At 60.7% G+C, this 56,505-nt stretch carries 49 protein-coding genes and 1 tRNA gene (1 of these 50 only partly in view); 28 read left to right on the forward strand and 22 right to left on the reverse strand.

What is annotated here, in order from left to right; genetic code table 11:
- From asd to ACIY1O_RS01270, 4 genes are all read left to right on the forward strand, one after another.
- Positions 1 to 1,122: aspartate-semialdehyde dehydrogenase (asd, locus tag ACIY1O_RS01255; protein ID WP_397473255.1), on the forward strand; the 1,122-nt coding region annotated here is incomplete at its 5' end.
- Positions 1,123 to 1,124: 2 nt separating this feature from the next.
- Entirely contained in the window at positions 1,125 to 2,900 is a 1,776-nt protein-coding gene (locus ACIY1O_RS01260) for a type IV pilus assembly protein FimV (RefSeq protein WP_397473256.1), read from the forward strand.
- A gap of 6 nt (positions 2,901 to 2,906) precedes the next feature.
- Positions 2,907 to 3,731 carry a tRNA pseudouridine(38-40) synthase TruA gene (gene truA, locus ACIY1O_RS01265; protein WP_397473257.1) on the forward strand — a complete coding sequence of 275 codons (825 nt, stop codon included), beginning with the start codon at positions 2,907 to 2,909 and terminating at the stop codon, positions 3,729 to 3,731.
- 78 nt (positions 3,732 to 3,809) lie between these two features.
- Positions 3,810 to 4,463, forward strand: a complete 654-nt coding sequence (locus ACIY1O_RS01270) for a phosphoribosylanthranilate isomerase (protein WP_397473258.1) — start codon at positions 3,810 to 3,812, stop codon at positions 4,461 to 4,463.
- A 32-nt stretch (positions 4,464 to 4,495) separates the two neighbouring features.
- Here ACIY1O_RS01270 and ACIY1O_RS01275 read toward each other — a convergent pair whose 3' ends face one another.
- The gene (locus tag ACIY1O_RS01275) at positions 4,496 to 6,316 is read right to left on the reverse strand and encodes a bifunctional metallophosphatase/5'-nucleotidase (protein ID WP_397473259.1); all 1,821 of its coding nucleotides are present in this window, start codon (positions 6,314 to 6,316) and stop codon (positions 4,496 to 4,498) included.
- 392 nt (positions 6,317 to 6,708) lie between these two features.
- Between ACIY1O_RS01275 and ACIY1O_RS01280 the strand changes: the two genes are divergently transcribed.
- Positions 6,709 to 6,785 (forward strand) — tRNA-Val (locus tag ACIY1O_RS01280).
- A gap of 180 nt (positions 6,786 to 6,965) precedes the next feature.
- Here the strand turns inward: ACIY1O_RS01280 and prpF are convergent.
- The 4 genes from prpF to prpB form a co-directional block, all read right to left on the reverse strand.
- Positions 6,966 to 8,183 carry a 2-methylaconitate cis-trans isomerase PrpF gene (prpF, locus tag ACIY1O_RS01285; RefSeq protein WP_397473260.1) on the reverse strand — a complete coding sequence of 406 codons (1,218 nt, stop codon included), beginning with the start codon at positions 8,181 to 8,183 and terminating at the stop codon, positions 6,966 to 6,968.
- Between the two features lie 12 nt (positions 8,184 to 8,195).
- Positions 8,196 to 10,790, reverse strand: a complete 2,595-nt coding sequence (gene acnD, locus ACIY1O_RS01290; RefSeq protein ID WP_397473261.1) for a Fe/S-dependent 2-methylisocitrate dehydratase AcnD — start codon at positions 10,788 to 10,790, stop codon at positions 8,196 to 8,198.
- Between the two features lie 67 nt (positions 10,791 to 10,857).
- Positions 10,858 to 12,042: a bifunctional 2-methylcitrate synthase/citrate synthase gene (prpC, locus tag ACIY1O_RS01295; protein ID WP_397473262.1), complete on the reverse strand. Its 1,185-nt coding sequence runs from the start codon at positions 12,040 to 12,042 to the stop codon at positions 10,858 to 10,860.
- A gap of 29 nt (positions 12,043 to 12,071) precedes the next feature.
- Complete coding sequence (gene prpB, locus ACIY1O_RS01300) at positions 12,072 to 12,986, reverse strand: methylisocitrate lyase (protein WP_397473263.1); 915 nt, start codon at positions 12,984 to 12,986, stop codon at positions 12,072 to 12,074.
- A gap of 263 nt (positions 12,987 to 13,249) precedes the next feature.
- On the opposite strand from prpB, the gene prpR reads away from it, so the two are divergent.
- Entirely contained in the window at positions 13,250 to 15,184 is a 1,935-nt protein-coding gene (gene prpR, locus ACIY1O_RS01305; RefSeq protein WP_397473264.1) for a propionate catabolism operon regulatory protein PrpR, read from the forward strand.
- On the opposite strand, the gene ACIY1O_RS01310 is transcribed toward prpR, so the two are convergent.
- A complete protein-coding gene (locus tag ACIY1O_RS01310) occupies positions 15,147 to 16,223 on the reverse strand; it encodes an aromatic ring-hydroxylating dioxygenase subunit alpha (RefSeq protein WP_397473265.1) in 1,077 nt (358 codons plus the stop codon). The genes prpR and ACIY1O_RS01310 overlap by 38 nt on opposite strands.
- Before the next feature lie 66 nt (positions 16,224 to 16,289).
- The gene (locus ACIY1O_RS01315) at positions 16,290 to 16,913 is read right to left on the reverse strand and encodes a VOC family protein (protein ID WP_397473266.1); all 624 of its coding nucleotides are present in this window, start codon (positions 16,911 to 16,913) and stop codon (positions 16,290 to 16,292) included.
- Between the two features lie 261 nt (positions 16,914 to 17,174).
- Here ACIY1O_RS01315 and ACIY1O_RS01320 point away from each other — a divergent pair, with 261 nt between their 5' ends.
- On the forward strand, positions 17,175 to 18,815 hold the full coding sequence (locus tag ACIY1O_RS01320; protein WP_397473267.1) for an FAD-dependent monooxygenase: 1,641 nt from the start codon (positions 17,175 to 17,177) through the stop codon (positions 18,813 to 18,815).
- Between the two features lie 185 nt (positions 18,816 to 19,000).
- Here the strand turns inward: ACIY1O_RS01320 and ACIY1O_RS01325 are convergent, their stop codons facing one another.
- A complete protein-coding gene (locus ACIY1O_RS01325; protein WP_397473268.1) occupies positions 19,001 to 19,336 on the reverse strand; it encodes a hypothetical protein in 336 nt (111 codons plus the stop codon).
- Between the two features lie 184 nt (positions 19,337 to 19,520).
- Here ACIY1O_RS01325 and ACIY1O_RS01330 point away from each other — a divergent pair, with 184 nt between their 5' ends.
- On the forward strand, positions 19,521 to 20,699 hold the full coding sequence (locus tag ACIY1O_RS01330) for an ABC transporter substrate-binding protein (RefSeq protein WP_397473269.1): 1,179 nt from the start codon (positions 19,521 to 19,523) through the stop codon (positions 20,697 to 20,699).
- Positions 20,700 to 20,761: 62 nt separating this feature from the next.
- On the opposite strand, the gene ACIY1O_RS01335 is transcribed toward ACIY1O_RS01330, so the two are convergent.
- Positions 20,762 to 21,226 carry an Lrp/AsnC family transcriptional regulator gene (locus tag ACIY1O_RS01335; protein WP_397473270.1) on the reverse strand — a complete coding sequence of 155 codons (465 nt, stop codon included), beginning with the start codon at positions 21,224 to 21,226 and terminating at the stop codon, positions 20,762 to 20,764.
- A 152-nt stretch (positions 21,227 to 21,378) separates the two neighbouring features.
- Here ACIY1O_RS01335 and mdeB point away from each other — a divergent pair, with 152 nt between their 5' ends.
- The gene (mdeB, locus tag ACIY1O_RS01340; protein ID WP_397473271.1) at positions 21,379 to 24,051 is read left to right on the forward strand and encodes an alpha-ketoglutarate dehydrogenase; all 2,673 of its coding nucleotides are present in this window, start codon (positions 21,379 to 21,381) and stop codon (positions 24,049 to 24,051) included.
- Between the two features lie 104 nt (positions 24,052 to 24,155).
- On the opposite strand, the gene ACIY1O_RS01345 is transcribed toward mdeB, so the two are convergent.
- Genes ACIY1O_RS01345 through ACIY1O_RS01360 form a run of 4 tightly spaced genes read right to left on the reverse strand, consistent with a single transcriptional unit; the run spans position 24,156 to position 28,860 of the window.
- Entirely contained in the window at positions 24,156 to 25,118 is a 963-nt protein-coding gene (locus ACIY1O_RS01345; RefSeq protein WP_397473272.1) for a glutathione S-transferase family protein, read from the reverse strand.
- Positions 25,119 to 25,149: 31 nt separating this feature from the next.
- Positions 25,150 to 26,304 (reverse strand): iron-containing alcohol dehydrogenase, encoded by a 1,155-nt coding sequence (locus ACIY1O_RS01350; RefSeq protein WP_397473273.1) that lies wholly within the window; start codon positions 26,302 to 26,304, stop codon positions 25,150 to 25,152.
- A complete protein-coding gene (locus tag ACIY1O_RS01355; protein WP_397473274.1) occupies positions 26,301 to 27,776 on the reverse strand; it encodes an aldehyde dehydrogenase family protein in 1,476 nt (491 codons plus the stop codon). The genes ACIY1O_RS01350 and ACIY1O_RS01355 overlap by 4 nt, the downstream gene beginning before the upstream one ends.
- Positions 27,777 to 27,813: 37 nt before the next feature.
- On the reverse strand, positions 27,814 to 28,860 hold the full coding sequence (locus ACIY1O_RS01360; RefSeq protein ID WP_397473275.1) for an amidohydrolase family protein: 1,047 nt from the start codon (positions 28,858 to 28,860) through the stop codon (positions 27,814 to 27,816).
- A gap of 361 nt (positions 28,861 to 29,221) precedes the next feature.
- Between ACIY1O_RS01360 and ACIY1O_RS01365 the strand changes: the two genes are divergently transcribed.
- Complete coding sequence (locus ACIY1O_RS01365; protein ID WP_397473276.1) at positions 29,222 to 30,058, forward strand: fumarylacetoacetate hydrolase family protein; 837 nt, start codon at positions 29,222 to 29,224, stop codon at positions 30,056 to 30,058.
- A 130-nt stretch (positions 30,059 to 30,188) separates the two neighbouring features.
- Here the strand turns inward: ACIY1O_RS01365 and ACIY1O_RS01370 are convergent, their stop codons facing one another.
- The 5 genes from ACIY1O_RS01370 to ACIY1O_RS01390 are packed head-to-tail and all read right to left on the reverse strand — an operon-like array spanning position 30,189 to position 35,455.
- On the reverse strand, positions 30,189 to 31,115 hold the full coding sequence (locus ACIY1O_RS01370; protein ID WP_397473277.1) for a LysR substrate-binding domain-containing protein: 927 nt from the start codon (positions 31,113 to 31,115) through the stop codon (positions 30,189 to 30,191).
- 12 nt (positions 31,116 to 31,127) lie between these two features.
- Positions 31,128 to 32,021, reverse strand: coding sequence for an ABC transporter permease (locus ACIY1O_RS01375; protein WP_397473278.1), 894 nt, complete (start codon positions 32,019 to 32,021; stop codon positions 31,128 to 31,130).
- 25 nt (positions 32,022 to 32,046) lie between these two features.
- On the reverse strand, positions 32,047 to 33,288 hold the full coding sequence (locus ACIY1O_RS01380; protein WP_397473279.1) for an ABC transporter permease: 1,242 nt from the start codon (positions 33,286 to 33,288) through the stop codon (positions 32,047 to 32,049).
- Positions 33,273 to 34,337 (reverse strand): ABC transporter substrate-binding protein, encoded by a 1,065-nt coding sequence (locus ACIY1O_RS01385; RefSeq protein ID WP_397473280.1) that lies wholly within the window; start codon positions 34,335 to 34,337, stop codon positions 33,273 to 33,275. Before ACIY1O_RS01385 ends, ACIY1O_RS01380 begins: the two co-directional genes overlap by 16 nt.
- On the reverse strand, positions 34,334 to 35,455 hold the full coding sequence (locus ACIY1O_RS01390; RefSeq protein ID WP_397473281.1) for an ABC transporter ATP-binding protein: 1,122 nt from the start codon (positions 35,453 to 35,455) through the stop codon (positions 34,334 to 34,336). The genes ACIY1O_RS01385 and ACIY1O_RS01390 overlap by 4 nt, the downstream gene beginning before the upstream one ends.
- Positions 35,456 to 35,836: 381 nt before the next feature.
- Between ACIY1O_RS01390 and thrS the strand changes: the two genes are divergently transcribed.
- From thrS to ptsP, 6 genes are all read left to right on the forward strand, one after another.
- A complete protein-coding gene (thrS, locus tag ACIY1O_RS01395; protein ID WP_397473282.1) occupies positions 35,837 to 37,774 on the forward strand; it encodes a threonine--tRNA ligase in 1,938 nt (645 codons plus the stop codon).
- A 35-nt stretch (positions 37,775 to 37,809) separates the two neighbouring features.
- A complete protein-coding gene (gene infC / locus ACIY1O_RS01400; protein WP_397473444.1) occupies positions 37,810 to 38,358 on the forward strand; it encodes a translation initiation factor IF-3 in 549 nt (182 codons plus the stop codon).
- A gap of 62 nt (positions 38,359 to 38,420) precedes the next feature.
- Positions 38,421 to 39,377, forward strand: coding sequence for a glutathione synthase (gene gshB, locus ACIY1O_RS01405; RefSeq protein WP_397473283.1), 957 nt, complete (start codon positions 38,421 to 38,423; stop codon positions 39,375 to 39,377).
- A gap of 1 nt (position 39,378) precedes the next feature.
- Complete coding sequence (locus ACIY1O_RS01410; protein ID WP_397473445.1) at positions 39,379 to 39,780, forward strand: PTS sugar transporter subunit IIA; 402 nt, start codon at positions 39,379 to 39,381, stop codon at positions 39,778 to 39,780.
- Positions 39,781 to 39,839: 59 nt separating this feature from the next.
- A complete protein-coding gene (locus ACIY1O_RS01415) occupies positions 39,840 to 40,112 on the forward strand; it encodes an HPr family phosphocarrier protein (protein ID WP_397473284.1) in 273 nt (90 codons plus the stop codon).
- Positions 40,113 to 40,133: 21 nt separating this feature from the next.
- The gene (gene ptsP, locus ACIY1O_RS01420; protein WP_397473285.1) at positions 40,134 to 41,891 is read left to right on the forward strand and encodes a phosphoenolpyruvate--protein phosphotransferase; all 1,758 of its coding nucleotides are present in this window, start codon (positions 40,134 to 40,136) and stop codon (positions 41,889 to 41,891) included.
- Positions 41,892 to 41,926: 35 nt separating this feature from the next.
- Here the strand turns inward: ptsP and ACIY1O_RS01425 are convergent, their stop codons facing one another.
- Both ACIY1O_RS01425 and ACIY1O_RS01430 read right to left on the reverse strand, forming a co-directional pair.
- Entirely contained in the window at positions 41,927 to 43,153 is a 1,227-nt protein-coding gene (locus ACIY1O_RS01425) for an ammonium transporter (protein ID WP_397473286.1), read from the reverse strand.
- Between the two features lie 15 nt (positions 43,154 to 43,168).
- Complete coding sequence (locus ACIY1O_RS01430; RefSeq protein WP_397473287.1) at positions 43,169 to 43,507, reverse strand: P-II family nitrogen regulator; 339 nt, start codon at positions 43,505 to 43,507, stop codon at positions 43,169 to 43,171.
- Positions 43,508 to 44,078: 571 nt separating this feature from the next.
- Here ACIY1O_RS01430 and ACIY1O_RS01435 point away from each other — a divergent pair.
- The 10 genes from ACIY1O_RS01435 (at position 44,079) to ACIY1O_RS01480 (ending at position 52,769) form a co-directional block, all read left to right on the forward strand.
- Positions 44,079 to 44,486, forward strand: a complete 408-nt coding sequence (locus tag ACIY1O_RS01435) for a hypothetical protein (RefSeq protein ID WP_397473288.1) — start codon at positions 44,079 to 44,081, stop codon at positions 44,484 to 44,486.
- A 204-nt stretch (positions 44,487 to 44,690) separates the two neighbouring features.
- Positions 44,691 to 44,951 carry an accessory factor UbiK family protein gene (locus ACIY1O_RS01440; RefSeq protein WP_397473289.1) on the forward strand — a complete coding sequence of 87 codons (261 nt, stop codon included), beginning with the start codon at positions 44,691 to 44,693 and terminating at the stop codon, positions 44,949 to 44,951.
- 188 nt (positions 44,952 to 45,139) lie between these two features.
- The gene (locus ACIY1O_RS01445) at positions 45,140 to 46,681 is read left to right on the forward strand and encodes a YifB family Mg chelatase-like AAA ATPase (protein WP_397473290.1); all 1,542 of its coding nucleotides are present in this window, start codon (positions 45,140 to 45,142) and stop codon (positions 46,679 to 46,681) included.
- Positions 46,682 to 47,000: 319 nt separating this feature from the next.
- Positions 47,001 to 47,198 carry a 50S ribosomal protein L35 gene (gene rpmI, locus ACIY1O_RS01450; RefSeq protein ID WP_301115696.1) on the forward strand — a complete coding sequence of 66 codons (198 nt, stop codon included), beginning with the start codon at positions 47,001 to 47,003 and terminating at the stop codon, positions 47,196 to 47,198.
- Between the two features lie 19 nt (positions 47,199 to 47,217).
- Positions 47,218 to 47,577, forward strand: coding sequence for a 50S ribosomal protein L20 (gene rplT / locus ACIY1O_RS01455; protein ID WP_397473291.1), 360 nt, complete (start codon positions 47,218 to 47,220; stop codon positions 47,575 to 47,577).
- A gap of 110 nt (positions 47,578 to 47,687) precedes the next feature.
- Positions 47,688 to 48,710 (forward strand): phenylalanine--tRNA ligase subunit alpha, encoded by a 1,023-nt coding sequence (gene pheS, locus ACIY1O_RS01460; protein ID WP_397473292.1) that lies wholly within the window; start codon positions 47,688 to 47,690, stop codon positions 48,708 to 48,710.
- A 46-nt stretch (positions 48,711 to 48,756) separates the two neighbouring features.
- Entirely contained in the window at positions 48,757 to 51,162 is a 2,406-nt protein-coding gene (pheT, locus tag ACIY1O_RS01465) for a phenylalanine--tRNA ligase subunit beta (protein WP_397473293.1), read from the forward strand.
- Positions 51,163 to 51,175: 13 nt separating this feature from the next.
- Positions 51,176 to 51,505 (forward strand): integration host factor subunit alpha, encoded by a 330-nt coding sequence (locus ACIY1O_RS01470; RefSeq protein ID WP_397473294.1) that lies wholly within the window; start codon positions 51,176 to 51,178, stop codon positions 51,503 to 51,505.
- An 80-nt stretch (positions 51,506 to 51,585) separates the two neighbouring features.
- Positions 51,586 to 51,981: a MerR family transcriptional regulator gene (locus ACIY1O_RS01475; protein ID WP_397473295.1), complete on the forward strand. Its 396-nt coding sequence runs from the start codon at positions 51,586 to 51,588 to the stop codon at positions 51,979 to 51,981.
- The gene (locus ACIY1O_RS01480) at positions 51,981 to 52,769 is read left to right on the forward strand and encodes a ferritin-like domain-containing protein (protein ID WP_397473296.1); all 789 of its coding nucleotides are present in this window, start codon (positions 51,981 to 51,983) and stop codon (positions 52,767 to 52,769) included. Before ACIY1O_RS01475 ends, ACIY1O_RS01480 begins: the two co-directional genes overlap by 1 nt.
- Here ACIY1O_RS01480 and ACIY1O_RS01485 read toward each other — a convergent pair.
- Positions 52,756 to 53,886, reverse strand: coding sequence for an anti-sigma factor domain-containing protein (locus tag ACIY1O_RS01485; protein WP_397473297.1), 1,131 nt, complete (start codon positions 53,884 to 53,886; stop codon positions 52,756 to 52,758). The genes ACIY1O_RS01480 and ACIY1O_RS01485 overlap by 14 nt on opposite strands.
- Complete coding sequence (locus ACIY1O_RS01490; protein ID WP_397473298.1) at positions 53,883 to 54,398, reverse strand: sigma-70 family RNA polymerase sigma factor; 516 nt, start codon at positions 54,396 to 54,398, stop codon at positions 53,883 to 53,885. Before ACIY1O_RS01490 ends, ACIY1O_RS01485 begins: the two co-directional genes overlap by 4 nt.
- An 86-nt stretch (positions 54,399 to 54,484) precedes the next feature.
- Here ACIY1O_RS01490 and ACIY1O_RS01495 point away from each other — a divergent pair, with 86 nt between their 5' ends.
- On the forward strand, positions 54,485 to 56,263 hold the full coding sequence (locus tag ACIY1O_RS01495) for an ABCB family ABC transporter ATP-binding protein/permease (RefSeq protein ID WP_397473299.1): 1,779 nt from the start codon (positions 54,485 to 54,487) through the stop codon (positions 56,261 to 56,263).
- An 84-nt stretch (positions 56,264 to 56,347) separates the two neighbouring features.
- A protein-coding gene (locus ACIY1O_RS01500) for an SUF system Fe-S cluster assembly regulator (RefSeq protein ID WP_397473300.1) crosses the window boundary here: on the forward strand, positions 56,348 to 56,505 show its beginning. It continues 310 nt past the right edge of the window; only the first 158 of its 468 coding nucleotides appear in the window; it begins with the start codon at positions 56,348 to 56,350; the stop codon falls past the right edge of the window.

Genomic DNA, 56,505 nt, shown 5'->3' on the forward strand with positions numbered 1-56,505 from the left:
GCAGTAGGTTTGGTCGGTTGGCGCGGCATGGTGGGTTCGGTCCTCATGCAGCGCATGCGCGACGAAAACGATTTCTCTCTTTTTGAACCCGTGTTCTTTTCCACCAGCAACGCCGGTGGCAAGGCCCCCGCTTGGGCCGAGGGCGCGGGCAATCTTCAAGATGCTTTCGATATAGAGGCCTTGAAGAAGCTGCCTGTCATCGTCACGGCTCAGGGCGGCGACTACACCACGGCCGTATATTCCAAGCTGCGGTCAGCAGGTTGGGACGGCATCTGGATCGATGCGGCAAGCACTTTGCGCATGTCCGACGACTCCATCATCGTGCTCGACCCGGTCAACCGGCCGGTCATCGATGCGGCCTTGCAACGCGGCGTCAAGAATTTCGTGGGCGGAAACTGCACGGTCAGCTGCATGCTGATGGGCTTGGCGGGGCTGTTCAACAACGACCTCATCGAGTGGATGAGCAGCATGACCTACCAGGCAGCCTCCGGCGGCGGCGCTCAGCATATGCGCGAGCTGCTCACGCAGTTCGGCCTTATCAACGAAGCGGTTCGCCCTTTGCTCGACGATCCGGCCTCGGCCATTTTAGAAATTGATCGCGGCGTACTGGCCAAGCAACACGATGCCGATCTGCCCCGGGATCACTTTGGCGTGCCCCTAGCCGGCAGTCTTATCCCCTGGATCGACAAAGATCTTGAAAACGGCGTGTCGCGCGAAGAATGGAAGGCCGAAGCCGAAACCAACAAGATTCTTGGTCGTGGCGAAGCCTTCGGTACGGCGCCCACGCCCATCGACGGTTTGTGTGTCCGTATCGGCGCAATGCGCTGCCACAGCCAGGCATTGACAATCAAGCTCAAGCGCGATGTTCCCCTGGACGAAATCTCGGATCTGCTGCGCGAAGGCTCGAAGTGGGCCAAGGTCGTGCCAAATGAGCGTGAGGCCACCATGCAGCAATTGACGCCGGTGGCGGTAACGGGTACTTTGGACATCCCCGTCGGACGCCTGCGCAAGATGTCCATGGGGTCCGAATATCTTAGCGCGTTTACGGTTGGCGACCAGTTGCTGTGGGGAGCCGCAGAGCCTCTGCGACGTATGCTGCGCATCACTTTGGGCGAACTATAAATATGGAGAAGTCTTGTTGTGCGGCCCCCGGCCTGCCGATAGTCCGGATTACGCCGGTAGCGCTCGCGCTGGCGGCAATGCTGGCGATGGGTTCGCCGGCCGACGCAGCAAGCATAGGCCATTCGCGCCTGGTGTCCGCACCAGGCCAGCCACTGCATATAAATGTGCCCATCCGGCAGCTTAGCGATGCCGAACAGCAGTCGTTGCGCGTGTCAGCCGCTCCGCTTGCCGCTTGGCAGCAAGCGGGCCTGACGCCGCCGGTCGAGCTCTCCAGCCTGCAAGTCAGCGTGGAAAAAGGCTTCAGCCCTGATTCCAGACTTGTCCAGGTGCGCTCCAACCAGTCTTTCAATGGGGTTGTCGCCGATCTGCTGCTTCAGATCACTACAGCGGCGGGCAGCCAGCAGCATCAAGTCAGTCTTCTCACCAGCGCGTCGAGCCCCGTGCCGGCAGTGGCCGGGCAAGCTGATGCCGGCGGCGCAAGCTTGTCCACTGGCGTTCCTGGGGCGCCCGCTCCGTCCGGTTCCATTCCGGTACGCCGGGGCGATACTCTTTTTGCGCTGGCACTGGCCAACGCCGTCGACGGCGTCTCGGTCTACCAGATGATGGTGGCCTTGCAAAAGGCCAACCCGCAAGCTTTCATCGACGGAAACATCAATCTGGTCAAGGCCGGCGCCACACTGTCCATACCCGATGCCGCTGCATTGAGGGCGGTATCCGATCGTGAGGCCAGACGCATATTCCAGCAGCACGCGCAAGCGTTTGCCGCATATCGTCAGGGCGTAGCCGGGCAGCGGGGTGAAGCTGTCACAGGCGGCTCCACCCAGAGCGGTACGGTGTCCAGCGCTCCCGCCACGGTCTCCGCCACGCCGGCGGCGGCACGCGGAGACCAAGTCGTCTTGTCCAGTGGTGGCGCTGACGACGCCCGGGACGACCAGCGCGATGCCACGCAACGCAATATCGCCGAATCTGAAACTCGTGTGTCGCAACTCGAGCGTAATGTGCAAAGCCTCAACCAGGCGCTGCAGATGCAGGGCGAAGCCGCAAAAGATGCCGTGCTTGAAGGCGCGGCCGCGGTCAGCCAGACGCTGTCCGAAGCCGCCACCAGCATTGGCATGGGTTCAGAAGAGCCCGCCGCTGCCGAGGGGGCGTCCGAGTCCGGGCAGGCGGGGGCCGAATCCTCCGGAGCATCAAGTGCAAACCGGCCCGGCGATTCCACGACAGTGACAGAATCAAGTCAGCGCGATGCCGGCCTTTCCGGGGCGCCGGATCCAAGCGCGCCCGGCGCTGAGCCGGGTCAGTCCGGCGGCGCGTTATCCAGCGGCACGGGCGCGTCAACAGACGGCGCCGGCGTCGCGTCGCCTGGTCAGAGCGGCCAGGCTGCTTCAGCCCAACAAGGTTCCAGCCCCGCCGGTTCAGACGGCGGCACGCAAGCCGGAAGCGCTGGCGCCGGCGGCCCTACGGGTATCGCGCAATCGGCGGGACCAAGCGGCACGGCGCAACCCGGGGCTTCCCCAGCGGCGGAAGAATCCACCCTTTCCAGTTCCAGCAAGGCAGAGCAACCGGTGTCCTGGCTACAGCAAAATCTATTGGGCGTCATTACGGCAATTTTGGCGCTGGTCGTACTTATCATCGCCTGGGTGTTGCGTCGCGCCAGCGCTTCGCGCGGCGGCGAAGGGCAGGGCGTGGTTACCGAGGCCATGGTGCAAGAACGCCTGGAAAAGATCGACCTCGACTTGTCCAGCTCGCCCAATGACGGGCGGCCACCGCATTCCGGCTAGGCAATCATGCCACGGGTGGCATTGGGGCTGGCCTACGACGGCCAGCCTTGGCAAGGATGGCAGACCCAGCCCAGCCGTTTAACCGTACAAGACACGCTCGAGTCGGCGCTTGCCGGGTTCTTGAACCAGCCCGCGTCCACCATATGTGCAGGCCGAACCGACACCGGGGTGCACGCGCTCGGGCAGGTGGTGCACCTCGATACCGATGTGCAGAGGCAAGCCGAGTCTTGGGTCAGGGGCTTGAACGCCATGCTGCCAAGCAGCGTGGCGGTGCAATGGGCCTGCCAGGTTGATGACGATTTCCATGCGCGGTTCTCTGCCGTGTCTCGTACTTATATATATCTTGTCCGCCAGGCCCGTGTGCGTTCGCCCTTGACGCATGGGCGAACCGGGTGGGTATACAGGCCGCTGTATCTTGAACCCATGCGTCGGGCCGCCGCCCGACTGGTTGGCGAACATGATTTCAGTGCGTTCAGGTCGTCGCAGTGTCAGGCGGCAAGCCCGGTGCGTACTTTGCATAGCCTTGAAGTCAGTCAGCAGGCCGATTGTTTCGTCTTCGCCTTCAAGGCCAATGCGTTCTTGCACCACATGGTACGTAACCTGATGGGCGCCTTGCTTTATATAGGGCAAGGCAGGCACGAGCCGGACTGGATAGATAGCTTGCTTGCCCAGCGCGACCGCCGACTTTCGGCGCCCACATTTTCGCCGGCGGGATTGTATCTGGCAGGGGTGGAGTACCCATTGCAATTCGGATTACCCTCGGCTGATTTGAACGAGCTTATGGCTACGCACTTTTTGCCGGTACCACCATCCGGCATTGGCCCACCGTAGTGCGGTTGTGCAGGCGGCGGGCTCAGAAGGCTAAAATGCCTGCTCGACCTCATTTTTTATCGTAAAGGTTTTTGTTGCATGCTACGAACCCGTGTCAAAATCTGCGGCATTACGCGTATTTCAGATGTCCACGCGGCCTGCGAGGCCGGTGCTGACGCGATCGGATTCGTGTTCTATTCCAAGAGTTCCAGATTGGTTACCATCGAGCAGGCTCGCACCCTGCGCCAGGCGACGCCGGCGTTTGTCAGTGTGGCCGTCTTGTTCGTCAATGCGCCCGAAGCCCTGGTGCATCAGGTGCTGGATGAGGTTCGGCCCGACATCCTGCAGTTTCATGGCGATGAAACAGCGCAGTATTGCACTGCATTTGGCCATCCCTACATGAAGGCCTTTCGGGTGGGCGGCCCCGGACTTGAAGATTCCAACTCTGTGCTTCAAGCCTGCCGCCGGCATCCGCAAGCGGCGGCATGGCTGTTCGACAGCTACAGCCCCGGCTATGGCGGAAGCGGGCTGACATTCGACATTGGTTTGCTTGATGAGGTGCGTGGCGCGAAAGACAGCCGACCGCTGGTGCTTGCCGGAGGGCTAAGGCCCGACAATGTCGCAGATGCAATTCAAACCGTACGTCCTTTTGCGCTTGACGTTTCCAGCGGCGTGGAAGAATCCGGCGGCGTTAAATCGGCCGACAAAATCGCTGCCTTCATGAGGACCGTTTACCGCACCTCGTTTTCCTGAGCGGGTAAGTGCGTCTTTGCCCAGCTGGTTCATCAGGGCCCGTCAATGATTTTCTGCGTGCTGTAGCGGCTCGCAGGCAAGGGTTGCAGAAAACCGCCAGGGCCCGCAATGGCGCGAACATAATCCAGGAAGAGCGCGGTGGCGTCCAGTCCGACGTCGACACGCTGATCTTCGTCCAGCTGTGCGAACGGCGTGTAGTGATCTTTACCGTCGGCGATGAAGTCGATGGTCGCCACCGAATAAACTCGGTCCGGATCGAATTGCACATGCCCATTGCCGGCGTCTAGAGTTTCCAGCCGTGTCAGGCGGTTATTCTGCGGGCTTGCGGCATCCAATTGCCAGCGCATGCCCGCCGCATAGGGAAACGCACCGGTACTGCGACCTGGGCCCAGGGCAGCCTCTATGGCGCTTTCCAGCGCCGCTTTCAACACGGACCCGGGCACTTTCAATTGCACAAGAGTGTTCTTGAACGGCAGTAGCGTGTGGATGTCCTTAACAGTAAGCGGGCCGGGCCGAAGGTCGATTCGCACGCCACCGGCATTGATCAAAGCCACATCGGCATCGAAATACTGCCGCGCCTGTTCAAGAAAGGCCTGGGCGACCAGTTGCTGTACATCGCCGCCATGCCGAGCGAGCCGGTCGTTGCCGCTACAGTCTGTGCCCTGACTCGAGGCGCTATTTCTGCCGGCCGCACCCGGAACACGCCGCGCGCACAAGGTATGGGCAACCTGGGCAACCACGGTTGAACCGAACTCGGATTTTTGTGCCTGATACGGAGCAAGAGCAGCTGTGGCATCTGCGTCGGGTGGTGTGATGCGTAATGCGTTCGAGCGTGCCACGTCGGCCATCACCGTGTGGATTTCAGCCGGGCTCAGAGGGGCGACCCCATTTTTAGCCCTGCGAAAATCGTCACCTATCAAAAGATGGGGCCGTCCTTCACACGACAGCAGGCGGCCCTTGTCGTCAAGGCGCAGCCTCAGCTCGCCCACGACATAGGCGTAATGGCCTGCCTGGGCCACGCAGACCGGGTTGCCGTCTAGGTCGGTGGCATGCGTTGGATAAGGGCCTATTGGAGCCAACCCATAATCCTGCAAGCTGGCGGGGCCCAGCAAGGTATGGGAGTCTCCGCCAATGATGGCGTCTACCCCTCGCAGGCGGCCGGCCAGCGCCAGGTCGTTCCGGTAACCGTAATGCGTTTGCAACACAATGATGTCAACGCCCTGGTTGGCCAAGGCATCGATCTGTGCCTGAGCGCTGGCGGCTTCATCCAGAAAATTCGTTCCCGGATCGGGACGCGAGGCGTTTTTAGTCTTGTCGGCCACCGTGATGCCCACCAAGCCGATGCGGCGACCGTCACGTTCAATTATTGCTGAAGGCTGTACGTAGCCGGGCGCCTTGCTCGGGTGCAGGGCGGAATCGGCGCCAAAACGGACATTGGCGCTAAGGACATGAGTTCGGCATTCGCCGCCGTGCAGTCGATCGATGAAATCCTTTAGCGCCGCATCGCCATGATCAAACTCGTGGTTGCCCAGCGTAAAGGTGTCAAAGCAGACCGTATTCATCAGATCGGCATCGGCCTGCCCCTTGGTCAAGGAATAATAAAGGTCGCCCGTGATGGCGTCGCCCGCATGCACCTTGATGACCGATCCCGTAGCCCGCGCCTCGAGCGTCTTCATGGCCGAAACAACTCGGGGAAAACCACCGGCGGCGACGAGCACCCGTTCCCGTTTCGCGCCGCCGGCATCCAGCATAAGAGGCACAGTCGTTTCATCCAGATGGGAATGATGGTCGTTGATGTGCAGCAATGTCAGCTCGTACTCGTCTTTGGCAACTTCATGCACGCTCTGCCGCATGTGAAGCTGTGGAGTCGAGCAGGCAGCCAGAGCGAAAAGCGTTGCGAAGCCCGCTGCACCGGAAAGACGAACGAAGAGTTGTTTAAAACCCGGATATTGGTGACAAGTGGAAGACATGGCGAGCGAGTGATTGTCGAGGCGTGACGACATCCTGACGTATCAGGCCATCTCCGTCAAATAGTCAGACGCCAAGGGTATTTGATACCCTCGCTGCCTGGGCAAAATCGATGCTGTAATGCAATATTCTTCGGCGGCAGGCGAAGCGCAGGCCGTAATGTCAAGGCTAAATAGAAATGTCCGCACCCCCATACCGGACATTCCCATGTTGCACCCACAAAGCGCAGGCCGTAATTGCAAAGCACCAGAAAATACGCTATAGTTTCGTTCTTTACAGGCGGTTAGCTCAGTTGGTTAGAGCGCTACGTTGACATCGTAGAGGTCGCTGGTTCGAATCCAGTACTGCCTACCAGTTTCAGTATCCGGCAATGCCCAACGTTGCCCAGATTGGCCGCCTTCCATAGGAAGCGCGGCCTTTTTGTTTACTGCCGTTGCCCAGGTTTAACCAGCGTCACCCAGAGAAAATGGGGGTGCACTTGGGGGTATGCTCCAATAGTTTGGGGGTATGGGCTCTGGGGCATGGCTGGGACAGTCACGCCGCTGACAGGTGCGCGCTGTCGACAGGCGCATCTTCTGGGGCTGGAACGCGCACCCAGCCTTCCATTAGGATGCGGGCGCTACGGCTCATGACTGCCTTGGTAACCGACCATCGGCCGTCTTGCAGGCGCACTTGCGCCCCGACGCGCAGGGTTCCGGAAGGGTGGCCGAACCGTACGGATTCAAGTTGTCCGCCGCCCGCGGCCTGATTTACAAGGGTGCCGGAGATCGCGGCCGCAGTGCCGATTGCGACGGCCGCCGTTCCCATCATGGCATGGTGCAGCTTGCCCATCGACAGGGCTCTTGCCAGAAGGTCGATGTCTGTCGTTGTTACCGCCTTGCCGCTTGATGCGGTGTAATTGGCGGGCGGGGAGACGAAAGCGATCTTTGGAGTGTGCTGGCGTTGCGCAGCCTGGTCCAGCTTACTAATCAGGCCCATTCGCAGTGCACCGTGCGAGCGCAGGGTTTCGAACATCTTCAGGGCTTTGGGGTCGTTATTGATATCGTCCTGAAGCTCGGCGCCTGTGTAGCCAAGCGCCGAAGCTTCGAGAAAAATAGTGGGTATTCCGGCGTTGATCAGGGTTGCCTTGAAGCGGCCCACGCCTGGAACATTCAACTCGTCCACCACATTGCCGGTCGGAAGCAGGGCTCCGGCGTCGTCATCCGCCGCCGGGTCCATGAATTCGAGCTGAATTTCAGCCGCCGGGAAGGTGACACCGTCCAGCTCGAAGTCGCCGGTTTCTTGTACGTTGCCGCCGCTCATGGGTACGTGCGCGACGATGGTCTTGGCGATGTTGGCCTGCCAGATGCGCACGGTGGCAATGCCGTCGGTGGGTGGCGTGGCGTTGATCAGGCCCATGGCGATGGCGCAAGGCCCCACCGCCGCGGACAGGTTGCCGCAGTTGCCGCTCCAGTCGATGAAGGGCTGATCGATGGAGACCTGGCCGAACAAGTAGTCGACATCATGGCTCGGCCGCTTGCTGCGCGACAGGATCACCACCTTGCTGGTGCTGGAGGTGGCGCCGCCCATGCCATCGGTATGCTTGCCGTAGGGGTCGGGACTGCCGATGACGCGCATGAGCAGGGCGTCGCGCGTCGGGCCGGCCACCTGCGCGGCGGCAGGCAGATCGTCCAGGCGGAAGAACACGCCCTTGCTCGTGCCGCCCCGCATGTAGGTGGCGGGAATCTTCACCTGGGGTGGGAAAGTCTTCATGTTTTCTTCCTTTCAGACTTCGACGTTGGCGTCGAGAAAGTCTTGGGCGAAGCGCTGCAGCACGCCGCCGGCATCGTAGATGGACTTTTCTTCGGCCGTATCCAGGCGGCACTTCACCGGCACTTCAACAGGGCCGCCGTTGCGGCGATGAATGATCAGGGTCAGCGTGGCGCCGGGGGTGGCTTCTCCGGTGACGTCATAGGTTTCGGTGCCGTCCAGCGCGAGCGTCTTGCGGTCGGTGCCGGGCAGGAATTCCAGCGGCAGCACGCCCATGCCCACCAGGTTGGTGCGGTGGATGCGTTCGAAACCCTCGGCCACGATGGCTTCCACGCCTGCCAGGCGCACGCCCTTGGCCGCCCAGTCGCGTGACGAACCTTGGCCGTAGTCGGCGCCGGCCACGATGATGAGCGGCTGGGTGCGGCCCATGTAGGTCTCGATCACTTCCCACATGCGCATCACCCTGCCTTCGGGTTCCAGCCGGGCCAGCGAACCTTGCTGGACCGCGCCGCCGACCACCGCCATCTCGTTGATGAGCTTGGGGTTGGCGAAGGTGGCGCGTTGCGCCGTAAGGTGGTCGCCGCGATGAGTGGCGTAGGAGTTGAAGTCCTCTTCAGGCAGGCCCATCTTCGCCAGGTATTCGCCGGCGGCGCTGTCGGGCAGGATGGCGTTGGACGGCGAGAGGTGGTCGGTGGTGATGTTGTCGCCCAGGATCGCCAGAGGACGCATGCCCTTGAGTCCGGGCTTGCCCGTCAGCGTGCCTTCCCAGTAGGGCGGGCGTCGGATGTAGGTGCTTTGCGGGCGCCAGTCGTAGAGCGGCGATGTTTTTTCACCCGACACCACGCCGGCGGTGAACATGGGCTCGTACACTTGGCGGAAGTGTTCCGGCTTGACGCTCGAGGCCACCAGGGCGTCGATTTCCTCGTCGGTGGGCCAGATGTCCTTGAGAGTCACCGGGCGACCCTGGGAGTCATGTCCCAGAACGTCCTTCTCGATGTCGAAGCGAATGGTGCCGGCGATGGCGTAGGCCACCACCAGCGGCGGCGAGGCCAGAAAGGCCTGCTTGGCATAGGGATGGATGCGGCCGTCGAAGTTGCGGTTGCCGGAGAGCACCGCCGTGGTGTACAGGTTGCGCTCAATGATTTCCCGCTGGATGCGCGGATCGAGCGCGCCGCTCATGCCGTTGCAGGTCGTGCAGGCGAAACCCACGATGCCGAAACCGAGCTTCTCCAGTTCGGGCAGCAGGCCGGCTTCTTCCAGATAGAGCTGCACCGCCTTGGAGCCGGGCGCCAACGATGTCTTGACCCAGGGCTTGCGAACAAGGCCTCGCGCATTGATGTTGCGCGCGATCAGGCCGGCGGCGATCACGTTGCGCGGGTTGCTGGTGTTGGTGCAACTGGTGATGGCTGCGATGATGACCGCGCCATCGGGCATCAGTCCGGTTTTGTTCTCGATCTTGCCGGTGATGCCGTGCCGGGCCAGCTCGGAGGTGGCGACGCGGCGGTGCGGGTTGGACGGGCCGGCGATGTTGCGCACGACGGAAGACAGGTCGAAGCGCAACACACGCTCGTAGCGGGCGGTGGCGAGGCTGTCGGCCCACAGGCCGGCCTCTTTGGCGTAGGTTTCAACCAGCTTCACTTGTTCGTCGTCGCGCCCGGTCAGGCGCAGATAGTCGATGGTCTGCCGGTCGATGTAGAACATGGCCGCCGTGGCGCCATATTCGGGGGTCATGTTGGAAATCGTGGCGCGGTCGCCAAGGGTGAGGCCGGCCACGCCTTCGCCGAAGAACTCCAGGTAGCTGGACACCACCTTGGCATTGCGCAGGAATTCGGTGATGGCCAGCACAAGGTCGGTGGCCGTCGTGCCGGCGACCAGTTTTCCGGTGAGTTCCACGCCGACGATGGCGGGCAGGCGCATCCACGAGGCGCGGCCCAGCATGACGCTTTCGGCTTCCAGGCCCCCGACGCCGATGGCGATCACGCCCAGGGCATCCACATGCGGTGTATGGCTGTCGGTGCCGACCAGGGTGTCCGGGAACGCGACGCCGTCGATGGCGTGTATCACCGGCGACATGCGTTCAAGGTTGATCTGGTGCATGATGCCGTTGCCCGGCGGGATGACGTCGACGTTGCGAAAGGCCTTTTTCGTCCAGTCGATGAAGTGGAAGCGGTCGTCGTTGCGGCGGTCCTCGATAGCGCGGTTCTTTTCGAAGGCGTCTTTCTCGAAGCCGGCATGCTCGACGGCCAGGGAGTGGTCCACGATGAGTTGGGTGGGCACCACGGGGTTGACCAGCGAGGGGTCGCCGCCCCTGGCGGCAATGGCGTCGCGCAGGCCGGCGAGATCGACCAGCGCGGTCTGGCCAAGGATGTCATGGCAGACCACGCGGGACGGATACCAGGGGAAATCGCGGTCGCGGCGGCGCTCGATGAGCTGGGTCAATGATTCAACGAGGATCGCAGGGTCGCAGCGGCGCACGAGGTTCTCGGCGTGCACACGCGAGGTGTAGGGCAGGGTGTCGTAAGCGCCAGGCCGGATGTCATCGACCGCCGCGCGGGCGTCGAAGTAGTCCAGGCCGCTGCCTGGCAGGGGTTTGCGGTAGGCGGTATTCATGTCTTGGTCGTATCGTCAGAGTGGTCGGCCCCCGCCCGTGCCGGCGGGGTCGTGTGCGGGAACATGCTCAACGCTCGTCCAGAGGCACGAATTTCCGGTCTTCCGGACCGACGTAGTTGGCCGTCGGGCGGATGATCTTGTTGTCGATGCGCTGCTCGATGATGTGGGCGGCCCAGCCCGCGGTGCGCGCAATGACGAAAAGCGGGGTGAACATGGCGGTGGGCACGCCCATCATGTGATAAGAAACGGCCGAGAACCAGTCCAGATTGGGAAACATCTTCTTGGCATCCCACATGGTGCTTTCGAGCCGCTCGGCGATTTCGTACATGGCGGTGTTGCCGGCTTGGCCGGAAAGTTGCTTCGCAACGCGCTTGATGACTTCGTTGCGCGGGTCTGAAATGGTGTAGACGGGGTGGCCGAAGCCGATGATCACTTCCTTGTTATCGACGCGCCTGCGGATGTCGGCTTCGGCCTCGTCCGGCGAGGCATAGCGCTTTTGCACCTGGAAGGCCACTTCATTGGCGCCTCCATGCTTGGGCCCGCGCAGCGCCCCGATGCCGCCGGCGATGGCCGAATACATGTCCGACCCGGTTCCTGCGATGACCCGGCATGTGAAGGTGGATGCATTGAACTCGTGCTCGGCATAAAGAATGAGCGAGGTGTGCATGGCCCGCACCCAGTCGCCGTCGGGCTTGGCGCCGTGCAGCAGGTGCAGAAAATGCTCGCCGATGCTGTCGCCGTCGCTAAGCACGTCGATCATGTGTCCGTTATGGCTGTAGTGATACCAGTACAACAGGGCCGAGCCCAGGCCTGCCATGATCCGGTCGGCGATGTCGCGGGCGTCGGGGATATTGTGGTCGTCCTTTTCGGGAAGCACGCAGCCCAGCGCCGAAACGTAGGTGCGCATGACGTCCATCGGATGGCACGAGGCGGGCAGGCTTTCGAGCACGTGCTGCACATGCAGCGGCAAGCCGCGCAGCCGGCGCAGCTTCTCTTTGTAGGCCTTGAGTTCCACGGCGGTGGGAAGATGGCCATGGATCAGCAAGTGCGCAACCTCTTCGAACTCGCAGGCCTCGGCGATGTCGAGGATGTCGTAGCCCCGGTAATGCAGGTCGTTGCCGCTGCGGCCAACGGTGCACAAGGCCGTATTGCCCGCCACTACTCCCGACAAGGCGACGGATTTCTTTGCTTTGGGGACGCCGGCTGCTGTGTCGGCCGCGGCTGAAGCGGGGCGATGGTCTGTTGTGGCCATGGAGATCTCCTTTATTCGGTATGCAAGGTTTATGGGTGAGCGTTCCCGGAGTTCTGCCGGAAGAGTTCATCCAGATGCCGTTCGAACGCGTGGTAGCCGATGCGGTCGTATAGTTCCTCGCGAGTCTGCATGGTGTCCAGGACATTACGTTGGTGGCCATCGCGCCGGATGGCTGTGTATACCGCCTCGGCCGCCTTGTTCATGGCTCTGAAAGCCGACAGCGGATATAGCACCATGCCTACCCCGGCGCTTTTTAGTTCTTCGACCGAAAACAGCGGGGTCTGCCCGAATTCGGTGATGTTGGCCAGCACGGGAACGGACAGCGCCTTGGTGAAAGCGGCATAGGTTTCCAGATCTTGGACCGCTTCGGCGAAGATCGCGTCGGCGCCCGCATCCACGCACGCCTGGGCGCGTTCGAGGGCGGCTTCCAGGCCTTCGGACGCCAGGGCGTCGGTTCGGGCGATAAGGTAGAAGGCGTCGTCGGTGCGGGCGTCGGCCGCCGCCTTGATCCGGTCGGCCATCTCTTGGATGCTGACGATCTCTTTGCCCGGGCGGTGTCCGCAACGCTTTGCGCCCACCTGGTCTTCGATATGGCAGGCGGCGGCGCCGAACTTGATCAGGCTTTTGATGGTGCGTGCGACATTGAAGGCCGATGGCCCGAACCCCGTGTCGATATCGACCAGCAACGGTAAATCGCAGACATCGGTGATTCGGCGCACGTCCACCAGGACGTCGTCGAGTGTGTTGATGCCAAGATCGGGCAGGCCCAGCGAGCCCGCGGCCACGCCGCCGCCGGAAAGATAAATGGCCCGATAGCCGGCGCGCTTGGCAAGCAAGGCGTGATTGGCGTTGACGGCGCCGATGATTTGCAGGGGCTTTTCGTCGGTCAGCGCGGCGCGAAACGATCCGCCGGGGCTAAGAGTGGTGCTGTTGTTCAAGGACATGGCTTCTCGTGGCAAGTGGTGGGTGATGGTTGGCCCGTCAAGAAATCGATCAGCGAGCCATTAGATACTAAATAAGATATCAAGCAAACTCCATGCCAATTTAATAAAATGTAATGGTTATTTCTTAAGCCTTTATCTTTCAAGAGAAAAACGCGATTCAAAAATCGTCATGGTGCTTTTGCGATCAGACCATGCCTGGCCATATGTTTCATTTTTGAAATAAAAATGTTTCAATAGAAAATCGTGAAACGCGTAAAGAGGGCATGACTATGCGCGCAACCCCGTCTGCGCAGCTTCCCGTCCACGTGGTGGCGGTAGGGTTGCACGGCCTGCGGCATTTGCTCGAGACGCTTATTCCGGGCTTTCATGCCAGTGCCGAAATCACCTTGATTGAAAAAGCCTATGACGAGGCGGTGGCCGACATCGCGGCGCGGAGCCGTCGGTCGACTATCGATGCCATCGTGGCGGCCGGTTCCAACGGCAACTATCTGCGCCAACACCTTGACATCCCTGTCGTGCAGGTTCGGGTCGGCGGGTTCGATGTCATGCAGGCGCTGGTCAAGGCCGCCCGCATTTCTGATCATATTGCTCTTGTCACTTACGATGCGGTTTCCGACGAAATCAGGCAGTTCGTCGAAAGCTTTGCGCTGCCTGTCGTCTTGCGCAGTTATCGCGGCGAAGAAGAAGCCCGGGCTTGTGTCCATGAGCTCAAATCGGCGGGTGTCGAGGTCGTCGTCGCTCCCGGCCTGGTCGTTGACCTGGCTCGCGAACACGGCCTGGCCGGCATCCTGATTTATTCGCAGCGGCTGGTGAGCCAGGCCATCGAGGACGCCGTTGAGATCGGGCGTTTGCGAAGGTCTGAACTGGCCAAGCGCGACCGGATCAACACCATATTGGGCGAACTGCGGGACGGCGTGGTGGCGGTCGACGTCGAGGGACGCATCGAGGCGTTGAACCCCGCCATGGAGAAAATACTGGGCAGGCCGGCGGGCAAGCTCATCGGAGAGCCTCTTGGCTCTTTTGCCTCCGAACTGGATCTGGAATCCACTCTGCGGTGGCAGCGGCCCGAGCTTGAGCGGATCCAGCGGTTTTCGGACAAAACCTTGGTCACAAGCCGTGTTCCCATCCTCGAGCAGGGCAGGTTGACCGGCGCGGTGCTGATCTGTCAAGACCCGGAAGCCATTCGACGCATGGACCGCAACCTGCGTACTCGCAGCGTATCGCGCACGAGTTCGGCCCGATACGGCCTGGGCGACATTGTCGGCGACAGCCGCCTGATCGCCGACACCAGGGCGCGTGTCGTGGCATGTGCGAAAAGCCGGGCCACTGTGCTCATCATCGGCGAAAGCGGCACGGGCAAAGAACTGATAGCCCAGAGCATCCATACTGAAAGCGAGCGCTCCAGCCAGCCGTTCGTCGCCATCAATTGCGGCGCCTTTCCGGAGAGCCTGCTCGAAAGCGAGCTGTTTGGATACACCGAGGGGGCGTTTACCGGCGCCAGCCGTGGCGGAAAGACCGGGCTGTTCGAAGCCGCCCACACGGGCACTCTTTTCCTGGACGAGATAGGCGAAATGCCGCTGTCGCTGCAAACCCGCCTGCTGCGGGTGCTGCAGGAAAAAGAGGTGCTGCGCATCGGAGCGACCGAACCGACCCCCATAGACGTGCGCGTCATTGCCGCCACTCACCAGGAACTGGGGTCCCGCGCCGCCCAAGGCTTGTTCCGAAGAGACCTTTATTACCGCTTGAACATCCTCTTGATCCGCCTTTCGCCGCTGCGCGAGCGCCCCGAAGACCTGCGTCCGTTGATCGACGCCTTGCAGCCGAAATGGGTCGAACATCCGGGGGGCCCGCAGCCGCGCAACGCCGCCTTGATCGAGGCTCTGCTTGAGGCGGCGGTGCATTATGCCTGGCCCGGAAATGTGCGTGAGCTTGAGAACGTGCTGGAACGGATCATGGTATTGAGCGATGTATATCCCATCAGGGGCTCTGCACTCGACGCGTTGCGGGCCCTGGTGCCCGAAATCTTTGAAGGCGGCGGGGCCGAAACCGACGAACTGGGCAAGCACCGGCGCGCGGCCGATCTGCGCCACATCGAGAAGGTATTGCGCGATTGCGGCGGCAACCAGGCAAAAGCCGCCGAGTTGCTGAACATCAGCCGCACTACGCTTTGGCGCAGATTGAAGCAGGGGGGGCGCTGAACCCAGGGCCCGGTTCAGGGTTGCTTTCGTGCTCAAGCCGCTGCATGACGCGCCGCATCTGTATGCGCGCGGCGTCCGAGACCAGATCGACGCTGCGGTCTTCGCCCGTGGCGCTGAGCATGGCCTGCTGTCCTTCGACCATGCGCTTGTCTTCCTTGAAGGCCGTGTCGATTTCGCGGCACAGCGCCTCGGTGATTGCGGGCTCGTCTTGCCGGAAGCCGTGAGCCGGGGCCCAGAAGTAGCGGCAGCTTGTCTCGGTGACCGGCGTCAGGCCATGGAAGACGCGAATGGCGACGCCATCCTGGTCGCGGTTTTCTTGTGCGCCCTTGCCCACGTCGATGCCGCCGGTCCATTGGATGATGGACGACGGCGCGACGTATTCGAACTCGGCCCAGCGATCGATATTGCCTTTGAAATCCACGACCTTGCTGTAGGTGGCCGGTGGCGGGCTGTCGAGCAGCCATCGAACATATTTGAGGCCGTTGTCGCTGGGAGTGACGACGGTCTTGGCATCGACGTGGACATTGGGATTGCCGCCGATGGTCGACTTGTGGACGTAACCGACGTGGGTCATGTCCATCAGGTTGTCCACCATCAATTTGTAGCTTGCCTCGATTTCATACACCGCATGTTTATGCGGCCAGCGCTGATGGTCGTTATGGAAGGGATAGTCGATGATCCTGGATTCGTCGGCCAATTCGGCGTCGCCCATCCAGATCCAGACGAACTCGTCTTTTTCGACCACGGCATAATGCCGGACACGGGCCTTGGCGGGGATTTTTTCCTGCGCCGGGATCTTGACGCATCGCCCCGAGCCGTCGAAGACCATGCCGTGATAGCCGCATTCCAGCCCGTTTTCGACGACCTGGCCGAAGCGCAGCGGTGCGCCCCGATGGCAGCATCGATCTTCCAGGGCACAGACCGTGCCGGCCTGGTCACGATAGAAAACGATGGGCTCGTTCATGATGGTGCGGGCAAAGGGCGCCTGTTTCACTTCGTGCGCCCAGGCTCCTATGTACCAGGCATTTCGAATGAACATGGGGGATCTCTTTGTCGAAAAGGAAGAGACGTAGGCCAAGCCCCCGAAAGAGGCTGGCTGCTATTGCTATTGGGCCGGGTCTACGAATTGGGTCATTTTTTGTGCGATTCGGGCTCGCCACTGCGTGTAGGGTTCGAACCCTTCGCTTTCTTCGCACATCTTCTTGGTGAGATCGTGGATTTCGTCGTCGGGCTGCGACAGGTCGAGCGGGATCAGGAAGGGCTGGGTGATGTACCAGTCGGTGTCGACGAAGAACTCGAGGTTGTTGCCTTCGGGATCATGGGCATAGATGCTCCAGGCAATGCCGTGATTGGCCGGGAAGATGTTTTCTCCGCCATATTCGAGCAAGCGCTCGTGAATGTCGCGCAAGTCGGACAAGCCGCCCAGTTTGAAGGAGATCTGGTTGATGCTGGGGCCGAACTGGGGGTTGGCCGTGTTGGCGGGAATGTTGTCCGGACGTCCGGTTGCCAGGACGACCTGATGGTGATCAAGCGGATCGCGCGAAAGAAATACCAATTGCATTCCGCCGGCGTGGCCCCGGTCGGTGACGGTGAAGCCAAGCACATTGGTGTAGAAGTCTTCCATGGCCGACAGGTTCTTGACACTGAGACCCATATGGCTGAATTTTAGGTTGACGGCCGGCTTGGCGGTGTTGGCGGAAGCGTTGCTGTGTTCGGTTGTGACGCTCATGGTCGTGTCTCCTTGTAATGTCCGTGCGTGCTAGCGCGGGATGCGATGTTTTTTTTATGGTGTCGATAGTGCTTGTCACTGTCAATGCATTTTGCCCTGTTTTGACCGGCTTTGGCGCAACCGGTTTTGTTCGGGTGATTACCCTTTGGCATCGCTCGGAAGGAATTGCCATCTTATGCGGCTGAAACCGGATCGGTAAATTTCCTGAACAGAAAGGCTGCTTATTGAGTGATGGCAAGCATCAACCGTGGAGAAGAAAACGTGAACACCGTCAAGACCCACCGCGCCGCGACGCAAGTGCTGGTTGTCGGGGCCGGGCCCGTGGGCCAGGGGTTGGCCATAGAGCTGGGGCTGCGGGGCATCGAATGCTTCGTCATCGACCAAAATGATCGTGTGGGGGTGGCGCCGCGAGCCAAAACCACCAATGTCCGGTCGCGCGAGCACTTCAGGCGCTGGGGCATTGCACAAGCCTTGCGCGATGCATCGCCGCTGGGCATAGATTACCCGTCCAATATTGTATTTACCACCAGGCTGTCCGGATATCAGTTGGCAAGATTCGATAATGCGCTGTACTGCGCGCCAGGCCGCAACCCCCTGTATGCCGAGCACGCGCAATGGATTCCGCAATATACGGTAGAGCAGGTCATGCGTGACCGGCTGCTTACGCTGCCGTCGGTAACGCTGCGGCTGCAATGCGAACTGCAGGGTTTCGAGCAACGCGACGACCGGGTCGTCGCCCGTCTGTGCGACCTCAAGACGGGCGAGCAATTCGAGGTCGAGGCTCAATATATGGTCGGATGCGACGGGCCGCGCAGCCTGGTGCGCGATGCCATCGGGGCCCAGCTCGAGGGCAAGTACGGCCTGTCCAGAAACTATAATTTCGTGTTTCGGGCGCCGGGGCTGGCCAAGGCGCACAGGCACGGGCCGGCCATCATGTATTGGCAGATCAACAGCGATGTGCCAAGCTTGATCGGCCCCATGGACACCGGAGACCGCTGGTTCTTCATGCCCACCGGCCTGGCGCCGGATGTCCGCCTTACCAAGGAAGACGCGCCGGCACTGATCCGCCGCGCGACCGGCATCAATGTCCCGTACGAGATTCTAAGCGCCGACGAGTGGGTCGCCAGCCGCTTGCTTGCCACCCATTATCGCGACCGGCGGGTTTTCCTGGCTGGCGATGCGGCTCACATGCATCCGCCGTTCGGCGGCTTTGGCATGAACATGGGCATAGGCGATGCGGTCGACCTGGGCTGGAAGCTGTCGGCCGTGCTGAAGGGCTGGGGCGGGCCGGCGCTGCTGGACAGCTATGAACGCGAGCGGCGGCCCGTGCACGTGCACGTCATGGGCGAGGCCACGGCCAATCACAACCTCATGAGCAATGCCTTGCTGGAAGGCGATATTGAGGCCGACGGCGAGCAAGGCGAGATCGCGCGCGGGCATGCGGCCAAGCGTATCCAGAGCGGCAAGCTTTCCGAGTTCTACACCCTGGGAACCATATTGGACGATTGCTATGCTGATTCGCCCGTCATCGACAGGGAAGGTCGTGCCGAGCCGCCGCGCGACTTCCTTAACTACACCCCCAGGGCCGAGCCCGGCTGCCGCGCGCCCCACGCATGGCTGCATGACGGCAGTTCATTGTTCGACCATTTCGGCCTGGGCCTGACCCTGCTGTCGTCATCGCCCGAACACCCCGGCGTGGCGGCGGCGAAGGCCGACGCTCAGCGCCTGGGTGTTCCGCTGTCGGTGGTCCAACCCGAAGAAGCCGGGGTTCGCGGCCTGTACCCGCACGCGCTGACGCTGATCCGGCCCGACCAGCACATCGCCTGGACGGGCGACGTCTGGAAAGACGATGTCCTGACCCGCGCCGTGGGCCTAAGGTTCCCTGCCAACGCCGAGGCATAGTTTCTGCCCGCGCGGGCCGGCCTGGGCGTAGCCCGCCGAGCTGAGGAAATCGTCATCGTTCTGTTCAACCGCAAGGGCAACCTGGCTTGCGGTACGGGCTGTGATGGACATGGGCGGTCGCCGTACATCTGTACGCTTCGTTGAGACAATCGATCCAAATGCATGGCGGCCTCCTTGACGTCGCATCAGCCCTGGATGTGTTCGTCGCCTTCGTAGTTGATATGCGTGATGACGCCCTCGAACAGCGGCTTGACTCGTTCGGCGAATTGCGCCCTGAGCTCCTGGCGTCGGGTTGTCGCCAGCGCGGCGTCGATGTCTTTCGGGCTGTCGAAACTTAGCCTGACCGCCGCGTAGATGTCGAGCTCGTCGGATTCAAAATAATAGGGCCGCTCGAGCTGAGCGGACTTGACTCCGGGCAGGGTCGAGAACCCCGTGACGATGGCGCTGAGCTCTTGCATGAACTGTTCAGATTGTCCTTCGATGGGGCGGCCGATGAAATAGGCATATCTGGTGGCTGGCATTTTGATTTCCTGTTGTCGAGGTGAATGAAGTGCTTCGCGACCGGCAAGTGTATGCCTTGCAACTCACATCGAAAAGGGCGATGCGATTCGGGTATCGAGCTGTCGCTATTGTGATCTTCCTTCTTGATTACCCGGGGGGGTAGAGTTAGTCGAATATATACAAAACCATAAAGGAGACAACAAGATGGCGAATCGTTTCATACGCAATGCGGTGGCCGCCGCGGCCATGCTGGCTGGCGCCACGGCACTCGCCCATGCGCAACAGCCCCTGAAGATCGGCTTCATGAATACATTCACTGGGGCGGTGGGGGTTCCCGGTGAACAGCAATACAACGGCTTCATGCTCGCGATCGAAGAGCGCGGGGGCAAGCTGGGCGGCGTACCTGTGCAGATAATCAAGGAAGACGATCAGTTCAAGCCCGAATTGGCCACACAGATTGTGCAGAAGCTGATCGAACGCGATCAGGTTCCCATCATTGCCGGCATCACTGGGTCCAATGTGATGATGGCTGTGGCCAAGCCGATCACCGACAAAGGGGTGTTTCTGATCAGCACCAATAGCGGCCCTTCGCCGTTGGCCGGCGCGGCATGCTCGCCCAACTTCTTTTCGACTTCCTGGCAGAACGACAATATCGCCGAGGTGGTGGGCCAGTACGCCACCGACAAGGGCTATAAGAAAGTCGTCTTGATTACAGCCAATTTCCAGGGCGGCAAAGACCTGCTGGAAGGATTCAAGCGGTTCTACACGGGCGAGGTGGTCGATGAGATTTACACGCCATTGACCCAACTGGATTTCTCCAGCGAACTGACCCAGGTGGCATCGCAGAACCCCGATGCGGTTTATGCATTCTTCCCCGGCGGCCTCGGGGTCTCGTTTGTACGCCAGTATCAGCTTGCCGGCTTGCTCAAGGCCACGCCGCTGCTATCCAGCGGCATCCTCGAGCTGCCGATGCTCGAAGCTTTGAAAGACAGCGCTTTGGGGGCTTTCGGCGGGCATTTCTGGGGCCCGGACATGGATAACGAGGCCAACAAGAAGTTCGTCAAGGACTACGAAGAAAAATATGGCACCATCCCATCGACCTGGGCCGCGCAAGGCTATGACGGCGCGCTGCTGCTCGACTCTGCCATCGCAAAGGTGAACGGCAACGTTGCCGACAAGGACGCTTTCAGGGCCGCCCTGAAAGAGGCCGATTTCGATTCTGTGCGTGGCGACTTCTCGTTCAACACCAATCACTTCCCCATCCAGGATTTCTCGATGTACGAAGTGGTCAAGGATGAAAAGGGGCGCTATACGGTCCGCACGGAAGCGACGCCGATGAAGGCCCATAAAGACGCTTATTACCAGGATTGCCCCCTTAACTGATGTGCCGCAAGCGGGCATAGTCCCGCGCGGCGTTGGAGGCCATAAGCTCTATATAAGCAGCGCTACGATTCTATCGGCAGCGCTGTTTTGTATTTGACCTGCTTGAGCGCGAAGCTGGAGCGTATTTTCTTGATGCCGGGGATTTTGGTCAGGTGATCGAGGATGAAGTGCTCGAGCGCCTGGATGTCGGGCACGACGATGCGCAACAGATAGTCTTCGTCGCCCGTCATCAGGTAGACCTCCATGACTTCGCCGAACCGGCTGACTTCCTGTTCGAAGCGGTCGAGTACGGCTGATTCCTGCCTGTCGAGGCTGACCTGGATGAAGACGTTCATTTTCAGTCCCAGCGCGGCCGGGTCGACCAGCCCCACGTACCGTGAAATGATCTTGTTTTTTTCCAGGTTCTTGACCCGTGCCAGGGTCGGGGACGCCGACAAGTTGATTTTTCGGGCGAGCTCTATGTTGCTGGTCTTGGCGTCGTCCTGCAGCACTCGCAAAATGCGCAGGTCGGTGGCATCGAGTTCCATGATCGGCCTTTCGGGTCTAAAGATAATTCTGTATAGGCTTATAGTTTTAGTATTTTATGCTGAATTTATAGACTGGGGAAGCTCAATACAGTCACCTATTCGGCCTCAACGATATTATCCTGTTCAATAGAAATTGAACCAGGAGAGAGGTGATGGATATGTCTTCCGCCAGCTATATGAACCCCGACATTGACGCCCAGGAAACGGCGGAATGGCTGAATGCACTGCGGGGCGTCGTGCAGGCCGCTGGGCCCGAGCGGGCCCGCTATCTCATGACGCAGTTGAGCGAAACCGCCAGGCGGCTGGGGTTGCAATGGCGCGATTCGCGCAATACGCCGTACGTAAACACCATCCGCCTTCAGGACGAGCCGCCGTTTCCCGGAGGATCGGACGCGCTCGAGATAGAACAGAACCTGGCCAGCATCATCCGCTGGAACGCCCTGGCCATGGTGGTGCGCGCCAATCGCGCCTATGGCGAGTTGGGAGGCCACATCTCCAGCTATGCGTCCGCCGCCGATTTGTTCGAAGTGGGCTTCAACCATTTCTTCCGTGCGCGCAGCGATGATTTTGGCGGAGACCTGGTGTATTTTCAGCCGCACTCGGCGCCGGGCATCTACGCGCGTGCGTTTCTTGAGGGCGCCCTATCAGAGCGGGAACTCGGTTTTTTTCGCCGGGAACTCGAGGCGGTAAAACACAATGCGCGCGGCTTGTCGTCCTACCCGCATCCCTGGCTCATGCCCGATTTCTGGCAGTTTCCAACGGGTTCCATGGGCATCGGCCCCATCAGCGCCATTTATCAGGCTCGTTTCATGCGCTATATGGAACACCGCAGTTTGTTGACGCCTCAGGGTCGCAAGGTGTGGGGTGTTTTCGGCGACGGTGAAATGGACGAGCCCGAATCCCTGGCCGCATTGAGCCTGGCGGCGCGCGAACACCTTGATAATCTGGTGTTCGTCATCAATTGCAACCTGCAGCGGCTGGATGGCCCGGTGCGGGGCAACGGCAGCATTGTGGACGAACTTGAAACCCTGTTCGCAGGAGCCGGATGGAACGTCGTCAAGCTGTTGTGGGGTTCCGATTGGGATCCTCTTTTCGCGCGCGACCCCGAGGGCGAGCTGGTCGAGGTGCTGGGCCGTACGGTAGACGGCCAGTTGCAGACCTTTGCCGCCAACGATGGGGCTTTCAATCGAGAGCACTTCTTCCATCAGACGCCCGGCATGCAGGCCATTGCTGCCATGCTTACCGACGAAGAGATCGACCGCCTGAAGCGCGGCGGCCACGACATGAAGAAGATCCATGCCGCCTACCACGCGGCAGCGGCCCATCGCGGCCAGCCAACCGTGATTCTGGCGCAGACCAAGAAGGGCTTCGGCATGGGCGCGGCCGGTCAGGGAAAAATGACCACCCACCAGCAGAAGAAGCTGGATGCCGACAGCCTGCTCGAGTTTCGCGATCGCTTTCGCCTGCCGATTTCCGATCAGGACTGCGAGGAACTGGCTTTCTACAAGCCAGCGCCCGACAGTCCCGAAATGCGGCACCTGATGCAACGGCGCGCCGAGCTGGGCGGATTCCTGCCACGTCGAAACACCCGGCACGCGACGCTTGAAATTCCTGAAATCAACACTTATGCCCGCTTTGCGCTGGAAGCGCAGGGCAAGGAAATGTCCAGCACCATGGCGCTGGTGCGCATGCTGGGCGGCCTGTTGAAGGACGCCGGAGTGGGCAAGCACGTCGTGCCCATCGTTGCCGACGAGGCCCGCACCTTCGGCATGGCCAATCTGTTTCGCCAGGTGGGCATTTATTCTTCGCAGGGCCAGTTGTACGAGCCGGAGGACATCGGTTCGATCCTGTCGTACCGCGAGGCCAAGGACGGTCAGATTCTTGAAGAGGGCATTACCGAAGCGGGCGCCATCTCGTCGTGGACGGCGGCGGCAACCAGCTATTCAGTGCACGGCGTGCCGATGCTGCCGTTTTATATCTATTACTCGATGTTCGGTTTCCAGCGCATCGGCGACCTGATCTGGGCGGCGGCCGACCAGCGCGCCCGGGGCTTCTTGATAGGCGCCACTTCGGGCCGCACAACCCTGGCCGGCGAGGGGCTGCAGCACCAGGACGGAACCAGTCACCTGATGGCTTCCACAATACCCAATTGCATCGCCTACGACCCCGCCTATGCGTACGAAGTTGCCGTGATCCTGCAGGAAGGCATGCGCCGCATGATCCACGAGCACGAAGACGTCTTCTACTATGTGACCGTCACCAATGAAAACAACGCTCAGCCCAGCATGCCCGAGGGGGCCGAAGAGGGCATCCTTCGGGGTATGTACTGCCTGCAGGCTGTGCCGGCGCCGCAAGTGCGTCTGCTTGCGGCCGGGCCGGCCTTGAAAGAGGCCGTCGGCGCGGCGGCCCTGCTCAAAGAAAAACTGGACATCGACGCCGAGGTATGGAGTGTCACCAGCTATACCGAGCTGGCCCGGGACGGCATCGCAGCCCAGCGCGACCAACGTCTGGGGCGTCCTGAGGCTCAACCCTATGTGACGCAGGTGTTGGGCGAACGCAATGTGCCGGTGGTTGCAGCCAGTGATTATGTGCGTGCCGTGGCGGAAGGCATTCGCGCTTTCGTGCCGGGTTCCTTCACGACATTGGGCACCGACGGTTTTGGCCGAAGCGACACGCGGGCCAACCTGCGCGACTTCTTTGAGATGGATGCGCGCTGGATCGCCTATACAGCCTTCAGCCAGTTGTCCCCCGACCCCGAAAGCCTGAAGTCTTTTGCGCTGGCGCTTGAGCTGGACTTGAACAAGCCTTTGTCGACGGAAATGTAAGGGTAGCCCATACGGCGATCCGTTCCGCGCTGACGGATCTACGCCGGACGCTTCTTTGAATATGAATTTGCCGTGGCCGGGTACTCCGGCGTACGGCGCCTGAATCAGTACATGGCGCCGGGCCAATGAACCACCGCGGAACGGATCGCCGGTATTGACTCCACTCTTTCCACGTAAGCAGCCACTGCTGGTCTTGCGCCGTTGGCCCAGAATGATTCGACGGCCATGTTTTTCATGCGCAGCAACTCCACCCCCCAGTACAGATCGGCCATGGTTATCTCGTCGCCCGCCACCCAGCGCTCGCCCGATTTGAGTCTTTCTTCGAGGCGGGCGCAGCCGGCCTCGGCTTTGTCGTAGGCTGTACGCATCGCCTCGGGCGTGAATAGCCGTTGGGCGGCATCCAGTTCTTTCGAGCGTTTGGCGGAGTATCCTCTGACCAGATCAGGATCGTTGGCGAATTTGGCCAGATAATGGTCGCAGCGCTCGACCTTGCTCATTGCAAACCCGACACCGTTGCTTTTGCGGCGTGATTCGGGCCTGTGGTCCTCGCCCGGCGGTGTACCGGCCAGCATCTGGTAATTGGGCATGTTGTCGACAAAGTCCAACTCGGCGTCGATGGCGGCTTTCAGCTTGGGCGGCCGCAGAGACGCGCCGGGCGCCGCAGTCTGGTCAATATACAAGCAGATGTGTTTTGAATCGACCAGTACCCGCCTGGTTTGCCAGTCAACCAAGGTTGGCACCACGGCAGGGTCGCAACCGCCCTGTGCCACCGAAGTGCTGCCGGTGTGGCCGGTGACAAGGCTGCCGCCCAGAGCGGCACACCCGATCAGGCGCAACCGCACATTGCCCGGCAAATAGGTCTGGCCTTCAAAAATATTGAGCTGGTGCGAACGGTAAGGAATGTTGTGGTGGGCCAGCACGACGCGCACTTTCTGCGAACAGATTGAGTTGGGGGCGTGAAAGAGCTCAAAACGTGGCGTGCTTGACTCGTGGGTGCCAATATTCTTGCCGTTTGATCCCAAACTGTTCCGCAATTCGGTGACGGCCTGCTCCAGGTTGTGCGGCATTTAAAAGCTCCTTTTTGATTGCTGCGAGTTTCTATCGACTGATCTTCGATAACGGCATTGCCAATGAGGCTGACAGCATGGCGGCGTATTGCTCGGAAGTCGGTTGAAGCGGCGCAAATAAATTGAAGTGGCTGCGGCACGCCGCATTCGCCAAGTGCGGTATGTCGCCGGCCGCATAACCCAGTTCGGCCAAGGTCGCCGGCAGCCCAAGTTCACGCATCAAGCCGGCAATCGCGGCGGCCGGCGAAGCGGTCGGCGCCATACCGAGCGCTTGGGCCACGGGCGCCATGCGCTCGGGCACGTGCGCCGCTGTCGCGTCAAGCGTGGCAACCAGGCCGATCCCGCTCAGTACACCGTGATGGAAGCCTTGGTCGCTGCAGGCCAGCGCCACCGCATGGGCCGGCCCAAGGCCCATGCTTATCGAGACGCCGCCGGCGTAGGCGGCAAGCATCATTTCCATACGCGCGTCGAGGTCTTGCGGATCGGCGAGGGCGCGCTTCAAGGCTTTGCCCACGCGCGCTATTCCATCGAGTGCGATGGATTTTCCGAGCGGCTGATCTTTGGTCGACAAGTATCCTTCGATGCAATGGGACAAGGCATCGATGCCCGTGGCGGCGGTAAGCCGGGCCGGCAGCCCCACCGTCAGGAGGGGATCGAGGATGGCGACGCGGGGAATGAGGTGGCGCGAGCTCATCCCCATGGCGGGTGCGGTGGCATCGGCATGAATCGCCGCGGAATGTGAGGCTTCACTTCCCGTGCCGGCCGTGGTGGGGATGGCGATCAAGGGGGCGGAGGCGCCGTGCGGTGTGCCCGGCTTTCCGGCGAAGTCGGCGATGCCGCCTGCATTGCTTGCCACCAAGGCGATGAACTTCGCGGTGTCGATGACCGACCCGCCTCCCAACGCGACGACCCCGTCGCAGGATTGGCGCGCGTATAGAGCCAGCCCCTTGTCGACGTCTGAAAACACGGGGTTTTCAGTGACCTCGTCGAACAGGGTCATTGGGTGCGCGCCGTCGTATGCCTGGGTGACTTTCTTCACCAGCCCGGCGGCTGATATGCCCTTGTCCGTCACCAGCAACGGGCGCCGAACCCTCAGCGCGTCCAGCTCGTCGGCCAGCGTCGAGACGGCGCCGACGGCACACAGGGTGCGCGGAATATCCAGAACCAGCGGGGCGCCGCAGCTCATAGCGGATACCTGCGCTTGTCGTTGCTGACGGTGACCAGGTTCAGGTCGGTGAAGGTCTCGATGGCCCATCTTCCGAAGCGCGCCCATCCGCTGTCCTTGACGCCGCCGAATGGAATTTGCGGCTCTCCGCCCATGGTGGGGCCATTGATGTTGACCATGCCGGCCTGTATCCGGCCGCCCAGGGTGATGCCTTTCCAGACGTCCGTCGTCATGATCGAGGCGGTCAGGCCGTAGTCGGTGCCATTGGCCGCGTCCACCGCTTCTTGTTCGCTGTCGAATGGCTGGACGAGCACCACAGGCCCGAACACTTCTTCGCAATGGATGGGCGCGTCTTTGGGCACGTCCACCAGCACGGTGGGTTCGACGCAGCGGCCGTCGGCGCCGCCGCCCGCCACGATTCGGGCGCCTTTGTCCACCGCCTGCTTGATTGCCAGCTTCACTTTCCCGACGGCGGCGTCGTTGATCAGGGGGCCGATCTTGTTCTGCGGATTGCTGGGATCGCCGGCCTTGATTTGCCGGGCGCGGGCCCCGAAACGCGTCAGGAAATCCTCGTAGCGCGAACGCTGGACCAGGATCTTGCGGGTGTTCATGCAGATCTGGCCCTGGTGGAAGAATGCGGCGAAGATGGCTGTGTCGACGGAATAATCGAGGTCGGCGTCCTCGAACACGATCATGGGGTTGTAGCCGCCCAGTTCCAGTGCAATGCGCTTAAGGTGCTGGCCCGCCCGGGCGGCCAGCATCGCCCCCGTGGCCGAAGAGCCGGTAAAGTTGTACGCCCGGACCTTGTCGCTTTCGAACAGTTGGTCGGCAACGGGCCCCACCGCACCCGGCGCGTGGGTGATCACGTTGACGACTCCCGGCGGGAAGCCGGCTTCGGTCATGATCTCGCCCATCAGCAGCCCGGCGGAAACCGGGGCCTCTTCGGAGGGTTTCAGAACCACCGTGTTGCCGCAGGCCAGCGGCGCGACGATGGTGCGAAAGCCCAGGGCCAGGGCGCCGTTCCACGGGGAAATCCCCGCAACGACACCCAGCGGTCTGCGCACGGCCATGGCAAACACACCCGGCGTATCCGATTGCACGATTTCGCCGCCGGGCAGATAGGGATATCCGGCGGCCTGGCGCAAAAGCCCGGACGCCCACTGGATTTGAAATCGCGCGAACGGGGCCGCGGTGCCGGTTTCCTGTGCCAGGATAAGGACGATTTCGTCCGCACGGCGTTCGAGGATGTCGGCGGCTTTCAGGAACAACGCCTGGCGCTCTCGCGCGCCCATGGCGGCCCATGCGGGGAAGGCCTTGTCGGCCGCTTCTATCGCGCGCTGCGCGTCCGCGCCGCCGGCGGCGGGAATGCGAGCGAAGACTTCTCCGTCAAAGGGATTCATGTCGTCGTAAACATCGCCGCCGCCGGCGTCCACCCATTCTCCGGCAATGAGTTGTCGATACAGGCGCGGTTGGGACGCAAGGGCTTTGGTCATCTGTGTCTCCTGGCTTGTCGTGCCGTCGGGCATCGCCTCAATCGGGCTGCCGGCTGTTTTTTTCGAGGCGCCGCAATCGCATCAGTTTCAGGGCGTTGCCGAAATAAAGCTTGTCGTTGTCTTCCTGGCTGAGGCCGAGGCTTTCGATGGAGCGTATGCCTTCGCGGATGAACATGGGGCCGCCCTCGGGGTCGAAAGGGCAGTCCGAAGCGAATACCACATGGTCGACACCGAAGAAATCCAGGCCGCAGCGAAGCGCCGAGGCCGAGCCGCCAAGCACGGTGTCGCCATAGAACATCTTGAAGTACTCGATGGGTGGCTTCGACAAGCGCTTGAGCACCTCGGCCTCGCTGCCGTCGGCGCTGCGGCTGCCAAGCTGCGCCCAGAGCGTCTCGGCCCGGCCCGCAAAATAGGGCAGCATGCCGCCGCAATGGTGGGTGATGACGCGCAGCCCGGGAAGCTTTTCGAGCATTCCCGAAAACACCATGCGGGACATCGCCACCGACGTTTCGAACGGCCAGCCCAGCACTTGCCAGACTTCGTACTTTGACCGCTCTTCGTCCTTGTAGTCATTGACCGTGCCCGGCCGGAACGGATGCATCCAAACGGGCAGGTCGTGGCGCGTCGCCATGGCCTCGAAAATGGGAAAGAACTCGGGGTCGTCCAGCGGGCGGCCGTTGACGCTGGTGACGACCTGCACGCCCCGCGCGCCCAGCTCGTTGATGGCGCGATCCATTTCCTTCAGCGCGGCGGGCACGTTGTTCATGGGCAGCGCGGCGACGAACGCGGGAAACTGCTCGGGCCAGCGTTGGCAGATCTGCGCCATGCCGTCGTTTGCAATGCGGGCGAACTCGGGAGACTGCTCGGGCCCGCCCAGCATTTCAGGCGAAGGCTGGCTAAGGGTCAGCACCTGGACCACGTCGGGAAATTTCTCCGCCATCATCGCGGCGCGCGCCTCCATGTCCCACAACATGCGCAGGCTGACCATGCGCTTGACGATCCCCGCGTCCTTGGAATGCGTCTTGACCAGCTCCAGGTAATCCAGCGGAAGCACGTGGTTGTAGATGTCTATTTTTTTCATCATTGGCTTTGGCTTGAGGCCGGCCGCATCGTCAACCCGATTGCGCCGGCAATGGCGCGGACCTGGATGGGGCTTTGGCTTGTTGTCTCGTGAATTATGTTTTTGAGTGTAGGCAAGAGATGCCTGCTTCGACAGATGAGGAAAACATCCATTCGATCTCTAGAATGCATCACCGCCAGACGCAGGGACGCGTGCGTACGTTCGTCCGTGGCCGAACGGGCGCGTGGAGGACGGTTTGGCGCCCAGGCTGTTTGTTGGCATAGCCCGTTAGCCTGTGTACGATGAATGCGCGAACCGTTGGCGGCCGCGTGGATGCCGACGCCAACGGTTCGGCTTTTCAATCAACAACTACCAGGAAACAGACATGAAACTATTACGCTATGGCCCAGTCGGCGAGGAGAAGGCCGGTGCGCTCGATGCGCAGGGGAGGATTCGAGATCTGTCCCTTTTGGTGCCCGACCTCACCCCGGAATGGCTGGCGCCGGAACGCCTTAAGGCGCTCACGGCCATAGATCTCGAAAAGCTGCCCCTGGTCGATGATTCCGTGCGCATCGGCACGCCCGTCGGCGGTTCGCGCCAGTTCCTGGCCATCGGCCTGAACTACCGCAAGCATGCCGAAGAGGCCGGCATGGATATTCCCAAGGAGCCGGTCATCTTCACCAAGGCCATCACCTCGCTGTGCGGCCCCAACGATGACATCGTCCTGCCGGAGGGCTCGCAAGAAGGCGACTGGGAAATCGAGCTTGGCTTCATCATCGGCACGACGGCGCGCAAAGTATCGGTTGAGAAGGCGCTCGAGCACGTGGCCGGGTATTGCCTGGCGAACGACGTTTCCGAGCGCAACTGGCAGATCAAGCGCGGCGGCCAATGGAGCAAGGGCAAAAGCTTCGATACGTTCGGCCCCATCGGTCCATGGCTGGTCACCACCGACGAGATCCCCGACCCCCAGACGCTCGAGATGGAGCTGAAGGTCAACGGCGAGACCAAGCAGAAAAGCACCACCGCCGACATGATTTTCTCGGTTGCGCAAATCGTTTCGCACTTGAGCCAGTTCATGACTCTGCTGCCGGGCGACGTGGTCATTACCGGTACGCCGTCAGGGGTGGGCCTGGGCATGAAGCCGCAACAGTTTCTCAAGAAGGGCGATGTCATCACGCTTAGCATCGACCAGTTGGGCACCCAGAAGCAAAAGGTGGTGTAGGTGGCGTCGCTTGTCCGGGCGGCCTCATTACCGTTGCTGATCTCCGTCGGCCATCCCCTGCCGGGGACCCTTGTCCGTTTCGCCCGGCGACCGGTAGCTTGCGCCTGCGGCGCCTTGGGGCGCCGCCGCTTTACGATGCGACTTTAGCTGCGTTTCTTTCTTGTTCGATGTGGCCGCTGGCCCGCCGGATCATATCGCAGAAATATTCCGCGGCCGGAGTGGGAAGGATGTCGTTGCGGCGCACCAGACAAAGAGGGGGCTCGGGCAGAGGTTCGGCGATTTGGATGACCTCAAGCGCGGCGCCTCCCATGGTCAGCTCGGCGAACTGTACCGGAAGCATAGCCAGGGCGTCGGAAGACACCATGGCCGTCACGAACGACAGGGCCGAGTGGGCGCGCAATATCAGTCGCGGATTGGGCAGGTCATGCTGCGCGAACAAAGGTCCCAACTCTTCTTCGGCCTTGAATGTCACGGATGTGGTGACCCATTCGGCATCGGCCAGTTCGCTCAGGGATTTGGCCTTGGCCAGGGGGTGCCCCTTTCGGCAAATGATTCCCCGGGGGTTGTCCAGCAGCTTTTCCACCGACAGGTCAGGCGCGGACCGATGGTTGAGGATGGGGCCGATATACATGTCGAGCGTGCTGTTTTTCAGGTAGGGTTCCATCGTGGGGTAGAGGCCGTCCCGGATGTGCAGCACTACGTCGGGGTACCGGGCGCGAAAGGCCTTGGCCGCGTAGGGGAAGAGCGCTATCTGGGAAACAGACGACAGGCCCAGATGGATCACGCCCGTGGTCTGGCCGCGCAGTTGTTCGATTTCTTCTTGGGCGCGGCGCACTTCGTTGTGGATGGACTGCGCCCGGATGAGGAAATGCCTGCCCGTGTCGGTGAGGCGGATGCCCTTGGCCCGGCGTTCGAACAGCGCAACGTCCAGTTCGCGTTCGAGCTCCTGGATGCTGCGTGTCAGGGCGGATTGGGCCACGCCCAGATGGCGTGCGGCGGCTCGCACACTGCCTTGTTCCGCGATGGCCAGCAGATTGCGCAATTGGACGAGTTTCATGGATTCCCTCCGCTATTGGCCCGCCTTGGTCCGCTCCGACCTGCGGCGCAGGAGTTCGAGCGCGATCAGCAGGCAAACGGACATCAGGATAAGCAGTGTTGCCACGGCAAGGATACTTGGATTGATCTGCTCGCGCAGCCCAGAGAACATGCGGCGAGGAATCGTGGTTTGTTCCGGGCCGGCCAGGAACAGAACCAGCACGACTTCGTCGAACGAGGTTACGAATGCCAGCAGTGCACCGGAGATGACGCCTGGCCTTATAACCGGCACAACCACATCGGCGAAGGCGCGTATGGGCGAGGCCCCGAGGTTGAGTCCGGCTTGGTAAAGCGAGCGATCGAAGCCCGACAAGGTGGCGGTTACGGTCAGCACTACGAAGGGAACGCCCAAGGTGGCATGGGCGATGATCACGCCGGTGAAGGTGGCCACCAGATTGAATCGGGTGAAGAAGAAGAACATGCCGGCGGCGACGATGATCAAGGGCACGATCATGGGAGCCAGCAGCAGGGCGGTGATGGGCCGCCGCCAGGGCATGTCGTGGCTGGCCAGCCCTAGGGCGGCCACGGTGCCCAGTACGGTGGCAATTGCCGTCGAGCAAAGGCCGATCAGCAGACTGTTGCGTATGGCCATGAGCCAGCTGCCGCTTTCGAACACGCCGACGTACCACTTGGTCGAGTAGGCCTCGGGCTGCAGGCGAAGCATGCCGGGGGTGAAGCTGAAAAAGGGTTCGGCATTGAATGACAGCGGTATGACGATCAGGATGGGCAGCATCAGGAAGGCCAGGGCCCCCCATGCAGCAATCCGAAGCAGCCATCGCCCCGGCGCTCCGCTTTCGTGTACCTGCTGCGACGCACCGGCCGCCAGGTGGCGGTCTTGCCGGGCTTCGGGGTTGGGGCGTGGGCTCATGGGCTTGTCCATTGTGGCGTGGACGCTATGCCAGCTTGAGATTACGCGTGCCGACAAGTTTGTCGTACACCCAGTAAAGAATAACGATCACAACCAGCAGAAGGGAACCCAGAGCGGCGGCCAGCCCCCAGTTGTTGGAACGTTGCATATGGAAAGCAATGATGTTGGAGATCATCTGCCCGTCGGTGCCGCCAACCAGGGCGGGGATGATGTAGTAGCCGATCGAGATAATGAACACCAGCAGTGCGCCCGCGCTTAGCCCTGGCATGCTGAGGGGCAGGAATACTCGCCAGAAGGCCGACCATGGCGTGCTGCCCAGCGACTGGGCCGCGCGTGCATAGCTGGGGTCGATGCCCCGCATCACGCTATACAGCGGCAGCACCATGAAGGGCAGCAGGATATGGGTCATGACGATGACGGTGGCAAAGCCGGTATACAGAAGCTCGAGCGGCCGGGTGATGATTCCCAGCCAAAGCAGGATGGAATTTATAACCCCGTGAGGTTGCAGCAAGGCGATCCACGCCGTGGTTCGAGCCAGCAGCGAGGTCCAGAAAGGAAGCAGCACCAGCATCATCAAAAGGCCGGCCACCCGCTTGGGCGCGCGGCACAGGTAATAGGCCAGCGGGTATCCCAGTGCGATGCACATAAGAGTGATCGCCAATGCCATGCCCAGCGTGCGCGTATACAGTTGCACATAGATGCGGGCCGATTCGCGTTGGACGATTTCGCCTTTCGGGTTGCGTTCTAGGTCGAGCGCAGTCAGGTAGTGGCCAAGTGTATAGACTTGCCCGGCGCGCTTGACGGCCCGCCAGAGGTCAGGCTGGTCCCAGCGCGGATCGGCAGTGCGCAAGGCGTCGGCCGCCAGCACCGGCGCAACGCCGGGCGCCAGATCGCGCATCCGCCGGGCCGAGGCGTTGATCAGGCTGGATGCCCCCGGATAGGCCTGATTGACCGCGGCGGCCAGTATTCCAGCCTTGCGCTCTGCGGAAAGTGTTTTAAGCTCGGAAGCCATCGAGGCGTAGGTTTCGGTGGACGGCAACCGCGAATCTTTCCAATGAGACAAATGCTCAAGTGTCTCGGGTATGAGCTCGGCCAGGGTCGGATTGTAGGCGCTGCGGTACAGCATGCTGGTGATCGGCGTGAAAAACGCCACCAGCACAAATGCCAGCAGCGGCGCCACCAGCAGCAATGCGGTGCGCCGCCGACGGCGCAGTTCATTGCGCTCAGTGCGTATTTCTTGCGCGGTAAGAGTTATTTCAGCAGCCACTCGTTGAACTTCTCGCTGAGGCTCTCGCCGTAGTCGGCCCAGAAAACGCTGTCGACCTGAACGCCTTCGTCCATGTGGGCGCTGGGCAAATGCTGTATTACCGATTCATCCACCAGGGCCAGCGACGATTTGCGTGGCGGCCCGTAGGCCACATCCTGGAAGCCCGCCAATGCTTTGGTGCTGGTGGTGAAGCGAACGAAATCGAGCGCCTGTTCGAGCTTGGGCGTGCCTTTCAGGATGGTCCAGGCGCCCAGGTCATACATGTTGCCGTCCCAGACTATGGTGAAGGGCTTGTCTTCGTTGCGGATGGCATCGAAGATGCGGCCGTTGGCAACCTGGATCATGACGACGCCGCCGTCATTAAGCATCTGCGGCGCCTGAGACCAACTGTCGTACCAAATCACGTCGTTCTTGATGGTATCCAGTTTTGCGAAGGCGCGCGCCTGGCCTTCGGGCGTGGCAAGTTCTTTGTAGATGTCTTGATTGGCCACGCCGTCGGCCATCAGCGCCCACTCCATGACGAACTGCGGGCGCTTGCGAAGACCCCGCTTGCCCGGAAATTTTTTCGTATCGAAAAAATCGTCAACCGTGGCGGGTTTACTGTCGCCGATGGTCTTGTCGTTATAGGCATAGATGGTGCTGTAGACAATTTCGGCCACCGCGCATTCGCTTTCAAGCGCCTGGGGAATGAAATCTTGTTCGGCGGGGACGCCGTCGTCGCCCGGCAGCAGAATATCGCGGGGTATGAGCTCGAGCAGGCCTTCGGAGCAGGCGCGTTCAAGATCAATCGTTTCCATATCCACGACATCCCATTGGATGTTGCCGGACTGCACCTGGGCCTTCATCTCGGCGATACCGCCGCTGTAGGTTTCAAAGATGACCCGCTTTCCGGTTTCGGCCATATAGGGATCGATCTGATGCTTTTGCTGGGTGGCGCCGTATGCACCGCCAAAAGAGACCACTGTCAGGGCCTCTTGCGCCGCTGCCGGGCTTGCCATGGCCAGACCCAGAAGGGCTCCGCCCAGCAGCGAGAAGGCTGTTTTTTTCATGTTTTGTCTCCGTGGTTCGGTGTGTCGGATTGAAAGGCATAGCTGTCGCGGGCCATCCAGCCCAGAGTGGCAAGCTGGCCTTCTTGCAGGACCGGCGCCCTGGTGTCGTTCAGCAGCTTGACGATGGCCCGGCCGCCGCCAGGCAGCTGGAAGTAATAACGGATGAAGTCGCCAACATAGTGGCGTGCCATGAAGCTGGCCGCAACCTGGTTGTCGAAGCTTTGCCCGGCCTGGACGATGGCGAGTTTTTCGGGGCGGATGGAAATAGAGCATCGCCGGCTATTTGCGCCGCAGTCGCCGTTGCGTGCGTGCAGCGAGGTTCCGTCAGGTAGTGTGCTTGTGACGGTGTCGCGCCCCTCAAGTACAGGCCGGCCGGCCGTGATCAGGTTGTTCTCGCCTATGAAACCCGCCACAAAAGCATTTGCCGGCTGTTCGTACAAGGCGTCGGGTGTGGCGTATTGCTGCACTTTGCCTGCATTGAAGACGGCGATGCGGCTGGACATAGTCAGGGCTTCGGATTGGTCGTGTGTGACGTAGATGACGGTAAAGCCCAGGCGTCGGTGCAGGCGGGTGATCTCGAACTGCATCTGCTCGCGCAGCTTCTTGTCGAGTGCGCCCAGCGGCTCGTCCATCAGTACCAGGGTGGGCTCAAAAATGAGTGCGCGGGCCAGCGCGACGCGCTGCCGTTGCCCGCCGGAGAGCTGGCCGGGATGCCGATTGGCAAAGGGCTCGAGTTCGATGAGGCGCAGGAATTCAATGACGCGATGACGGATTTCCGGTTTGGGCAGGCCCCTGACCTTGAGGGGGTAGCCGAGGTTTTCGGCAACCGTCATGTGCGGGAACAGGGCATAGTTCTGAAACACCATGCCAATGTTGCGCTTGTGCGGCGGAATGCGGGTAATGGGCTGGCCATTGACAGTGATATGGCCGCTGGTGACGTTCTCGAAACCCGCGAGCATCATTAGGACGGTTGTTTTTCCGGACCCGGACGGACCCAGAAGGGTGATGAATTCACCCTGGTTTACGGCCAGATTGAAATCGTTGACGACCAGGGATTTTTGATCGTAGGTTTTGCGGACATTGGAAAACTTGAGAAACGCGTTTTCGGTGTTTGACATCGCTTGTCCTGGTCGACGGTGCCGCGGGTGTTCCTCCGAATAAAGGCCCTGCGCGTGAGTGTGTTGCAGAGCATAACAATTTCGACGCGTCGAAGAAAGCGGGGTTTCCCCGGTTGGAGGTGGGTTATAAACAACAAAAAAGCGATGAACGTGCATATGGCCGGGTTAGGCGGTGACAGCGGCGCGGTTTTAGGGTGGAAGAATGCGTTAAGTGTTACACTAGGTAGCTCATGAACAGGGGTCTGAAACCAATGCATATTTTGCTCGAACGAACTACGACAACGGCTTGTTAGTCGTCGCCGCGTATCGATCAACAGACCCAAGTAGTGCAGTTCCATAAAACGCGGCAAAGGCCGCGTTTTTTTGTTTTTAGGATTATCCATGCTTCAAATCACCCTGCCCGACGGTTCCAGGCGCGAGTTTCCCGGCCCGGTATCCGTCCATGACGTCGCCAGTTCGATAGGCGCCGGGCTTGGGCGCGCCGCGCTTGCCGGCCGCGTCAAGTTGCCCGGCCAAGAGCCAAAGCTTGTCGACACCAGCTATGTCATTGGGCAGGACGCCGAGCTTTCCATTGTTACCGCCAAGGATGCCGACGGGCTCGACCTTATCCGGCACTCTACCGCGCATTTGCTGGCCTACGCCGTCAAAGAGCTTTTCCCCGATGCCCAGGTCACCATAGGCCCGGTCATCGACAACGGCTTTTACTACGATTTTTCGTATAAGCGCCCATTCACCCCTGAAGACCTGCAGGCCATCGAGAAAAAAATGGCCGAACTGGCGCGCAAAGATGAAATTGTCACGCGCGAAGAATGGTTGCGCGATGACGCCGTCGAGTATTTCAAAAGCATAGGCGAAGACTACAAGGCCGAGATCATCGCGTCGATTCCCTCGAACGAGCCCATCAGCCTATATCGCGAAGGCGACTTCATCGACCTGTGCCGAGGGCCGCACGTGCCTTCCACCGGCAAGCTGAAGGTGTTCAAGCTGATGAAAGTGGCCGGTGCTTACTGGCGCGGCGACAGCAAGAACGAGATGCTGCAGCGTATTTACGGCACGGCGTGGGCCACCAAAGAAGAGCAGGCGGCTTATCTGACCATGCTCGAAGAGGCCGAAAAACGCGACCACCGCAAGCTGGGCCGCGAACTGGGCCTTTTCCATTTTCAAGACGAGGCCCCGGGGCTGATTTTCTGGCATCCCAAAGGCTGGACGCTCTGGCAGCAGGTCGAGCAGTATATGCGCGGCGTGTACCGCGATAACGGCTACCAAGAGGTGAAGGGGCCGCAGATACTTGATCTTTCCCTCTGGAAGAAAACCGGCCACTGGGACAACTACGCCGAGAATATTTTCACCACCGAATCTGAAAACCGCAGTTATGGGCTCAAGCCCATGAACTGCCCGGGGCACGTGCAAATTTTCAATGCCGGCTTGCACTCGTACCGTGAACTGCCCATTCGTTACGGCGAGTTCGGGCAGTGTCACCGCAACGAGCCCTCGGGCTCGCTGCACGGCATGATGCGGGTAAGGGGCTTTACCCAAGACGACGGCCACATCTTCTGTACCGAAGACCAGTTGCAAGACGAGTGCGCCGCCTTTACCGCCCAGCTTCAAAAGGTTTATGCTGATTTCGCCTTTACCGAGATTCTCTACAAGGTGGCCACCCGGCCCGAAAAACGAATCGGCTCGGATGAGGTCTGGGACAAGGCCGAGCAGGCCCTGATCGAAAGCCTGAACCGCACCGGTTGCCAGTTCGAGATTTCCGAAGGCGAGGGCGCGTTTTACGGCCCCAAGATCGAATACACGCTTAAAGACGCCATTGGGCGCCATTGGCAGTGCGGCACCATACAGGTCGACTTTTCCATGCCACAGCGCCTGGGCGCCGAGTATGTCGATGCCAATGACCAGCGCAAGACCCCTGTAATGCTGCATCGGGCGATCCTGGGCTCGTTCGAGCGCTTCATTGGCATATTGCTCGAAAACTATGCCGGCGCGTTGCCTCCGTGGCTGTCGCCCGAGCAGGTCGTGGTGTGTTGTATTTCAGAGCATTTTGCCGCTTATGCCGACGAAGTTGCCCGAACCCTGAAAAAACAAGGGTTTAGGGCAAGTGCGGATTTGCGCGGTGAAAAGATCACCCGTAAAATCAGGGAGCACAGCATGCAAAAAGTTCCCTATATTTTGGTGGTAGGGGAAAAAGAACGCGACACAGCAACCGTCGCAGTCCGGGTCCGCTCCGGCGGAGACCTGGGCAGCATGCCCCTGGCACAGTTTTCGCAACGCCTGTCAGAAGACGTTGCCACCCGACGTAACGTCGGGGCGGCCTAAGGCCGCTCCCTTCATCAACTTTAGGAGTCGTAGATATCGCAACCGATAAAGCACATCGCATCAATGGTGAAATCCGTATCCCCGAGGTGCGACTTATAGGCATAGACGGCGAGCAATTAGGCATAGTCAAAACGCCCGACGCTCTCAGTCTGTCAGAAGAACACGAAGTCGACTTGGTCGAGATCGCGCCCAACGCCTCGCCGCCTGTATGCCGGCTCATGGACTACGGCAAATTCAAATACCAAGAGCAAAAGCGCCAGGCTGAAGCCCGCGCCAAGCAAAAAACCATCCAGGTCAAAGAGGTCAAGTTCCGTCCCGGAACCGACGAAGGCGACTACCAGGTCAAGCTGCGCAATTTGCGCCGCTTCATCGAAGAGGGCGACAAGGCCAAGGTCACGTTGCGATTCCGAGGCCGGGAAATGGCCCACCAAGAGCTTGGCATGCGCGTGCTTGAACGCGTGCGCGACGATCTGGGTGAACTTATCCAGGTCGAGGCCATGCCCAAGCTCGAGGGACGTCAAATGGTGATGGTGCTGGCGCCCAGTAAAAAGGCGCCCAGCAAGCAGAACGATTCCGCCTCCTGATTTTCACCACGGTGCAGTTCGGTCGCCGCGCGTCGGCGGCCGGCTCCCATGCAGAGCCCGCTATGCACGTATTGTTCGTTATCGATCCCTTGCCTTCCCTGAAGGCCTATAAAGATTCGTCCGTCGCAATGATGCGTGCTCTGGCCGCTAAAGAGCACACGCTCAGTGTGGCGCTGCAGGGCGATCTGTACATTGACGACGGGGTGGTCAAGGTTCAAAGCCAGGCCATCGACTTGGTCAAGGGCGCCGACCTTCACCAGTCCGGCTGGTGGCGGGACGGCGCCCATTCAGACGTTCCCCTGACTGCTTTTGATGCGGTGTTGATGCGTAAAGACCCTCCGTTCGACATGGAGTATCTTTATTCGACTCATTTGCTCGAGTTCGCGCAAAAGCAGGGCGCTCGGGTCTTCAACTCGGGCGCAGCCATACGCAACCATCCCGAAAAGCTCGCCATCACAGAGTTTGCCCAGTTTACGTCGCCCACCTTGGTAACGCGCGACATGACCCGGCTGCGCGCGTTTCATGCCGAGCATCAGGATGTCATCGTCAAGCCTTTGGACGGCATGGGCGGCACTGGCATCTTCCGGCTTCAGAAGGCAGAGCCCAATCTGGGGGCAATCCTCGAGACACTGACCGACAATGGGCAGCAGACCATCATGGCGCAGCGCTATATTCCCGAGATAGCCGCCGGCGACAAGCGTATTTTGATCATCGCCGGAGAGCCCGTGCCCTACGCCCTTGCTCGCATTCCGTTGGCCGGCGAAACCCGAGGCAACTTGGCGGCAGGCGGACGTGGCGTCGCCCAGCCGCTTACCGCACGAGATATCGAAATCGCCCGCGAGCTTGGCCCCAAGCTGGCCGAACGCGGCTTGCTGCTGGTAGGGCTGGATGTCATCGGCGACTACCTCACCGAGGTCAACGTCACAAGCCCGACCTGTTTTGTTGAAATTACGGAACAGACCGATTTCGACGTCGCACAAACCTTTGCCGCGGCGCTCGAGCAGGCGGTGGGTGGCTGACATGGTAAGACTGGCCCTGGTCATGCATGCGCCACTGGGCAGTGCCTTTGCCGAGTGTGCCGCGCATATTTTGGGACATGAACCCGATATCCTGGTTTTTGACGTTCAGGCCGACGACTCTCCGGAAGAAACCTCGCGGAAACTTGAACAACAGCTCGAAGCACACCCAAGCGGCGGGGCCTTGATCCTGTGCGATATCTACGGCGCTACGCCGTTCAATATCGCCAGCCGCAGCGTTCGCAACCTTGCCGACCGCGGAATGGATGTGGCGCTGGTAACCGGGGCCAATTTATGCATGGTGATCAAGGCCTTGACCGACAACCAAGACAACCCCGAAGAGCTCAGCGAGAAGGTGCGCCAGGGCGCCCTGAAGGGTGTCGTGCGCGCCGATTGTTTTTCATGAGTCCGGCCGGTATATTCGTCGACGGGTTGTCAACCACGAAAATTGAAAGCAGAACACACATGCCCGCAGTCGATATCATAATCAGTAATAAATTAGGGTTGCACGCACGCGCTGCGGCCAAGCTCACGCAATTGGCTTCCAGCTTCAACGACTGCGAAATTCATATTGCTCGCGCTGGCAAACGGGTCAACGCCAAAAGCATCATGGGCGTGATGATGCTGGCGGCAGGCCTGGGCGTGACGGTCACCGTTGATGCTGAAGGTCCGAACGCAGACCAGGCCCTTGCCGATATACAGACTCTGTTTGCCAACAAATTTGGTGAACACGAGTAAAACGCGAGTTATTGGACGCTCATGAATGCAGCCGCCGAATCCGCACCCGCAGCATTGAATGCCATGATCTGCATGCGTGGCCAGGGCGTGGTCAAAGGTTACGCCATAGGAAGGGCCGCGGTCATGGGGGCCGCCGCCCTCGAAGTGGCGCATTATCGGATCCAGCCCGAAGACGTGGCCGAAGAATGCGCGCGTCTGATCGCAGCGCTGGCCCATGCCCGCGATGACCTGCAGAATATGGTGCGTAACCTGCCTGCCGACGCTCCGCGCGAGATGGCGGCTCTGCTTACCGTGCACAGCATGCTTCTGGACGATCCCATGCTGGCGCAACAGACCTGTGACCTGATCGCCGAAAGGCAATACAACGCCGAGTGGGCATTGACCACTCAAGGCCAACTGTTGGCCGAGCAGTTTGCCATCATGGAGGATGAATACCTGCGTGAGCGCGCTGCCGACATCCGGCAAGTCATCGAGCGTGTGCTCCGTGTGCTGTCGGGTAGCACGACTTTGCTGCCCCAGCTTGAAGCCGGTCATGAGGGCGAGCCGCTAATCGTGGTCGCGCGTGATATTTCGCCGGCGGACATGCTGCGTTTGCGCGGCGCCCGCTTTGGCGGGTTCTTGACCGATCTTGGCGGCGCCACTTCGCATACAGCCATCGTTGCCCGCAGTATGAACGTGCCCGCCGTGGTCGGGGTCGGCAATATACGCGCCCTGGTGCGTGACGGCGACGTATTGGTGGTCGATGGCATGACCGGTTCGGTCATTGTCAACCCGCCTGATTTCGTTCTGCAGGAATACATCCGTCGTCAAGGCGCATATGCCGATGCTCGCGCCGAGCTAAGCTTGCTGCGCGACGCCGAGGCGCTGACGCTGGACGGCGTGCCGGTCAAGCTCGAGGCCAATATCGAGTTGCCCGAGGAAGCCGAAGCGGCTATGCAGGCCGGCGCCGACGGCATAGGTTTGTTCCGCAGCGAGTTTCTATTCATGGGCCGCAAAGATCTGCCCACCGAAGAAGAGCAATACCAGGCGTATGCATCGGTGGTCCGGGCCATGCAAGGCCGATCTGTCACTATTCGAACGCTGGACATCGGCGCCGACAAGACCCTGGACGGCGACGCTGCCGTGGCAACCAACCCGGCCCTGGGCTTGCGTGCCATCAGGTATTGCCTGGCCAATCCGGAAATCTTCGCCACACAGTTGCGTGCGCTGCTGCGGGCCGCGGCACATGGGCCCGTGCGCATCCTTATCCCCATGATTTCGCACATGGACGAGGTAAGGGCGGTGAAGCAGGCAATTGTCGCCGCGGGGCGCGAGCTTGATGCGCGCAACGTTCCCTACGGCAGGGATGTCGCCCTGGGCGCCATGGTGGAAATCCCCGCTATTGCGATCGCCATCGAGCCTTTTGTCGAGGCCCTGGATTTTCTTTCCATCGGCACCAACGACCTTATCCAATACACCTTGGCCATCGACCGCGGAGACAGCGAGGTGGCCGATCTTTACGATCCAATGCATCCCGCGGTGCTAAGGCTGATCTCCCACACCATCAATGCCGCCGATCGCGGCGGCAAGCCCGTGGCGGTTTGCGGCGAAATGGCGGGTGACGCCAGCATGACCCGCATGCTGCTCGGACTGGGCCTCAAAGAGTTTTCCATGCATCCGCAGCAACTGTTGGATGTCAAGAAAGAAATCCGTCTGGCCCACTCGAATGCCCTGCGCGTCAAGGTCGCGTCGGCGCTGAACCGCGCCGAACGTATTGACCTGGCCTCGCTGCAAGGCTGACGCCACAGGTTTCTGGTGGCGCCGGCTTTGGGCTTCTAGCGCTGGTAGGCCGTTTCGCCGTGTTCGTGCACGTCGAGACCCTGCCGCTCTGCATCGGCGCCAACCCGCAGGCCGCATGCTTTGTCGGCGATAAAGTAGGCAAGCCAAGAGACAATGGCGCACCAGACGATGGTGATCAGTATGCCTTCCAGTTGAATCCACAGTTGATAGGGCACTTGGCTGAGTGACACCAGACCTGGTCCGCCCAGCGCCTGGGCGTTGAACAGGCCGGTCAGCATGGCGCCCACGATACCGCCGACGCCGTGAATGCCGAATACATCCAAGGCGTCATCGGCGCGCAGCAAGCGCTTCAGTCCGTTGACTCCCCACACGCAGGCGGCGCCCGTGAACGCGCCTATGATCAGGGCGCCGATCGGCCCCACCAGGCCGGCCGCCGGCGTGATGCCGACCAAGCCGGCCACTGCCCCGGACACCGCGCCCAGCAGCGAAGGCCTGCCTTTTGACTTCCATTCGACGGCAGACCAGGCCAGCACCGCCGCCGCGGTCGCCAGCAAGGTGTTGAAAAAAGCCAGGGCGGCGGTTTCGTTGGCCCCCAGGGCAGACCCGGCATTGAAACCAAACCAGCCTATCCACAGCAACGATGCGCCGATCATGGTCAAGGGCAGGCTGTGCGGAGGCATGGCCTCTGCCCGATAACCCAGGCGGCTGCCAATATAGTAGGCGCCCACCAGGCCTGCGACGCCTGCGTTGATGTGCACCACGGTGCCGCCGGCGAAATCCAGGGCGCCGCGTTCGAACAGCCAGCCGCCGGGCGCCCAGACCATGTGCGCGATGGGCAGATAAGCGAAGGTCATCCACAGTGCGGTAAACAGCAGCACCGCGCCGAAGCGTGCACGTTCGGCAAAACCGCCCACGATCAAAGCGCACGTAATGCCGGCAAAGGTCGCCTGGAAGGCGGCGAAGCTGAGTTCCGGAATGCCGTCCGCCAACGCGAAGCTCATCGAGTCGAGTTGGAGCATTCCAGTGAACAGCACCCGGGAGAATCCCCCAATGACAGCGTTGCCCTCGGTGAAGGCAAGCGAGTACCCGTACAAGAACCAGACAATGACGGCCAGGCAAAAAACAGACAACACCTGTGTCAGCACGGACAGAACATTCTTGGCACGCACCAGCCCGCCGTAGAACAGGGCAAGACCCGGCACGACCATTAGCAGGACGAGGATGGTGGAAACACTTACCCAGACGAAATCAGCTTTATCCATGGTGTGGTCTCCTGTTCATAGGGCAGCGTCATCGTACTCGCCGGTACGAATACGCACGGCTTGCTCGAGGGGGGTGATAAAGATCTTTCCGTCGCCGATCTTTCCGGTGTGTGCGGCTGTGCAAAGCGTTTCGATCGCCTGCTCTAGCAGGGCTTCCGACACCGCCATGTCGATGCGAAGCTTGGGCAAGAAATCGACGGTGTATTCAGCGCCGCGATAAAGCTCGGTGTGGCCTTTTTGTCTGCCGAAGCCCTTGACTTCGGATACCGTCATACCCTGAATGCCGATGGCGCCCAGAGCTTCGCGCACCTCGTCCAGTTTGAAGGGCTTGATGATGGCGGTGATGAGTTTCATGCGAGTGGTCCTTTCAGAAGGGTGTCCACCCGTATCACGCAACATTCATGCCAGTTTTGCGAAGCATTCGAAACCGAGGGCGTCGGAGTTCAACGATATCCACTCCCGCTATTGCCCCCGAGGAAGTGGCCCGCGCGGGGGTTCCAGGCCAATCAGGCGTCTCAAGCTGGACAAGCGCGGGCGAAAACCACCACTGTGCACGGCATCATGCCAGGCAGTACGCACCGGGATGGTGCGAGGGCGCCACCATGGTGCGACACAGCCGTTCGTTGTAGAAGCCGGAACTTGAAGTAACAAAAGGTGGATGGGCGGCGGCTTTTGTGTCCCGATGTATTTCTTCCATAATCAGGGCGGAGGCCGCTAACGTATGGAGAAAGCGGCCTGGCGCTTAAAACCACTCGCTTAAGCCTGTCTTCCTTGTAATCACGATTTACACTAGCTTTAGGTGGTTTCCCCAGTCCGTGGCTAGACTTGTAACCAAGCCAGTTGTTACAAGCTCGCTACTGAACCGTTAGTCGCATCGGGTCTCAGTCTCCAAGTAAATCGCGACTCTGGACTAAGTGAGGAATCCATGAAGAAAACTCGTACCTATCTTGCCGTCGTGGCCATGGCCGCGTCTGTCAGCTTGTTGGCCGCATGCTCCAACGAGGACGACACGGCTCCTCCACCTGACTCCACCATGCCTCCGGCAGCTGCGCCGGCCGATCCCATGACGACGCCTGATGCGGGCTCGCCCGTTACCCCCGCACCGAGCAGCTCGATGAGCGATGCGCAAGGGTCGGCATCCGACGCTGCCGACAGCGCCGGCGATGCCATGAATTCCACCGGTGACGCTATCGCCGCCAAAACCCGAGAGCTTAAGGACGATGCCGGTGACGCAGCGGAACGGGCCCGCCAGTCGGTTGCTGATGCCGCCGCCAGGGCGGACGCAGCGATCCAGGATAAAGTGGGTGATGGATCGGATGCTGCCAAGGAGTAAAAGCAGTTTATCCTGATAAATGGAGTAGCCGGACGGGTCGCTGTAGTGCGGCCCGTCGGTTTTTGCGCAACCGCTTTTGCACGCCCTTGTGCCGGTGACGGCTTGCGAATAGTGAATTGCAGGCGATGATCTGCGGCCCGTCGTGGAGCGCAATTCATTACACTAGAGGCATTGAAGCAATCATTGTTTTTTCCGGAGCACACCATGGCCAATCGCAGCGACTTTTTTGAAGAGTTTCAAAAGAATATTTCCGAACTGATCGCCAAGAGCCCAGCGGCCGACATCGAGCGTAATGTCAAGGCCATGATGTCGCAGACGTTCTCCAGGCTTGATCTTATTACGCGCGAAGAATTCGACACCCAGTCCGAACTGCTCGAGCGTGCACTGGCTCGCATTTCGGTGCTGGAATCCAAAGTTCAGGCTCTGGAAACCTCAGTCAAGCTGGGTGCCGCAGACAAGCAATAACTTTCGGCCTCGTGGTTTGCCCGGCACAGTTTCAACACGCGCCCTGTAATGGCTAGCTACTGTGGGCGCCGGCGTCGATCAGGCCCGCCTGCATAATTCCACGAACGGACAAAATCGTCTCCCGCCGCTTCACCCTCGCAGGTGCAGCACGCATACTCGAGCAAGTTAAACACGCGGTGGGGTGATCCATGTCGTTGGCGGTATTGGCCAGTCAAGCCCTGTGCGGGCTCCAGGGGCTTGCGGTGCGGGTCGAAGTGCACGTCGGCGCCGGGCTTCCTTCGTTCGGTCTGGTCGGTCTGGCTGACACAGGGGTGCGGGAAAGTCGCGAAAGGGTGCGCTCGGCGATAATCAGCAGCGGGTATGAGTTCCCGCCGGGTCGCATCACGGTCAACCTTGCTCCTGCAGATCTGCCCAAAGAGTCAGGCCGTTTCGATTTGTCCATTGCGTTGGGCGTACTGGCTGCGTCGGGCCAGATCGCGGCGCCCGATGCGGGTTCAGGGCCCGGCACAGCCCCCGACCTGGGCAACTATGTGTTCGCCGGAGAGCTGTCCCTGACCGGTGCGGTGGTGCCGATCACCGCTCCACTTGCCATTGCCCTGTCCGTGGCGCGAAGCCTTCCTGGTGCGACTCTTGTTTTGCCGGCGGCCTGCGCTGCAAGCGCCGCTCACGTGCCGGGGCTCACGGTGCTTGCGGCCGCTTGCTTGCGCGACGTCGTCGAGCATTTCTGCGGTGGCGAGGCGCTGAAACCAGCGCTTCCCGGCCCCAAGGAAGTTGAAGCCCAAGCGCCGGCGTGCATGTCGCAGGTTCGAGGGCAGGCCAGTGCGCGACGCGCTCTCGAGATTGCCGCCGGCGGGGGCCATAGCCTGCTAATGTCGGGCCCGCCGGGGGCGGGCAAGAGCATGCTTGCCCATCGGTTGCCAGGCTTGCTGCCGCCGCTGGGAGATCAACAGTCACTCGAGGTGGCCGCACTGAACAGTGTCGGGGGCAAAGAGCCCCGCTTCAGTTCGACGGCGCCCTTCAGGGCTCCGCATCATTCGGCGTCGATGCCGGCTCTGGTGGGTGGCGGCATGCGGCCCAGGCCCGGCGAAATCAGCCTGGCGCACCATGGCGTGCTTTTTCTTGACGAGTTGCCCGAGTTCCAGCGTCATGTGCTGGAGGCCTTGCGTGAACCGCTTGAAACCGGCGCCGTTTCAATCGCCAGGGCAAGCATGACCCTTACATTTCCTGCCGACTTTCAACTGGTGGCAGCGATGAACCCTTGTCCCTGCGGGTGGCTGGGTCATGCCCGCATGCGCTGCGCCTGCACGCCTGAACGCATTGACAAGTACCGTGGTCGTATCTCGGGGCCCTTGCTTGATCGTATCGACTTGCGCATTAGTCTGCCGGCTATTGATGATGAATGGCTTCGTGCTCCGCCCGGCGAGCCATCGGAAGCGATCCGGCTTAGGGTGGCCCGATGCCGTAGCCGGCAATGGGCAAGACAGTCGTGCCTGAACGCCAAGCTGGACGTCGACGGCATTGAAGATCATTGCGTGCTGGCCGATGAAGCCCGGTCCTTGCTGCATGACGCCGTGCAACGCTGGCATTGGTCGGCTCGGGTCGTACATCGCGTATTGCGTGTGGCACGTACTTTGGCCGATATGTCGGATCAGGATATGATCACCCAGGACTGCCTGGCGGAAGCCGCCCGCTATCGCCAGCCGTGGGGCGCTACGCGGCCCATATCGTGATTGCGTAGTGGGCGCGGGCTGGTTTTTCAGCGCCTTCAATAGCGCAAACTTGCAAAGCGTCGTATAATCAAGGGCTTTTCCGAATTGGCGCTTTCTTCTTATGTGCCTTGCAGCACAACATGTGCATAGCACGCATAGCATGCATGGCACTTAAGGGGCTTGCGTCTATTTTCGGGGAAAACAATAAATGGCTTTGTGCCGGCCTGGTTTACAGGTGCCTTTACGGCGCTTTTTTACGTGGCCGGCCTTGCGGGTTTGACAAGAGTTGCTTTTACGTTAAGCGGCCACCTGCGGTCATAAATCACAACAGAGTTTCAACATGCCTAAAATGAAAACCAAACGAGGCGCCGCCAAGCGTTTCGTGGTTCGGGGTAGTGGTTCCATCAAGCGTGGACAGGCGTTCAAGCGCCACATCCTCACCAAAAAAACGACCAAGAACAAACGCCAGTTGCGCGGATCGACCGCCGTGCATAAAGCGGATGTCGCGTCGGTCAAGGCCATGCTGCCTTACGCTTGATATTTAACGGAGAACCAATATGCCACGCGTAAAACGCGGCGTTACCGCCCGCGCTCGTCACAAAAAAGTCATTAGTGCTGCCAAAGGTTATCGCGGTCGCCGCGGTAATGTCTTCCGGATAGCCAAACAGGCCGTCATGAAGGCCGGCCAGTACGCTTACCGCGACCGCCGCAACAGAAAGCGCACTTTCCGCGCGTTGTGGATCACCCGTATTAATGCGGGCTGCCGCGAATTGGGTATTACGTACAGTGCGTTCATCGCCGGTACCAAAAAAGCCTCTATCGAACTTGATCGCAAAGTGCTCGCCGATATGGCGGTGAACGATAAGGCAGGCTTTGCCGCCGTCGTTGCTCAGGCGCGAGCCGCATTGGCTGCCTGATAGCCGTTTCAATCACGATATTGTGTTGCTGCGAACGGGGCTTTAGGGCCTGTTGACGCCAAAGGCTGTCAACGACCCTGGGCTCCGTTTGCTTTTGTAAGCGATGACCCATGACTTCACCGGTTGATGACCTGATCTCTCAGGCAAAAGAACTCTTTGCTCAAGCCAACGACTCGGCGGCGCTCGAGAACGCCAAGGCGCGATTCCTGGGCAAGCAGGGTGCGCTGACGGCTTTGCTCAAAGGCCTGGCGCAGCTCGCTCCCGAGCAAAAGCGCGAGCAGGGCGGCCGCATCAATCAGGTCAAGCAACAAATAGAGCAATTGCTCAACCAGCGCCGTGCCGAGCTGGCACAGGCCGAGCTCGACAAGAGGTTGGCGGCTGAAACCATCGACGTCACCCTGCCGGGCCGGGGCCGGGCCGTCGGCGGCATCCACCCCGTCATCCAGACCTGGCAGCGGGTACAGGCCATTTTCGCCTCGATTGGATTCGAGACGGCTGACGGCCCCGAGATTGAAAACGACTGGACCAACTTCACGGCGCTCAACAACCCCGAGAACCACCCGGCTCGCTCGATGCAAGACACCTTCTATGTCGACATGAAAGACGACGAAGGCTTGCCACTGTTGTTGCGCACTCACACCAGCCCGATGCAGGTTCGCTATGCGCGGATGCACCAGCCGCCCATCAAGGTCATTGCGCCTGGGCGCACCTATCGCGTCGACAGCGACGCCACCCATTCGCCCATGTTCCATCAGGTCGAAGGCCTATGGATCGCCGAGGACATTTCCTTTGCCGATCTCAAGGGCGTGTATACCGACTTCCTGCGCGCTTTTTTTGAAACCGATGATCTATCGGTGCGTTTCCGCCCCTCATTCTTTCCCTTCACCGAACCCTCGGCTGAAATCGACATGATGTTCACCTCGGGGCCGAACCAGGGCCGCTGGCTTGAAATTTCCGGCTCTGGCCAGGTGCATCCCCAAGTGGTGCGCAACTTTGGGCTCGATCCCGAGCGCTATATCGGTTTTGCCTTCGGTTCGGGGCTAGAGCGCCTTACCATGCTGCGCTACGGCGTCAACGACTTGCGCCAGTTTTTCGAGGGCGATCTGCGCTTCCTGCGTCAATTCAATCGCTAGGCGCCGAATCGACGCCTGCTGACTGTAAACGGACTCACTAAACATCATGCAATTCCCGGAATCCTGGCTTCGCACGTTCGTGAACCCCGATCTGTCCACCGATGAGCTATCTCATCGACTGACCATGGCGGGGCTCGAGGTTGAAGAAACCACCCCCGTCGCACCGCCATTCAGCGACATCGTCGTCGCTCGTATTGTCGAGCTCGAAAAGCACCCGGATGCCGATAAATTGCGCGTGTGCCGTGTTGACGACGGTTCGGGCGAGCTTGTGCAAATTGTTTGCGGTGCGCCCAACGCCGCCGCCGGCATGCTGGCGCCCTTGGCCCGCCTTGGCGCCGTATTGCCCGACGGAATGAAGATACGCAAGGCAAAAATGCGTGGCGTCGAGTCCTTCGGCATGCTGTGCTCGGCGCGCGAGCTGGGGCTTTCCCAGGATCATGCCGGCTTGCTTGAGCTTCACGCCGATGCCCCGGTGGGGCAGTCGTTGCGCGAGACCCTCGACCTGGACGACACGCTGTTCACGATCAAAATGACGCCCAACCGCGCCGACTGCCTGTCCATACTGGGTGTGGCGCGCGAGGTCGCAGCGCTTACGGGCGCTCCCTTGTCAATGCCCGAGATCGCCTCGGCGCCGGTCCAGATAGAAGACCGCCTTGCGGTCGAAGTGCAGGCGCCCGATTTGTGCGGCCGTTTCGGCGGGCGCGTCATCCGGGGCGTCAACGCCCAGGCCAAGACGCCCGACTGGATGGTCTCGCGCCTCGAACGGGCCGGCCAGCGCTCGGTATCGGCCTTGGTTGACGTCTCCAACTACCTGATGCTGGAACTTGGACGCCCCACCCATGTCTTTGACTTGAATCGAATTCAGAGCGGCCTGACGGTGCGCTGGGCCAAAGAAGGCGAAAAGCTCGAACTGCTAAATGGCCAGACGGTTGATCTTGCGCCCGACGTCGGCATCATCGCGGCCGGCGACATCGTCGAAAGCATGGCGGGCATCATGGGCGGCGAAGCGTCAGCCGTCACGCTGGACACCACCGACATCTATGTAGAGGCTGCGTTTTGGTGGCCGGACGCCATCATGGGTAAAGCGCGCCGCTATAAATTCGGCTCGGAAGCCAGTCATCGGTTCGAGCGCGGCGTCGATTTTCAGAATGTCGTGCGCGATCTCGAGCGCATCACCAATCTCATTCTTGACATTTGCGGCGGCCAAGCCGGTCCGATCGATGATCAGCAAGTGAATCTGCCCGAGCGCAAGCCGGTACGGATGCGCCTGGATCGTTGTCATCGAGTGCTGGGCGTCCCTGTTGAGCAAGCTGAGGTCGAGCGCATTTTCGACAGCCTTGATCTGGCCTGGAAGCTCAACGATGGCGTGTTCAGCGTGTCGCCTCCATCATATCGTTTCGACATTGAGATAGAAGAAGACCTGATCGAAGAGGTTGCGCGCATTTACGGCTTCGAACGCCTGCCTGATCAACCTCCGCGGGCGCGTGCCGCAATGCGGGTCGACCCCGAAGCCCTGCGCGGACCCCATGCGCTGCGTCATGCCATGGCCGCCATGGATTATCAAGAAGTCATCAATTTTTCGTTCGTGCAAGAAAGCTGGGAAAGCGATTACGCGGGCAATAACGATCCCATCCGACTGCTCAATCCCATTGCCAGCCAACTGGCCGTCATGAGGTCCAGCCTGATCGCCGGCCTGGTGGACAATATCCGGCACAACGCGAACCATAAACAGTCGCGGGTGCGCATGTTTGAACTTGGGCGTGCCTTTTATCGCGACGCTTCGGTCCTAAAGGGCGACCTGAGCGTTGCGGGCGTCGCCCAGCCCCAGCGTCTCGCGGGCGCGGCCTGGGGGCCGGCCGTGGAAGAGCAGTGGGGCGTGCCGGCGCGCCAGGTCGATTTCTACGATGTGAAAAAAGACGTGGAAAGCCTGTTGGGGAAAAAAGCGGCGCAGCTGCGTTGTGTCGCCGCCGAATATCCGGCCCTGCATCCGGGTCGCAGCGCCCGGCTTGAGCTGCATGGCCAACCTGTAGGCTGGATCGGAGAACTGCATCCACGCCTGGCGCGAGAAGCCGACCTGGCTCATCCGCCAGTGGTGTTCGAGCTGGATGTCGACGCCATCGACACTGTGCCGCTGCCCAACCCCCGCGAACTTTCGCGCCAGCCTGTGGTCGTGCGTGACCTGGCCGTATGGGTGGGGGCCAACGTCTTGTATCAGGATTTACTCGACACGCTTACCCAAACCATTGAATCTGATGCTACTCTTGGCATTGTTAAGCATATCGGGCTGTTCGATGTATGGCGCGATCCGTCGGGCGGCGGCGACAAAAGCATGGCGCTGCATTTCCGTCTGCAAGACGACCAGGTCACCCTGGACGATGCCAGGGTCGAGCAATGCGTGAACCGGCTGTTGCAGGCCCTCGTCGATACCCATGGTGCGCGCCAGCGCGCTTAAGGAGTTAACCAACATGAATTCAGACTCGCGTACCTTGACCAAGGCCGAGCTGGCCGAGCTGCTCTTCGAGCGGGTGGGGCTGAACAAACGTGAAGCCAAAGATCTTGTCGATACCTTCTTCGAAGAAATCCGCGAATGCCTGGCGCGAGGCACGGCAGTCAAGCTTTCAGGGTTCGGTAACTTTCAGGTGCGCGACAAGCCTCCGCGCCCAGGGCGCAACCCCAAGACAGGTGAAGTGATTCCCATCGAGGCGCGACGCGTGGTCACGTTTCATGCGAGCCAGAAGCTCAAAGGCGCGGTCGAACAGGCCGGGGCTCCGATGGCGGAACAGCGGTCCGATTAGGGCCGGCCACGACACGTATTCCGGTCCGGGCCGTTTATCCGCCCATCGGACCCAGTCATCAAACACTATAACGTTCGTCCATGAGTCCCACTGAAACCTCCGTTACGTTGCCGCCTATTCCGGCCAAGCGCTATTTCACCATCGGTGAGGTCAGCGAGTTGTGTTGCGTCAAGCCGCATGTACTGCGATATTGGGAACAGGAGTTCACGCAACTCAAGCCGGTCAAGCGGCGCGGCAATCGTCGCTATTATCAGCACCACGAAGTCTTGCTCATTCGGCGCATACGCGACCTGCTGTATGAACAAGGCTTTACCATAAGCGGCGCCCGCAACCGCCTGGGCGACGCACAGGCTCCGTTCGACCAAGAGGCCGCCGTACGTCTTAGCGGGCACGAATTGCAGATGCTTCGTACCGAACTGCAGGCCGCACGCGACGACCTGGCCAAGGCGCTGGGTGATATGGCCGGCGACCAGTGATGCGTCGCCAGGCCCTGGCGGCGCTGCGCTGCACGGCGCCCCACGAAAAGCTTGCGGCGGTTGCCGCGCTTGAACCCGGCATGGCGCTGGACGTCACTTGGCAAAGCCCCGAGCCCGCGGGCATACCCGGCAGGCCTGATCGGCCCGAACTGGTTGGCCCGTTCCAGGTCAAGCAGCGCTCCATGAATTCGCCGTCGGGGCGCGCCGCCCTGATCCATTCCCTGGTCCATATCGAGTTCAACGCCATCAACCTGGCGCTGGATATCGTTTGGCGCTTCGGCGGCATGCCCCAAGACTTCTATCTCGATTGGATTCAGGTGGCGCGCGAAGAGGCGTATCACTTCGAACTGTTGGCAGGGCATTTGCGTGGCATGGGCCACGAGTACGGCGATTTTCCCGCCCATGACGGCCTATGGGACATGGCGCGACGCACATCGGGCGATTTGCTGGCGCGCCTGGCCTTGGTGCCGCGCACTCTCGAGGCGCGCGGCCTGGATGCATCTCCGGCCATACGCCAGAAGCTTTCGAGCATTGGCGACGCCGGGGGCGCCGCTATATTGGATATTATCTTGCGCGACGAAATCGGACACGTGGCCGTCGGCAACAAGTGGTACGGCTACTTGTGCCGGCAACAAGGCCTGGATCCGGTTGCGCAATATCGTGAACTGGCGCGCCAATACCGCGCTCCGCGCCAGCGCGGTCCGTTCAACATGGATGCCCGCCGCGAGGCGGGTTTCAGCCAGGCTGAACTGGACGCCTTGCTTGAACAGGCGGTCAGCCCAGGCTGACGGTGCGCCCGATGAACAAAATCGGCCCTTCGGGCTCGCTCGGTACGGCGAGGTTGGGCTCTTGAGTCATTTCGAATATCTGGCCCGGCGCCACCTCGCCGGTCACCTCCATGGGCAATGTCAAGGAATGTGTGGGGTCTATGACGCCCAGCAAACGAGGCCGGGGCATTTTCTCGCTGTAAGTCCATAAGTACACAGACTCGGACTCTGGCACGATGATGTCCACCTGCGGTTGCAGCACCACGTTTTGCCGGCTGTCGACCGTCAGTATCCAGCCCGGCGTCGAGCTTGTTCCCGGCGCTTGCATCACCGCCACTTGTACAACGGTGGGTGCGGGCGCCGTGGGCGGTTGCAGCGTGGCGCTTAGGGCGGGGTCATGCTTGAACGTGTTTTCAGGCAGGACAAGGACGACGGCCAATACCGCGAGGGCCCCGCTTAACAGCCGCCAGAACCACAGGCTCCGCCAGAAGGTCTGTCGCGGGTGTCGGCGCGATGCGGCCTCGCGCCTGAAAGCTTCGGTGGGGTCGGACGGTGCGGTGCGGATACGGGCGGGCGTTTCGGCGGGCGTATCCGGCTTGGGCGGTACGGCCCCAAGGGCCGACTCGCTGCGGCTTTTCGCTGTGGAGCCGACCGGGCCGGTGTTTTTCTGTGAGGCGGCAGTTGTCTTTGGCGGCGCGGCCTCGGGGGATGAAACACTGTCGGGGCGAATAAGCCGGGGTTCGAAATCGATATTCGCGCCGGACTGCGCGGGTGTAGCGGCTAGTGGAGACACTGAGTGCGACGGCGGCGGGGAGGCAGGCGCGGAGGGGGGGGCCGCTGAAGGCCGTACCGAAGAGGCAGGAGCTGCGCCGCGCGGCGGTATTGCGGGCGTCGCGGCGGCCGTGTTTCGTGGCAGCGCCAGCGTGTCGCGGATGCGGTCCAGCAACTGAGGAGGGGGGTGAAGCGGGGTCAGGGCGTCGGTCAGCTCAAGAAGCCTGGCCTCCCATTGCAGGGCGCAGACCACGGCCTCGTCATCCCCGCCAAGCAGTGCATGGGCCTGAGCGATGTCATCGGGCTCAAGCAAGCCCAAGGTGTATTCGGCGATGAAGAAATCGTCTTTGTGGTGCGTGGAGATCATGCTGGATGGCACTCCCGCAGGACACGCAGGCAGGCGCGTACGCGATTGCGAAGTTCGCCGGTGCTGCAGCCCAAGCGGGCCGCAATGTCGGCGTAGTTCATGCCGTTGTAAAAGGCCATAAGCACGGGTTTGCGGGCATTTTCGGGTTGCTTGGCCAGGGCGGCCGCAATTCCTGCCGCGTCATCTTCATAGAAAGGCAGGGCGGATGGCGTGGCAGTTGGCCCCAAGGCCGGAGGGCTGCGTCGCAATAAGCTCAGTGCCCGATACCGCATAATGCTGTATATCCACGCTCGGGCGCTGCCCGTGCGCGGGTCATAGCTGTCGGCATTTTTCCAGAGCAGCACGAAGGCGTCGTGGACCGTATTTTGTGCGGCGACCTGATCGCCCAGCATAATATTGGCCAGCGCCAGCATGCGTGGGGCCTCTTGCGTGTAAAGCCGCTGCAACGCCTGGGGATCGCCTTGCGCGCAGGAAGCCAGTGCGTCCTGGTAGTCGAAGGTCGAATCGGACATGTAGTCTCCAGTTTTTCCAATGCGGGTTTATTGTATAAGGTGTTGCCTGCGCAGCCGCGCGCCGCCCGTAACTTTTCACATCATTCATGAGCAGAATCCACTATCGGGGTCCAGCCCCAGCAAATCGCGACGACATCAAAACGATACGGTCGCTTCTACCCTTTGTATGGCAGTTCAAATGGCGCGTGATTTTTGCCATGGTTTGCCTGATTGCGGCCAAAGTAGCCAGCGTTATCACGCCGCTGTTTCTAAAGGATCTGGTCGATGGTCTGAGCCTACCTCAAACTTTGATGGTGCTGCCGGTGGCGGCGCTGCTGGGATATGGCTTCGCACGGTTGGCCACCAGCGTGTTCGGCGAGCTTCGCGATGCGCTGTTCGCCCGCGTCACGCAGGGGTCGATCAGGCGCATTGCCACGCGCTTGTTCAAGCATTTGTTCGCGCTGTCGATGAGTTTTCATATGCAACGCCAAACCGGCGGGCTTAGCCGCGACATCGAGCGAGGCACCAAGGGGATTGGTTTCCTGCTTAATTTCATGGTGTTCAATGTATTGCCGACCTTGCTTGAAATAAGCATGGTCGCGGCCATACTGCTGTGGCGCTATGACCTCCTGTTCGCCGCGGTCACCCTGGGCACGATTGTGTCGTACATCGTATTCACCCTGGTCGTGACCGAAAAACGGATGGTGTATCGACGCAGCATGAACGATCTGGATAGCCAAGCCAACAGCAAGGCCATCGATGCACTGCTGAATTACGAAACGGTCAAGTATTTCGGCAACGAGTCATACGAACTGAATCGCTATGACCGCAACCTGGGTCGCTGGGTGGAATCGGCGGTGAAAAACCAGGTGTCGCTGAACTTTCTGAATATGGGCCAGGGGGTCATTATCACCGTGGGCGTGACCGCGCTGCTCTGGCTGTCGGCCCGCGGCGTGGTCAACCAGACCATGACGGTGGGCGACGTGGTGCTGGTCTCAGCCTACCTTACCCAACTGTACGCACCCTTGAACTTTCTTGGTTTCGTGTATCGGGAGATCAAGCACGCCCTGGCCGACATGGAGCGCATGTTTGGCCTGCTCGAGAAAAACCAGGAGGTCGTCGACAAGCCCTCGGCTCGGGTGCTGAATACGCGCAACGCCTCGGTGCAGTTCGAGCATGTGGATTTCGGCTATGAATTGAACCGGCAGATATTGTTTGACGTAAGCTTTGACATACCCGCGGGCCACACGCTGGCCGTGGTGGGCGCCTCGGGCGCGGGTAAATCGACGCTCTCGCGACTGCTATTCCGTTTCTACGATGTGGCCGAGGGCGCAGTAAAAATCGACGGCTTCGATGTTCGTGATCTGGATCAAGCGAGCTTGCGGCGCCACATCGGGATCGTGCCGCAAGACACGGTGCTGTTCAATGACACCATCTTGTACAACATTGCCTACGGCAACCCCAGCGCCAGCCAAGAGGACATTATCGAGGCTGCCCGTGCAGCGAGCATTCACGATTTTGTGATGAGCTTGCCTGAACAATACGACACCCAGGTGGGAGAGCGGGGCCTCAAGCTGTCCGGAGGCGAGAAGCAGCGCGTCGCCATCGCGCGCACGCTGCTGAAGAATCCGCCGATACTGGTGTTCGACGAAGCGACCAGCGCGCTTGACACGCGAACAGAGCGTGCCATCCAGGATGAGTTACGCCAAATCGCCCGTAATCGTACAACGCTGATCATCGCCCACCGGCTTTCCACCGTGGTCGACGCCGACAAAATCCTGGTGCTGGATCACGGAAGGGTGATAGAGCAGGGGTCTCATCGTGAACTGCTGCTTAAAGGCGGACGCTACGCCCAGATGTGGCTCTTGCAGCAATCGCAGGACTAACCTTATTGCTTGTAGGGCCATGCTTGACTGATACAGTACCGTTAAAGTACTGTATTGGAAAGGAAATTGACTGGAGCCCATCGCATGTTGCGCATCAGCAAGATCATGGATTACGGCACTTTAGTGCTTACTTATATGGCCGGCTGTCCCGATCGTCTATGCAGTGCGCCCGAGCTGGCTCGGGCCCTGGGCCTTAACCCGCCTACTGTCAGCAAGGTGCTGAAGCTATTGGGGCGGCAAGG

This window comes from Pusillimonas sp. (assembly GCF_044464525.1).
Lineage (GTDB): Bacteria > Pseudomonadota > Gammaproteobacteria > Burkholderiales > Burkholderiaceae_B > Pusillimonas.

Excerpts from the sequence above, each read along its gene's own strand:
- ACIY1O_RS01260 (WP_397473256.1), top strand. The coding sequence starts at position 1,125 with ATGGAGAAGTCTTGTTGTGCGGCCCCCGGCCTGCCGATAGTCCGGATT.
- truA (WP_397473257.1), top strand. The coding sequence starts at position 2,907 with ATGCCACGGGTGGCATTGGGGCTGGCCTACGACGGCCAGCCTTGGCAA.
- ACIY1O_RS01270 (WP_397473258.1), top strand. The coding sequence starts at position 3,810 with ATGCTACGAACCCGTGTCAAAATCTGCGGCATTACGCGTATTTCAGAT.
- ACIY1O_RS01275 (WP_397473259.1), bottom strand. The coding sequence starts at position 6,316 with ATGCGGCAGAGCGTGCATGAAGTTGCCAAAGACGAGTACGAGCTGACA.
- prpF (WP_397473260.1), bottom strand. The coding sequence starts at position 8,183 with ATGAAGACTTTCCCACCCCAGGTGAAGATTCCCGCCACCTACATGCGG.
- acnD (WP_397473261.1), bottom strand. The coding sequence starts at position 10,790 with ATGAATACCGCCTACCGCAAACCCCTGCCAGGCAGCGGCCTGGACTAC.
- prpC (WP_397473262.1), bottom strand. The coding sequence starts at position 12,042 with ATGGCCACAACAGACCATCGCCCCGCTTCAGCCGCGGCCGACACAGCA.
- prpB (WP_397473263.1), bottom strand. The coding sequence starts at position 12,986 with ATGTCCTTGAACAACAGCACCACTCTTAGCCCCGGCGGATCGTTTCGC.
- prpR (WP_397473264.1), top strand. The coding sequence starts at position 13,250 with ATGACTATGCGCGCAACCCCGTCTGCGCAGCTTCCCGTCCACGTGGTG.
- ACIY1O_RS01310 (WP_397473265.1), bottom strand. The coding sequence starts at position 16,223 with ATGTTCATTCGAAATGCCTGGTACATAGGAGCCTGGGCGCACGAAGTG.
- ACIY1O_RS01315 (WP_397473266.1), bottom strand. The coding sequence starts at position 16,913 with ATGAGCGTCACAACCGAACACAGCAACGCTTCCGCCAACACCGCCAAG.
- ACIY1O_RS01325 (WP_397473268.1), bottom strand. The coding sequence starts at position 19,336 with ATGCCAGCCACCAGATATGCCTATTTCATCGGCCGCCCCATCGAAGGA.
- ACIY1O_RS01330 (WP_397473269.1), top strand. The coding sequence starts at position 19,521 with ATGGCGAATCGTTTCATACGCAATGCGGTGGCCGCCGCGGCCATGCTG.
- ACIY1O_RS01335 (WP_397473270.1), bottom strand. The coding sequence starts at position 21,226 with ATGGAACTCGATGCCACCGACCTGCGCATTTTGCGAGTGCTGCAGGAC.
- mdeB (WP_397473271.1), top strand. The coding sequence starts at position 21,379 with ATGGATATGTCTTCCGCCAGCTATATGAACCCCGACATTGACGCCCAG.
- ACIY1O_RS01345 (WP_397473272.1), bottom strand. The coding sequence starts at position 25,118 with ATGCCGCACAACCTGGAGCAGGCCGTCACCGAATTGCGGAACAGTTTG.
- ACIY1O_RS01350 (WP_397473273.1), bottom strand. The coding sequence starts at position 26,304 with ATGAGCTGCGGCGCCCCGCTGGTTCTGGATATTCCGCGCACCCTGTGT.
- ACIY1O_RS01355 (WP_397473274.1), bottom strand. The coding sequence starts at position 27,776 with ATGACCAAAGCCCTTGCGTCCCAACCGCGCCTGTATCGACAACTCATT.
- ACIY1O_RS01360 (WP_397473275.1), bottom strand. The coding sequence starts at position 28,860 with ATGATGAAAAAAATAGACATCTACAACCACGTGCTTCCGCTGGATTAC.
- ACIY1O_RS01365 (WP_397473276.1), top strand. The coding sequence starts at position 29,222 with ATGAAACTATTACGCTATGGCCCAGTCGGCGAGGAGAAGGCCGGTGCG.
- ACIY1O_RS01370 (WP_397473277.1), bottom strand. The coding sequence starts at position 31,115 with ATGAAACTCGTCCAATTGCGCAATCTGCTGGCCATCGCGGAACAAGGC.
- ACIY1O_RS01375 (WP_397473278.1), bottom strand. The coding sequence starts at position 32,021 with ATGAGCCCACGCCCCAACCCCGAAGCCCGGCAAGACCGCCACCTGGCG.
- ACIY1O_RS01385 (WP_397473280.1), bottom strand. The coding sequence starts at position 34,337 with ATGAAAAAAACAGCCTTCTCGCTGCTGGGCGGAGCCCTTCTGGGTCTG.
- ACIY1O_RS01390 (WP_397473281.1), bottom strand. The coding sequence starts at position 35,455 with ATGTCAAACACCGAAAACGCGTTTCTCAAGTTTTCCAATGTCCGCAAA.
- thrS (WP_397473282.1), top strand. The coding sequence starts at position 35,837 with ATGCTTCAAATCACCCTGCCCGACGGTTCCAGGCGCGAGTTTCCCGGC.
- gshB (WP_397473283.1), top strand. The coding sequence starts at position 38,421 with ATGCACGTATTGTTCGTTATCGATCCCTTGCCTTCCCTGAAGGCCTAT.
- ACIY1O_RS01410 (WP_397473445.1), top strand. The coding sequence starts at position 39,379 with ATGGTAAGACTGGCCCTGGTCATGCATGCGCCACTGGGCAGTGCCTTT.
- ACIY1O_RS01415 (WP_397473284.1), top strand. The coding sequence starts at position 39,840 with ATGCCCGCAGTCGATATCATAATCAGTAATAAATTAGGGTTGCACGCA.
- ptsP (WP_397473285.1), top strand. The coding sequence starts at position 40,134 with ATGAATGCAGCCGCCGAATCCGCACCCGCAGCATTGAATGCCATGATC.
- ACIY1O_RS01425 (WP_397473286.1), bottom strand. The coding sequence starts at position 43,153 with ATGGATAAAGCTGATTTCGTCTGGGTAAGTGTTTCCACCATCCTCGTC.
- ACIY1O_RS01430 (WP_397473287.1), bottom strand. The coding sequence starts at position 43,507 with ATGAAACTCATCACCGCCATCATCAAGCCCTTCAAACTGGACGAGGTG.
- ACIY1O_RS01435 (WP_397473288.1), top strand. The coding sequence starts at position 44,079 with ATGAAGAAAACTCGTACCTATCTTGCCGTCGTGGCCATGGCCGCGTCT.
- ACIY1O_RS01440 (WP_397473289.1), top strand. The coding sequence starts at position 44,691 with ATGGCCAATCGCAGCGACTTTTTTGAAGAGTTTCAAAAGAATATTTCC.
- ACIY1O_RS01445 (WP_397473290.1), top strand. The coding sequence starts at position 45,140 with ATGTCGTTGGCGGTATTGGCCAGTCAAGCCCTGTGCGGGCTCCAGGGG.
- rpmI (WP_301115696.1), top strand. The coding sequence starts at position 47,001 with ATGCCTAAAATGAAAACCAAACGAGGCGCCGCCAAGCGTTTCGTGGTT.
- rplT (WP_397473291.1), top strand. The coding sequence starts at position 47,218 with ATGCCACGCGTAAAACGCGGCGTTACCGCCCGCGCTCGTCACAAAAAA.
- pheS (WP_397473292.1), top strand. The coding sequence starts at position 47,688 with ATGACTTCACCGGTTGATGACCTGATCTCTCAGGCAAAAGAACTCTTT.
- pheT (WP_397473293.1), top strand. The coding sequence starts at position 48,757 with ATGCAATTCCCGGAATCCTGGCTTCGCACGTTCGTGAACCCCGATCTG.
- ACIY1O_RS01470 (WP_397473294.1), top strand. The coding sequence starts at position 51,176 with ATGAATTCAGACTCGCGTACCTTGACCAAGGCCGAGCTGGCCGAGCTG.
- ACIY1O_RS01475 (WP_397473295.1), top strand. The coding sequence starts at position 51,586 with ATGAGTCCCACTGAAACCTCCGTTACGTTGCCGCCTATTCCGGCCAAG.
- ACIY1O_RS01480 (WP_397473296.1), top strand. The coding sequence starts at position 51,981 with ATGCGTCGCCAGGCCCTGGCGGCGCTGCGCTGCACGGCGCCCCACGAA.
- ACIY1O_RS01485 (WP_397473297.1), bottom strand. The coding sequence starts at position 53,886 with ATGATCTCCACGCACCACAAAGACGATTTCTTCATCGCCGAATACACC.
- ACIY1O_RS01490 (WP_397473298.1), bottom strand. The coding sequence starts at position 54,398 with ATGTCCGATTCGACCTTCGACTACCAGGACGCACTGGCTTCCTGCGCG.
- ACIY1O_RS01495 (WP_397473299.1), top strand. The coding sequence starts at position 54,485 with ATGAGCAGAATCCACTATCGGGGTCCAGCCCCAGCAAATCGCGACGAC.